The 57,088-nt window shown below is 67.5% G+C and carries 50 protein-coding genes and 1 pseudogene (1 of these 51 only partly in view); 24 read left to right on the forward strand and 27 right to left on the reverse strand.

Annotation, left to right across the window (positions count from 1 at the left end; all coding sequences use genetic code 11):
• From BLT71_RS00455 to BLT71_RS00465, 3 genes and pseudogenes are all read right to left on the reverse strand, one after another.
• Window positions 1-1,284: the beginning of an ATP-binding protein gene (locus BLT71_RS00455; RefSeq protein ID WP_091716636.1), read on the reverse strand. The gene continues 2,178 nt to the left of window position 1, outside the view; the window shows 1,284 of its 3,462 coding nt (coding positions 1-1,284); the start codon lies at window positions 1,282-1,284; the stop codon falls past the left edge of the window.
• A 176-nt stretch (window positions 1,285-1,460) separates the two neighbouring features.
• A pseudogene (locus BLT71_RS00460) lies at window positions 1,461-2,303 on the reverse strand (DUF4194 domain-containing protein); the annotation flags it as partial.
• Entirely contained in the window at window positions 2,296-3,753 is a 1,458-nt protein-coding gene (locus BLT71_RS00465) for a DUF3375 family protein (RefSeq protein ID WP_091716638.1), read from the reverse strand. The pseudogene BLT71_RS00460 and the gene BLT71_RS00465, both read right to left, overlap by 8 nt.
• A 264-nt stretch (window positions 3,754-4,017) precedes the next feature.
• Between BLT71_RS00465 and BLT71_RS00470 the strand changes: the two genes are divergently transcribed.
• From BLT71_RS00470 to BLT71_RS00480, 3 genes are all read left to right on the forward strand, one after another.
• Window positions 4,018-4,320: a hypothetical protein gene (locus tag BLT71_RS00470; RefSeq protein ID WP_091716640.1), complete on the forward strand. Its 303-nt coding sequence runs from the start codon at window positions 4,018-4,020 to the stop codon at window positions 4,318-4,320.
• A 61-nt stretch (window positions 4,321-4,381) separates the two neighbouring features.
• Window positions 4,382-6,382: an acyl-CoA dehydrogenase family protein gene (locus BLT71_RS00475; RefSeq protein WP_091716642.1), complete on the forward strand. Its 2,001-nt coding sequence runs from the start codon at window positions 4,382-4,384 to the stop codon at window positions 6,380-6,382.
• A 64-nt stretch (window positions 6,383-6,446) separates the two neighbouring features.
• Window positions 6,447-7,367 (forward strand): TIGR04086 family membrane protein, encoded by a 921-nt coding sequence (locus tag BLT71_RS00480; RefSeq protein WP_091716644.1) that lies wholly within the window; start codon window positions 6,447-6,449, stop codon window positions 7,365-7,367.
• Here the strand turns inward: BLT71_RS00480 and BLT71_RS00485 are convergent, their stop codons facing one another.
• Window positions 7,368-7,766, reverse strand: a complete 399-nt coding sequence (locus BLT71_RS00485; RefSeq protein ID WP_091716645.1) for a YchJ family protein — start codon at window positions 7,764-7,766, stop codon at window positions 7,368-7,370. It lies immediately after the preceding gene.
• A gap of 164 nt (window positions 7,767-7,930) precedes the next feature.
• Here BLT71_RS00485 and BLT71_RS00490 point away from each other — a divergent pair, with 164 nt between their 5' ends.
• The 6 genes from BLT71_RS00490 to BLT71_RS00515 all read left to right on the forward strand — a co-directional run bounded on the left by BLT71_RS00490 (window position 7,931) and on the right by BLT71_RS00515 (window position 13,808).
• Window positions 7,931-8,677, forward strand: a complete 747-nt coding sequence (locus tag BLT71_RS00490) for a hypothetical protein (protein ID WP_091716647.1) — start codon at window positions 7,931-7,933, stop codon at window positions 8,675-8,677.
• 27 nt (window positions 8,678-8,704) lie between these two features.
• Window positions 8,705-9,709, forward strand: coding sequence for an aldo/keto reductase family protein (locus BLT71_RS00495; protein ID WP_091716649.1), 1,005 nt, complete (start codon window positions 8,705-8,707; stop codon window positions 9,707-9,709).
• A gap of 4 nt (window positions 9,710-9,713) precedes the next feature.
• Window positions 9,714-10,568, forward strand: coding sequence for an SDR family oxidoreductase (locus BLT71_RS00500; RefSeq protein WP_091716651.1), 855 nt, complete (start codon window positions 9,714-9,716; stop codon window positions 10,566-10,568).
• 101 nt (window positions 10,569-10,669) lie between these two features.
• Entirely contained in the window at window positions 10,670-11,788 is a 1,119-nt protein-coding gene (locus tag BLT71_RS00505) for a sulfite oxidase (protein WP_172829883.1), read from the forward strand.
• Window positions 11,789-11,828: 40 nt separating this feature from the next.
• On the forward strand, window positions 11,829-12,212 hold the full coding sequence (locus tag BLT71_RS00510; RefSeq protein WP_056078390.1) for an RNA-binding S4 domain-containing protein: 384 nt from the start codon (window positions 11,829-11,831) through the stop codon (window positions 12,210-12,212).
• Window positions 12,213-12,284: 72 nt separating this feature from the next.
• Window positions 12,285-13,808: an amidohydrolase gene (locus BLT71_RS00515; RefSeq protein ID WP_091716653.1), complete on the forward strand. Its 1,524-nt coding sequence runs from the start codon at window positions 12,285-12,287 to the stop codon at window positions 13,806-13,808.
• 27 nt (window positions 13,809-13,835) lie between these two features.
• Here the strand turns inward: BLT71_RS00515 and BLT71_RS00520 are convergent, their stop codons facing one another.
• The gene (locus BLT71_RS00520) at window positions 13,836-14,348 is read right to left on the reverse strand and encodes a hypothetical protein (protein WP_091716655.1); all 513 of its coding nucleotides are present in this window, start codon (window positions 14,346-14,348) and stop codon (window positions 13,836-13,838) included.
• Window positions 14,349-14,493: 145 nt separating this feature from the next.
• Between BLT71_RS00520 and BLT71_RS00525 the strand changes: the two genes are divergently transcribed.
• Entirely contained in the window at window positions 14,494-15,111 is a 618-nt protein-coding gene (locus BLT71_RS00525) for a uracil-DNA glycosylase family protein (RefSeq protein ID WP_091716657.1), read from the forward strand.
• 43 nt (window positions 15,112-15,154) lie between these two features.
• Here BLT71_RS00525 and BLT71_RS00530 read toward each other — a convergent pair whose 3' ends face one another.
• The gene (locus BLT71_RS00530; RefSeq protein ID WP_091716659.1) at window positions 15,155-16,411 is read right to left on the reverse strand and encodes a type II toxin-antitoxin system HipA family toxin; all 1,257 of its coding nucleotides are present in this window, start codon (window positions 16,409-16,411) and stop codon (window positions 15,155-15,157) included.
• Window positions 16,408-16,671 (reverse strand): helix-turn-helix transcriptional regulator, encoded by a 264-nt coding sequence (locus BLT71_RS00535; protein WP_091716661.1) that lies wholly within the window; start codon window positions 16,669-16,671, stop codon window positions 16,408-16,410. Before BLT71_RS00535 ends, BLT71_RS00530 begins: the two co-directional genes overlap by 4 nt.
• A 166-nt stretch (window positions 16,672-16,837) precedes the next feature.
• Here BLT71_RS00535 and BLT71_RS00540 point away from each other — a divergent pair, with 166 nt between their 5' ends.
• The 4 genes from BLT71_RS00540 to BLT71_RS00555 are packed head-to-tail and all read left to right on the forward strand — an operon-like array spanning window position 16,838 to window position 21,619.
• On the forward strand, window positions 16,838-17,542 hold the full coding sequence (locus BLT71_RS00540) for a FadR/GntR family transcriptional regulator (protein ID WP_091716663.1): 705 nt from the start codon (window positions 16,838-16,840) through the stop codon (window positions 17,540-17,542).
• 24 nt (window positions 17,543-17,566) lie between these two features.
• Window positions 17,567-18,613, forward strand: coding sequence for an asparaginase (locus tag BLT71_RS00545; protein ID WP_091716666.1), 1,047 nt, complete (start codon window positions 17,567-17,569; stop codon window positions 18,611-18,613).
• Between the two features lie 39 nt (window positions 18,614-18,652).
• Window positions 18,653-20,068 (forward strand): aspartate ammonia-lyase, encoded by a 1,416-nt coding sequence (locus tag BLT71_RS00550; RefSeq protein WP_091716668.1) that lies wholly within the window; start codon window positions 18,653-18,655, stop codon window positions 20,066-20,068.
• Between the two features lie 36 nt (window positions 20,069-20,104).
• A complete protein-coding gene (locus BLT71_RS00555; RefSeq protein WP_091716670.1) occupies window positions 20,105-21,619 on the forward strand; it encodes an amino acid permease in 1,515 nt (504 codons plus the stop codon).
• 98 nt (window positions 21,620-21,717) lie between these two features.
• Here BLT71_RS00555 and ggt read toward each other — a convergent pair whose 3' ends face one another.
• Window positions 21,718-23,565: a gamma-glutamyltransferase gene (gene ggt, locus BLT71_RS00560; RefSeq protein WP_091716672.1), complete on the reverse strand. Its 1,848-nt coding sequence runs from the start codon at window positions 23,563-23,565 to the stop codon at window positions 21,718-21,720.
• 231 nt (window positions 23,566-23,796) lie between these two features.
• On the opposite strand from ggt, the gene BLT71_RS00565 reads away from it, so the two are divergent.
• Both BLT71_RS00565 and BLT71_RS00570 read left to right on the forward strand, forming a co-directional pair.
• Window positions 23,797-25,113, forward strand: coding sequence for an ATP-binding protein (locus tag BLT71_RS00565; RefSeq protein ID WP_091716674.1), 1,317 nt, complete (start codon window positions 23,797-23,799; stop codon window positions 25,111-25,113).
• Between the two features lie 28 nt (window positions 25,114-25,141).
• Window positions 25,142-26,398: a low temperature requirement protein A gene (locus tag BLT71_RS00570; protein WP_091716676.1), complete on the forward strand. Its 1,257-nt coding sequence runs from the start codon at window positions 25,142-25,144 to the stop codon at window positions 26,396-26,398.
• Window positions 26,399-26,401: 3 nt separating this feature from the next.
• Here the strand turns inward: BLT71_RS00570 and BLT71_RS00575 are convergent, their stop codons facing one another.
• The gene (locus tag BLT71_RS00575) at window positions 26,402-26,617 is read right to left on the reverse strand and encodes a transcriptional regulator (protein ID WP_091723703.1); all 216 of its coding nucleotides are present in this window, start codon (window positions 26,615-26,617) and stop codon (window positions 26,402-26,404) included.
• A 32-nt stretch (window positions 26,618-26,649) separates the two neighbouring features.
• Window positions 26,650-27,543: a tRNA glutamyl-Q(34) synthetase GluQRS gene (gene gluQRS / locus BLT71_RS00580; RefSeq protein ID WP_091716678.1), complete on the reverse strand. Its 894-nt coding sequence runs from the start codon at window positions 27,541-27,543 to the stop codon at window positions 26,650-26,652.
• A 325-nt stretch (window positions 27,544-27,868) separates the two neighbouring features.
• Between gluQRS and BLT71_RS00585 the strand changes: the two genes are divergently transcribed.
• From BLT71_RS00585 to BLT71_RS00595, 3 genes are all read left to right on the forward strand, one after another.
• Entirely contained in the window at window positions 27,869-28,327 is a 459-nt protein-coding gene (locus tag BLT71_RS00585) for an Lrp/AsnC family transcriptional regulator (RefSeq protein ID WP_015938912.1), read from the forward strand.
• Between the two features lie 69 nt (window positions 28,328-28,396).
• Window positions 28,397-29,878: a WXG100 family type VII secretion target gene (locus tag BLT71_RS00590; protein ID WP_091716680.1), complete on the forward strand. Its 1,482-nt coding sequence runs from the start codon at window positions 28,397-28,399 to the stop codon at window positions 29,876-29,878.
• Window positions 29,875-30,552 carry a hypothetical protein gene (locus tag BLT71_RS00595; protein WP_091716682.1) on the forward strand — a complete coding sequence of 226 codons (678 nt, stop codon included), beginning with the start codon at window positions 29,875-29,877 and terminating at the stop codon, window positions 30,550-30,552. Before BLT71_RS00590 ends, BLT71_RS00595 begins: the two co-directional genes overlap by 4 nt.
• Before the next feature lie 21 nt (window positions 30,553-30,573).
• On the opposite strand, the gene BLT71_RS00600 is transcribed toward BLT71_RS00595, so the two are convergent.
• The gene (locus BLT71_RS00600; protein WP_015938915.1) at window positions 30,574-31,029 is read right to left on the reverse strand and encodes an Lrp/AsnC family transcriptional regulator; all 456 of its coding nucleotides are present in this window, start codon (window positions 31,027-31,029) and stop codon (window positions 30,574-30,576) included.
• A gap of 106 nt (window positions 31,030-31,135) precedes the next feature.
• On the opposite strand from BLT71_RS00600, the gene BLT71_RS00605 reads away from it, so the two are divergent.
• Window positions 31,136-31,783 carry a LysE family translocator gene (locus BLT71_RS00605; protein WP_091716684.1) on the forward strand — a complete coding sequence of 216 codons (648 nt, stop codon included), beginning with the start codon at window positions 31,136-31,138 and terminating at the stop codon, window positions 31,781-31,783.
• Here BLT71_RS00605 and BLT71_RS00610 read toward each other — a convergent pair.
• The 5 genes from BLT71_RS00610 to BLT71_RS00630 all read right to left on the reverse strand — a co-directional run bounded on the left by BLT71_RS00610 (window position 31,780) and on the right by BLT71_RS00630 (window position 36,930).
• Window positions 31,780-32,754: a tetratricopeptide repeat protein gene (locus BLT71_RS00610; protein WP_091716686.1), complete on the reverse strand. Its 975-nt coding sequence runs from the start codon at window positions 32,752-32,754 to the stop codon at window positions 31,780-31,782. The genes BLT71_RS00605 and BLT71_RS00610 overlap by 4 nt on opposite strands.
• 49 nt (window positions 32,755-32,803) lie before the next feature.
• Window positions 32,804-33,307, reverse strand: coding sequence for a DUF456 domain-containing protein (locus tag BLT71_RS00615; RefSeq protein WP_091716688.1), 504 nt, complete (start codon window positions 33,305-33,307; stop codon window positions 32,804-32,806).
• A 111-nt stretch (window positions 33,308-33,418) separates the two neighbouring features.
• Window positions 33,419-34,618 (reverse strand): NAD(P)-dependent malic enzyme, encoded by a 1,200-nt coding sequence (locus BLT71_RS00620; RefSeq protein ID WP_091716690.1) that lies wholly within the window; start codon window positions 34,616-34,618, stop codon window positions 33,419-33,421.
• Window positions 34,619-34,905: 287 nt separating this feature from the next.
• Window positions 34,906-35,514, reverse strand: coding sequence for a TetR/AcrR family transcriptional regulator (locus BLT71_RS00625; protein ID WP_091723705.1), 609 nt, complete (start codon window positions 35,512-35,514; stop codon window positions 34,906-34,908).
• Between the two features lie 138 nt (window positions 35,515-35,652).
• Window positions 35,653-36,930 carry an MFS transporter gene (locus tag BLT71_RS00630; RefSeq protein ID WP_091716692.1) on the reverse strand — a complete coding sequence of 426 codons (1,278 nt, stop codon included), beginning with the start codon at window positions 36,928-36,930 and terminating at the stop codon, window positions 35,653-35,655.
• Between the two features lie 126 nt (window positions 36,931-37,056).
• Between BLT71_RS00630 and rraA the strand changes: the two genes are divergently transcribed.
• The 3 genes from rraA (at window position 37,057) to BLT71_RS00645 (ending at window position 41,076) form a co-directional block, all read left to right on the forward strand.
• The gene (rraA, locus tag BLT71_RS00635; protein ID WP_091716694.1) at window positions 37,057-37,542 is read left to right on the forward strand and encodes a ribonuclease E activity regulator RraA; all 486 of its coding nucleotides are present in this window, start codon (window positions 37,057-37,059) and stop codon (window positions 37,540-37,542) included.
• Between the two features lie 109 nt (window positions 37,543-37,651).
• Entirely contained in the window at window positions 37,652-39,319 is a 1,668-nt protein-coding gene (locus tag BLT71_RS00640; protein WP_091716696.1) for an MDR family MFS transporter, read from the forward strand.
• Between the two features lie 317 nt (window positions 39,320-39,636).
• Complete coding sequence (locus BLT71_RS00645; RefSeq protein WP_091716698.1) at window positions 39,637-41,076, forward strand: sugar porter family MFS transporter; 1,440 nt, start codon at window positions 39,637-39,639, stop codon at window positions 41,074-41,076.
• A gap of 88 nt (window positions 41,077-41,164) precedes the next feature.
• Here BLT71_RS00645 and BLT71_RS00650 read toward each other — a convergent pair whose 3' ends face one another.
• The 10 genes from BLT71_RS00650 to BLT71_RS00695 all read right to left on the reverse strand — a co-directional run bounded on the left by BLT71_RS00650 (window position 41,165) and on the right by BLT71_RS00695 (window position 51,518).
• Window positions 41,165-42,388, reverse strand: a complete 1,224-nt coding sequence (locus BLT71_RS00650) for an MFS transporter (RefSeq protein ID WP_091716700.1) — start codon at window positions 42,386-42,388, stop codon at window positions 41,165-41,167.
• A gap of 30 nt (window positions 42,389-42,418) precedes the next feature.
• A complete protein-coding gene (locus BLT71_RS00655) occupies window positions 42,419-42,856 on the reverse strand; it encodes a MarR family winged helix-turn-helix transcriptional regulator (protein WP_082497403.1) in 438 nt (145 codons plus the stop codon).
• A 45-nt stretch (window positions 42,857-42,901) separates the two neighbouring features.
• Window positions 42,902-43,423: a GNAT family N-acetyltransferase gene (locus tag BLT71_RS00660; RefSeq protein WP_091716704.1), complete on the reverse strand. Its 522-nt coding sequence runs from the start codon at window positions 43,421-43,423 to the stop codon at window positions 42,902-42,904.
• Window positions 43,424-43,484: 61 nt separating this feature from the next.
• Window positions 43,485-44,246, reverse strand: a complete 762-nt coding sequence (locus tag BLT71_RS00665) for an iron ABC transporter ATP-binding protein (RefSeq protein ID WP_091716706.1) — start codon at window positions 44,244-44,246, stop codon at window positions 43,485-43,487.
• Window positions 44,243-45,280, reverse strand: coding sequence for an iron chelate uptake ABC transporter family permease subunit (locus tag BLT71_RS00670; protein WP_091716708.1), 1,038 nt, complete (start codon window positions 45,278-45,280; stop codon window positions 44,243-44,245). The genes BLT71_RS00665 and BLT71_RS00670 overlap by 4 nt, the downstream gene beginning before the upstream one ends.
• Window positions 45,273-46,280, reverse strand: a complete 1,008-nt coding sequence (locus BLT71_RS00675; RefSeq protein WP_091716710.1) for an ABC transporter permease — start codon at window positions 46,278-46,280, stop codon at window positions 45,273-45,275. The genes BLT71_RS00670 and BLT71_RS00675 overlap by 8 nt, the downstream gene beginning before the upstream one ends.
• An 18-nt stretch (window positions 46,281-46,298) precedes the next feature.
• A complete protein-coding gene (locus BLT71_RS00680; RefSeq protein ID WP_091723706.1) occupies window positions 46,299-47,243 on the reverse strand; it encodes a siderophore ABC transporter substrate-binding protein in 945 nt (314 codons plus the stop codon).
• A gap of 221 nt (window positions 47,244-47,464) precedes the next feature.
• Window positions 47,465-48,628, reverse strand: a complete 1,164-nt coding sequence (locus tag BLT71_RS00685; RefSeq protein ID WP_091716712.1) for a mannitol-1-phosphate 5-dehydrogenase — start codon at window positions 48,626-48,628, stop codon at window positions 47,465-47,467.
• Window positions 48,628-50,691: a PTS mannitol transporter subunit IICBA gene (locus tag BLT71_RS00690; protein WP_091716714.1), complete on the reverse strand. Its 2,064-nt coding sequence runs from the start codon at window positions 50,689-50,691 to the stop codon at window positions 48,628-48,630. Before BLT71_RS00690 ends, BLT71_RS00685 begins: the two co-directional genes overlap by 1 nt.
• Window positions 50,692-50,789: 98 nt before the next feature.
• A complete protein-coding gene (locus BLT71_RS00695) occupies window positions 50,790-51,518 on the reverse strand; it encodes a TetR/AcrR family transcriptional regulator (RefSeq protein ID WP_091716716.1) in 729 nt (242 codons plus the stop codon).
• 170 nt (window positions 51,519-51,688) lie between these two features.
• Here BLT71_RS00695 and ptsP point away from each other — a divergent pair, with 170 nt between their 5' ends.
• Entirely contained in the window at window positions 51,689-53,374 is a 1,686-nt protein-coding gene (gene ptsP, locus BLT71_RS00700; protein WP_091716718.1) for a phosphoenolpyruvate--protein phosphotransferase, read from the forward strand.
• A gap of 28 nt (window positions 53,375-53,402) precedes the next feature.
• Here ptsP and BLT71_RS00705 read toward each other — a convergent pair whose 3' ends face one another.
• Window positions 53,403-57,065, reverse strand: a complete 3,663-nt coding sequence (locus BLT71_RS00705) for a GH32 C-terminal domain-containing protein (RefSeq protein ID WP_091716719.1) — start codon at window positions 57,063-57,065, stop codon at window positions 53,403-53,405.
• Between the last annotated feature and the right edge of the window lie 23 nt (window positions 57,066-57,088).

The raw sequence follows: 57,088 nt of genomic DNA on the forward strand, positions 1-57,088 counted from the left end.
CGCCTCGAACCTCAGCTCCTGCAGAGCCTGCGAATCGTCCTTCAGCTCCGCGGAACGGGCGGCGGCCTGCTCGTGTGCCTGCTCCCAGCCGGAGGCCGTCCACTCAAGCTGCAGCCCGGCGTCGGACAGTGCCTGCTGTGCGGCGTGCTCCACCTGGCGGCGGAGGCGCAGCCCCACCCTGGCGTTCTCCAGCGACTGCTCAATGGCGGAAATCGCGTTGCCGCCCTGGCTGTTGTAGTCCGTTTCCAGCTGCCGCAGGTCCTTGGCCAGCCCATCGCGGACCGAGCGCTCGGCGCCGAGTTCCTTGGCTTTGGCCTGCGCCAGTTCCTTGAACCGGGCCAGGATCTTCTGCTGGACGGTGACAGCGAGCCGCTGCCTGTACGACTCGAATTCGCCGCCGGCCAGCTCCCGGAGCCGGTTGGCGTCCAGGAGCGACTGGGCGTACTCGCGGTTCAGCCCCGGAACCGGCGCCAGCTGGTCGCGCTGCTGCCGGACGTCTTCGAGGCGCTGGCGGATGGACATGAGGTTGCTGAACTCTTCCACCACGTCGTCAGCCGCCGTCAGTGTTGCGGGGGCGTCCAGCACCTGGTCGCGGAAGAACGTGTTGACGCTGCCGCCCAGGCCTTTGCCCGCCTGGATGACCCGCAGCAGCGGAAGCGCCTGGTCCGAGCTGATGCCCAGCAGGCGCCGGAACCGCTCGGCGAAGGCCTTGTGGACGTCGAACACCTGGGCGTGCGGGAAGATCGTTTCCAGCGCGCCCTTGGTGAACCGCTTGTCCGCGACGCCCTCGATCGCATCGAGGTCCAGGGGGACATTGTCGATCAGGTAGAACCGGCCCACGCTCGATTCCGTGCCGTTCTTTGGCAGGTCGAACAGGGCCGAGACGGTCACCCGGGTGCCCGCAGCGTTGTCGAACGTCAGCCCGACGGCGGACCAGGTGGCACCGGGGCGCTGGAAGGCACTCGCCGAGCCCTCCCCCACGGCCTTGTCGCCCACCTTGCCGCGCATGTAGGTGAACGTGGTGCGCTTGTCCTCCACAGCACCGCCGGACCGCTGGGCGGCGGCCTCGTTGGACCGCGGCCTGGCATCGAAAACGCGCAGCATGGCGTCGAAGAGGGTGGACTTTCCCACGCCGGAGTTACCGGTCAGCAGGGTTCCGTTCCGGTCCACGCGCATGGTGTGCGCGCCGTGGAACGTGCCCCAGTTGACCACCTGGACCAGCGCCAGCCGCATCTGGCCGGGGTTCGTCTCTTCCCCCAGCGGGAGCATGCTCGGAATGGTCACTTGGCGGCCTCCTTCTTGGTGCCGGCAGGGTACGACGACGGCGCTGCCGCCCCCGCCCCTTCGCCGGACGGCATTCGTCCTTCGGACGATGCGTCCGGCTCCGACAGCGGGTCCGGATTTCCCACTGCTCGCAAGCTCGCAGCGGGTCCCTCACCCGTTCCCTTAGATGCCACTCCCTGGGCGGCAGCGCCGTCGTCGTCGTTGTCATCGTCACCTGTGTCGTCCAAGTCCAGGAGCGGTTCCGTTCCGGACTGGTCCGTTGACGCGGCCACCAGGGCTTCGATGTGGGCCGGGATGTCGCCGATGTTTTCGAACGGGAGGGCCAGCGGGAGGGCGTTGGAGATGGTGTAAACGTCGTCAAGTCCCGTGGGCAGCAGGAGCTGGCGGGCCAGGAGCTTGGTGATGGCACGGGTAACCACGTCCGAGTCGCGGAGGGCGTCCTGCTGGCCGGACGGCTGGTAGTGCGCCACGAGGTCCGTGATTTCCTCGCGGGTGATGGTGGGGTCAGTCTGCGCGGTGACGTGCCGGTCCAGCAGGAGCCGGAGCCGGAGCAGCACGATGGTTTCCACCCGGCTGAGGGCCCGCTGCTGCCGCAGGATGCTGGACCGGGCGCTGCCACCGATCACGTCCGGGTCCACCGGGCGCAGGACGGCAATTTTCCGTTCATGGTCCAGCTGCATGCTAAGGAACAGTTCCGAAAGCCGGCTGCGCAGGATCACCTGGTTGTCCAGGAGGACCGTCCACAGCTTTTCGTCCCGGCCGCCGTCAATGTACGGGCCCTTGAGGAGCTTCACCAGCGCCTGCCGGACCTTCATGTTCAGCACGCCGGTGTCGCCGGGGAACAGCGCGGCTCCGTCCACGAACGTGTCGCGCGGCGTGACTGCGCCGGTGATGTGGCTGGCCGGCATCGGGGCGTCTGCGGTTTCGGCAGGCTCAACCACCGGATCACGGGTTTCAGCCGGCTCAACCGCTGGGGCGGGAAGGTGCTCGGCGGGCGGTTCCGTCATCTCTTCAGTCATGTGAATCCTTTGCGAGCGTGACCACCGGGAGGTAGGCCCTGCGAATGGAGCCGTCTATCTGTTCGAAGTCCAGGCCCTCGAAATCGCTGCGGTTGAAGTCGGCCCCGGCGTGCAGGGCCTCCGACAGCAGGGCGCGGATGGAGTTGATGTGCTGCTCTTCCGGCGGCAGCTGCTCCCAGGCGTCACCCAGGGTCCTGGCGCCTGCCATGGCGGCGCGGACCACCGCCGGTTTGGCCTTGCCGGTCCTCGGCGAGCGCACGCGGTCCGAGTCGCTGAATGCGATGGGATCGGCCAGTTTGGGCGGTGCGGCGAATTCGTCGGGGTCGAACAGCTTCACCATGGAAAGCGCCTCGAAACCCGCGTTGTAAAGGACCGGTCCGGGTACCAGGCCTGGCCGGTCGCGCTCGTACGGCAGGGACCGGATGGCGTGCTCGGCTTCGCGCAGGACCTGCCGCAGCCGGACCGACTGGCGGAAGTCGTCGCTCTGGACGTACGTGTTGAGGCTTTCGCTGAGCTTGCCGTAGATGCGCTGGATCTGGCTGTGCTGCTGGCGGAGTTCGGCCACCAGGTTCTTCAGTGTCTCGCGGTCCTCCGGCGAGAGGTCGTCCGCGAACTGCCGGCCGAGGACCTCGCCGATGGCCGAGCGGAAGCGAAGCTGCTGCTGTGGATCCTCCAGGAACGCAGTGAAGGACCGGAACGTCCTGCCCTCCGGGCTCTGGCGGAGCCGCTTGTCCGCTTCCAGCACCTGCGCCATGGTGGCGCCCTTGGTCAGTGACTCCTCGATGATCTGGTTGCGGAGGCCGCCCACCAGTTCCTCGATCCGGTCGCGCATCTTCTTGTAATCGGCCGGCAGGCTGGCGGCCAGGTCCAGGATGTTGCCCGCGGCCTCCACGGCTTGATCGTCATCGAGCAGGCCGTCGAACTCGCCGCTACTGATGTCCTCGATCAGCTGCTGCCGCTCGCCGATTTCCTCTTCGAGGGCCTCAAGCCGGGCGCTCTGGTCCGGGTTGGTCTCATTGGCGAGCTTTTCGACATCGCCGAGCAGCGTGCCCAGGCGGGACCCGTTGAGGGTGGACCGTTCGCTGGAAAGGCTGTCAAGGAATGCGAGCACGCGGGCGGCGGGCTCGGTGACTTCGTAGACGATCTGGCCGGACTGGTTCCGGCGGGTCAGGAACTGCCGGCGCGTCCACTCGTCGCCGAACGACTTGCCGTTGGCGCCGCCACCCAGCCCGGGGTCCTGCCGGCGGAGCTCCTCAAGGAAGGAGTCGACGTCGGCATGGAATTCCTCGAGCGGAAGCTGCGGCCGGGTGCGGGTGAAGGACGCCTGCAGCACCGCGATGACCCACGGCGCCGAGCGGGTGAGGGCCCAGGCGGGTCCCTTGGTGAGGAGTTCGAGGTCCCGGAGCCGGGCGCTGATGGCGTCAGCGGATGACCTGGCGGAGCGGGGCACACATTCTCCTTGGACTGTTGGCGGGGCGGGCGGCGGGGGCGGACCGGAAAACGGCCAACTACAAGGTTAACGCAGCGCGTTCGGGAGGACCGCCGCAACCGCTCCGTGACCTACCTGGCGGTAGGGTATCGATCCCGTATCAACAGCTGTTTCCTGCTGCCGCGCTCTGGCTCGCTGCGCGGGGCCCACCCTACGCTTTCTGCTACCGGCCTTCGCCGCTTGGCCACAGCAGATTCTCACCACAGCAACGCCGCAGGGGGACACATGCAGTTTGATTTGAGCGCTCTGGACACATCCACGTTGGTCTTCATCGGGACCCTGGCTTTTGGCGGCCTGTTGGCCGCCTTCGTTCTGGCATCGGGGCTGGTTGCGCTCCTGGTGCTGGGTACGGGAAAGCTCGCCTGGGTGCTGGTGTCCAGCACGCTCCTGGCGGTGGTCCACGGCATCAATGCCGGCTGGGACCGGCTGGTGCGCCATGCAAAGAGCGTGGACGTGGCTGCGGACTTTCCGGCCCAGCCTTCCCCTAGCACCGGAACCTACCCGCGGGTAATATTGAGGGACAGCTGAAGGGTTCTCCAACCCGGCGGATCCATGGCTTCACCGGCCATTCCGGCCAAGGAGATAACCCATGACCTCCGCCACGCACAGCCCGTCAACTGACGCACCGGCTGAAGAAACGCCCGTCCCCGCCGGCAAGATCGGTTCCGGCGTCACCGCGGATGAAGCCCGTGCCGTGGCCGAGGCCGCCCGGGAGACCGGATGGGACCGGCCCAGCTTCGCCAAGGGCCTCTACCTGGGCAACTTCGACCTCAGCCTGGTCCACCCGTGGCCCACGCCCGATCCTGCGGACGTGGTGCGGGGTGAAGCGTTCATGGCCAGGCTCACCGCGTATGCCCGGACCATGGACGGCCGGGTGATTGAGCGTGCTTCGCAGATTCCGGACGAGTACATCCGCGGCTTGGCGGACCTGGGCGTCTTCGGCATGAAGATCCCCGAGGAGTACGGCGGGCTGGGCCTCTCACTGGTGTACTACGGCCGTGCCCTTGCGCTGCTGGGCAGCGTCCACCCGAGCCTCGGCGCGCTCCTTTCGGCGCACCAGTCCATTGGCGTGCCCGAGCCGGTCAAGGTGTTCGGCTCCCCGGAACAGAAAAAGGAGTACCTGCCGCGCTGCGCGGCCGGCGCCATCACCGCGTTCCTCCTCACCGAACCGGATGTGGGCAGCGACCCCGCCAGGCTGGGCAGCACCGCCACACCCACGGAGGACGGCGAGGCCTACCTTTTGGACGGCGTAAAGCTATGGACCACCAACGGGGTGATCGCGGAACTGGTGGTGGTGATGGCTGTGGTCCCGGTGCACACGGACGCCGACGGCACCCCGCATAAGGGCGGGATCAGCGCGTTCGTGGTGGAGATGGACTCCCCCGGGATCACGGTGGAGAACCGGAACGCCTTCATGGGCCTGCGCGGGATCGAAAACGGCGTCACCCGCTTTCACCAGGTCCGGGTGCCCGCGGCCAACCGGCTGGGCCGCGAGGGGCAGGGCCTGAAGATTGCCCTGACCACCCTTAACACCGGGCGGCTGGCCCTGCCTGCGCTGTGCGTCGCGTCCGGGCGCTGGAGCCTGAAGATCGCCCGCGAATGGTCCAACGCCCGCACCCAGTGGGGCCGGCCCGTGGGCGAGCACGAAGCGGTGGGAAAGAAGATCGCCTTCATCGCGGCCTCCGCCTTCGCACTGGATGCCGTGTTCGAGCTCGCCGCCGAGCTTGCGGACGCGGGCCAGAAGGACGTGCGGATCGAGGCCGCCCTGGCCAAGCTGTGGGCCACGGAAATCAGCTGCCGGATCGCTGACGAGCTGGTCCAGATCCGTGGCGGGCGCGGGTTCGAGACCGCGGAGTCCCTGGCCGCACGCGGGGAGCGTGCAGTGCCCGCCGAGCAGCAGCTGCGGGACCTGCGGATCAACAGGATCTTCGAAGGGTCCTCGGAGATCATGCGCCTGCTGATCGCGCGTGAAGCCGTTGACGCGCACCTGGCTGCCGCGGGGGACCTGGCCTCAATGGATGCGAGCCTGTCCGACAAAGCCCGGGCCGCCGTCGGCGCCTCCGGCTTCTACGCCAAATGGCTGCCCAAGCTGGTGGCCGGCGCGGGGATGGACCCGCGCTCCTACAGCGAGTTCGGCCGGCTGGCCCGGCAGCTGCGGTTCGTGGAACGCTCCTCCCGGCGCCTGGCCCGCCAGACCTTCTATGCCATGGGCAGGTGGCAGGCGAAGCTCGAGCGCAAACAGGCCTTCCTGGGCCGCGTGGTGGACATCGGTGCCGAACTGTTCGCCATGACCGCGTGCTGCTCGCGTGCGGAGATGCTGCTGCGCACAGATCCCGGGCGGGCGGCGAGCGCCTACGAACTCGCCGAAGCCTACTGCGAGCAGGCGCGGGTGCGCGTGGACGAATACTTCGACCAGCTCTGGCGGAATACGGACGACGGCGACCACCGCCTCACGCGCAAGGTCCTCGCCGGGGATTACGCCTGGCTGGAGGAAGGGGTCCTGGACCAGTCCGAGGGCACCGGGCCGTGGATTGCCGACGCCTCCCACGGGCCCTCGGCGAAGGAGGATCTGCACCGCAGATACCGGTAGAACCGCAGGTCACGGAATCGTAAGCATCCTTGCTATCGGGGTGGGGCGGTGGTTGAGTGGATCCATGAGCAGCTCAACGGACCCAGAGAACCTCCCTCCCCGGCGAGCGCGGCAGGACGGGCGCAGTGAAAACGGCCGTGCCGGTGACGCGGACAGCCAGGCAACCCGCTCCATCGACCGGACCCCGGCTGACAATGCAACGCGTCCCATCGACCGGACGTCCGCCGGCGATGCCACGCGTTCGTACTCCGAGGCGCCGGCCGCATCCGCCGAACGTGACTACCCCCAGGAGGTCTACGCCGAACGGGCCGACGCCCAGCGGGATTATGCGGACCGCAGCGGATCCGCGGGGGCGACGCGGACCGCAGCTGTCCCGGCCGCGGCCGTGAACCCTAACCTGACCGACCGCGAAACCGCGATCGCCCGGGAGAAGGAGCAGTTCGGCGGCATCAAGGTGGGTTCCGCCTTCTTTGGCTGGTTGACCGCAACCGGCATGGCCGTCCTGCTCACCGCCCTGGTGGCCGCAGCCGGCACCGCCGTGGGGCTGGCCAACAACACGGATGTCAACGAGGCTGTGAACCAGGCCGCCCAGAACAGCGGAACCGTGGGCCTGGTGGGCATCATTGTGCTGCTGGTGATCCTGTTCGTTTCCTATTACTCCGGCGGCTACGTGGCCGGCCGGATGGCACGCTTCAACGGCGCCAAGCAGGGCCTCATGGTGTGGGTCTGGGCGTTGATCGCCGCCATCGTCATCGCCGTGCTGGGCCTGGTGGCCGGACAGCAGTTCAACGTGCTGGCCAACCTCAACAGCTTCCCGCGGATCCCCATCAACGAGGGTGAGCTCACCACCACCAGCATCATCGCCGCCGTGGTGGTGGCCGTGGTTGCGCTGGTGGGCGCCGTACTGGGCGGGCTGGCCGGGATGCACTTCCACCGGAAGGTTGACCGGGCAGGATTCACACCGGACAACGACTACGACGAGTAGTCAGTCCAGGATGTCCCCATCCACGTAAAACCACCGGCCGTCCGAACGGACGAACCTGCTTGCCTCGTGCAGCACGCCCCGCTCTCCGGTGTGCCGGTAGTGGGCCTTGAACTCCACCGTCCCCGCGGTGTCGAAAGGCCCACCACCGCTGGTGGCGGCGATGTCCAGCCGCCGCCACTGCATTTCCGGGTCCAGCTGCAGGTTCCCCGGGGCCGTGTCCGGGTGCCACGTCCTGAGCAGGTAGTCCCGGTCCAGGAGCACGAAAGCCGTGTACCGGGAGCGCATCAGCTGCTCCGCGGTGGCTGCTTCGGCCCCGCCCGAATGGAACCGGCCGCAGCAGGAGGCGTACTGATCCCCGGACAGGCACGGGCAACGGTCCTGTGCTCCGATTTTTGTCATACCGGGATGCTGTCATATCCGGTAACGGCTTTGCTACAACCCCGCGGACGGCCGCCGCGCCGGGGGCAATGCGGCGCAAAAATCCGTAAGGTGGATACGAAGCTGCTGCCGTGCGTGGGGGCGCCGCCGCGGGCCCAGCTGAAGGCAGAGAGGAGAGATGACACGTGGAAAATCCGGACACGCTCGTCCTCAACCTAACCTTTTTGGGCACGGTGGGCGTCGCCTTCCTGATCTTCTTCATCCTCTTCCTCCTGGGCGTCATCACCCTGCTCCTCGCGGGTGTGGGCCGGCTGGCCGCCGTCGTCATGATGCGGCTGTTCGGCAAGGGCAAACGGAAGGATGGGATGCCCCTGGTCCAGCTGTACGGCACCCGCCTTGGCGAGCCCGGGTCCGGGTCCGGCAAGGGCGCTCCGGCAGGATCCGCGCCAGCGCCGCGCGGCTTGCCTGCGGCACTCAAGCCGGCGCGCATAAAGTCCGCTTTCGCGAAGTCCGGCTTGGCGAAATCGGCCCTGGGCACCGCCGTCGCCCGTAAATCCGGAACCCGCCGCGAGCAACCCGTCCTGGCCGAGGACTGGGCCTCCGCGGTGGCCGAAGCCGACGCCCGCGCTTCGGCCCGGGAGCGCGCCGCGAACCCCGAAATCAAGCTCTCCGTGCGGGACCTCCCGGATCCAGCCGTTCCCGCGGAGAAGGTGGAGTCCGTGGCACCGCTCGTGGAATCAGCACTGCACAACCACCGGCCCGTCCGCGAAGTCCCGCATTCCTTCACGAAGCCACAGGCTCCGCAGGTGCTGCCGCCGCTGGACACCGGATCGCTGGTGTCCCTTTCCGCCCAGCAGGTACTCAAGCACGGCCAGGAGCAGAAGCGGACGGAATCCGACGCTGCACGGAACGGCGGACGGCCCTTACCCTGAGCAACCATCTCCGCTAGCGTGAAGCCCATGGAATTCAGATACCTCGGAAACAGCGGTTTCAAAGTCTCGGAAATCACATTCGGCAACTGGTTGACGCACGGCTCCCAGGTGGAGAATGACGTCGCCTCGCAGTGCGTGCGCGCCGCCCTCGACGCCGGCATCAGCACCTTCGACACTGCCGACGTCTATGCCAACACCGCGGCGGAGACGGTCCTGGGCGAGGCCCTGAAGGGCGAGCGCCGCGAATCGCTGGAGATCTTCACGAAGGTCTTCGGCCCCACCGGCCCCAAGGGCAAGAACGATCTTGGCCTGTCCCGCAAACACATCATGGATTCCGTCAACGGCTCGCTGCGCCGGCTGCAGACGGACTACATAGACCTCTACCAGGCCCACCGGTACGACTTCGAAACGCCGCTCGAGGAGACCATGCAGGCGTTCGCGGACATCGTCCGCCAGGGCAAGGCTCTCTACATTGGCGTCAGCGAGTGGACCGCGGACCAGCTCCGGGAGGGGCACAAGCTGTCCCGGGAACTGGGCTTCCAGCTGATCTCCAACCAGCCGCAGTACTCCATGCTCTGGCGCGTCATCGAAGCCGAGGTGGTACCGGCGTCGGAGGAACTGGGCGTGTCCCAGATCGTCTGGTCACCCATGGCGCAGGGTGTCCTGAGCGGCAAGTACCTGCCCGGCCAGCCCGCACCCGAAGGCAGCCGCGCCACCGACGAAAAGGGCGGCGCCAAGATGATCTCGCGGTGGATGCGCGACGACGTCCTGCAGGGTGTGCAGGACCTCAAGCCAATCGCGGAGGAGGCAGGCCTGTCCATGCCGCAGCTGGCTGTGGCCTGGGTGCTGCAGAACCCCAACGTGGCTTCCGCCATCGTAGGCGCCTCACGCCCGGAGCAGATCGCCGACAGTGTGGCTGCCGCAGGAGTGAAGCTGGAGCCGGACGTACTGAAGAAGATCGACGACGCAATCGGTGCCCTCGCCGAACGCGATCCCGCGCAGACCAAGTCGCCCGCCACGCGGGAAGCCTAGGCGAATGGCGGCGGACCTGCCGGACCTTGCGGTCACCGGCTCTACCGGCGGGCTGGGCGGCATGGTGGCCAGGGAACTGGCAGGCGCCGGCTTCGCCCAGCGCCTGCTGGTGCGGGACCCGTCCCGCGCGCCTGAGCTGGAGCAGGCCGCCACCGCCGTGTGCAGCTACGGGGACGCGGAGGCCGCCCGGACTGCCCTTGAGGGGGTCCGGGTGCTGTTCATGGTGTCCGCCGCCGAGGCGGAGGACCGGCTGCAGCAGCACTTTGCGTTCGTGGATGCCGCGGCCGGCGCCGGGGTGCAGCACGTGGTGTACACGTCCTTTTACGGGGCGGCCCCGGATGCCACGTTCACGCTGGCCCGGGACCATTACGCCACCGAAGAACGGATCCGGGCCTCCGGGATGGATTACACGTTCCTGCGGGACAACTTCTACCTGGACTTCCTGCCCCTGATGACCGATGACCAGGGGGTCATCAAGGGACCGGCCGGTGACGGCGTGTTTTCCGGGGTGGCCCGGGAGGACATTGCGCGCAGTGCAGTTGCGGTGCTGAGGGACCCCGCCATCCACAAGGGCAAGACCTATCAGCTCACCGGCCCCGAAGAGCTCTCCATGGCCCGGGCTGCGGAAATCATCAGCGAAGGTACCGGCAGGGACGTCACCTACCAGGCGGAGACGCTGGAGGAAGCCTACGCGTCGCGGGCACCCTATAACGCACCAAAGTGGCAGGTGGATGCCTGGGTCAGCACCTACACCGCCATGGCGGCAGGCGAGATGGCGGGCATTTCACTCGACGTGCATGGGCTGACGGGCCAGGACCCCATCAGCCTCGCGGAGTTCCTGACCCGGCCCGTGCTGTAGCTTTTCTTGCGTCTTTAGGGCGTTGACGGGCGCGCGGGGCGGGCGTAAACCAGAGGCAAGGAACCACCGCCCCGCCATCCGCCCCACAGAATCGCAGCGCCATGACGCAGACCCAACACAACCTGCAGTCCGTCCAGGCGGAAACCCCGGAAGGCACGGCGCCCGCGGGTCCCACCACCGGTCCGCTGACCGCGGAGGAACTGCAGCTCTCGGCCCGCAACCACTCCATGCCGCTGGAAGCGATGCGCCGTGACGTCACTCCACCGGGCCTGCACTATGTCCTCACCCACTTCGACATTCCGGACATCGATGCAACATCCTGGCACCTGCTGATCGGCGGGGCGGTGGAACGGTCCCTGGAACTGAGCATGGCGGCCCTGCACAAGGACCCTGCCATCACCGTCCCCGTGACGCTGGAGTGCGCCGGCAACGGCCGTTCCCTGCTCAGTCCCCGGCCCATCAGCCAGCCCTGGGTCCTTGAAGCCGTGGGGACGGCGTACTGGACGGGTGTCCCGCTCGCCTACCTGCTGGGCAAGGCGGGCGTCCTGCCCAGCGCCCGGGAAGTCGTCTTCACCGGTGCCGACGCCGGGATCCAGGGCGGCGTCCGGCAGCGGTACGCGCGCAGCCTGCCGATCCGCGAGGCCATGCGGGCCGACGTCGTGCTTGCCTACTCGATGAACGGCCACGAGCTCCCGCCCCAGCACGGCTACCCCCTGCGCCTGGTGGTCCCCGGCTGGTACGGCATGACGAGCGTGAAGTGGCTGGAATCCATCGAAGTGGTCACCGCCCCCTTTACGGGGTTCCAGCAGCACGTCGCCTACCGCTACCAGGATTCCGCGGACGACGCCGGCACGCCGGTTTCGCGGATCAGGGTACGTTCGCTGATGGTTCCGCCGGGCATTCCGGACTTCCTCACCCGGAACCGGACCCTGGCCGCCGGCCCTGTCCTGCTGCAGGGCAGGGCGTGGTCCGGTGAAGGTGCTGTGACCGGCGTGGAAATCGGCATTGACGGGGCCTGGCTGCCGGCGCAGCTCGAGAAGCCGCTTGGCGGATTCGCGTGGCGGAAGTGGACCCTGCCATGGGTGGCCGAGCCCGGCGAACACGTGCTGTCCTGCCGCGCCACCGATGCCACCGGCGCCACCCAGCCCCTGGAGCAGAACTGGAACTACCAGGGCATGGCCAACAACATGGTGCAGCAGGTCCGGGTAACGGTCGCCTAGGGCTGGGGCCCGGGCGCCGGGGCTATACTCGGTGCCAACCATGACGAGCCTTCCCTCCTCCCCCGCCAGCGCCCGCATTGACGCGTGGCTGTGGGCCATCCGCGCCTACAAGACGCGTTCGGCCGCCACCGCAGCCTGCCGCGCCGGCCACGTCCGGCTCAACGGCACGCCGGCCAAGGCATCCGCCACCCTCGTCACTGGCGATACGGTGACGGTCCGGATGCCCGGCTACGAACGGATCCTCGAGGTCCGCCGCCTGATCGTCAAACGCGTCGGCGCGGAAGTGGCGTCGCACTGTTTCACCGACCACACCCCGCCACGGCCCGTGGCCCCTGCCCTGGGCATTCCGCAGCGGGACCGGGGCACCGGCCGGCCCACGAAGAAGGACCGCCGGGAGATGGACCGCCTCCGCGGTTCCGCATGACGTGCCGCGGGCAGCGAGCGGATCACCGTGGCTTCAGCCCAGTGACAGCAACCCAGTGACGGCAGCACCGTGATGCCGCCTGCCGTGGAACTCGTCCTGGCCTCCGTACGCCGCCCCGGTTCGAAGGCACCCCTCGATGTGCACCTCCGCGGCGGCGTGGTGGCTGGGATCAGCCCGGCGGGGACGCTGGCGCACAAGGCCCGGCCCCTCAGGACCGTCGACTGCGCCGGACGGTTCATCATCCCGGGGCTGTGGGACGAACACGTCCATTTCACCCAGTGGGCCCTGCACGCGAACCGCCTTGACCTCGCCGCGGCGACGTCCGCGCGGGAGGCGGCAGCCGCCGTCGGAACCTTCATGGCCGCGGATCCCGCTGGCGCGGACGGAACCGGGCCCGGCCACCCGGTCACCGCTGTGGGTGTGGGCTTCCGTGATGCCCTGTGGCCGGATACGCCCACGTTGGCCATGCTCGATGCCGCCGCCGGGGAACGGCCGGCCGCGCTCATCAGCCACGACCTGCACTGCGTGTGGGTGAACACGGCTGCCGCCCGCCGCTACGGGCTCCGGGTGGACGGCTCGGGGCTGCTCCGCGAGGAACCTGCCTTCCTCCTGACCCGCGAGCTGGGCCGGCTGCCGGATGCGGTGGTGGACGGCTGGGTCAGCCAGGCCGCAAGGGAGGCCGCCGCCAGGGGCGTGGTGGGCGTGGTGGATTTTGAGATGACGTGGAACCGCGATCCGTGGCTGCGGCGGATGGCCGCCGGTTTCGACAGCCTGCGTGTGGAGGCCGGCGTGTACCCGGCGGACCTTGAACGGGCTGCGGCCGAGGGCCTGCGGACGGGCAGGGAGGTACCCGTCGGCAACGGCCTGCTGCGCACAGGCCCACTGAAAGTCCTGATTGACGGTTCCCTGAACACCCGGACCGCGTACTGCGTGGATCCGTACCCTTTTGGCGGGCACGGCCTGCTGACCGTTCCCGTTGACGAGCTGCGTGCCCTGCTGCTGCGGGCGCGGGACACCGGGTTCGTGCCGGCAGTCCACGCCATCGGTGATGCCGCCAACCGGGTGGCCCTGGACGCGTTCGGGCATACCGGCATCGGCGGCCGGATCGAGCATGCCCAGTTTGTCCGGCGGGAGGACTTTGCCCGTTTCGCCGCCCTGGGCGTGGTGGCCAGCGTGCAGCCGGTGCATGCGCTCGATGACCGGGACGCCGCCGACGCCAACTGGAGCGGGCGGACAGACCGGGCCTTTCCACTGCGGTCGCTGCTGGACGCAGGTGCTGCCCTGGCGCTGGGATCGGATGCCCCGGTGGCCCCTCTCGATCCCTGGGCAGCGGTGTCGGCCGCCACTACCCGGTCGTCCTTCGACGGCCGCGATCCGTGGCAACCGCAGGAAGCCATCACCCGCGAACAGGCCCTGGCAGCCTCCACCCGGGGCCGCGGCACGGTCCGGGTGGGCAGCCCGGCCGACCTCGTGCTTCTTGACGCCGATCCCTTGGCGGTTCCGGACTCCGGGCTGGCTGCCATGCCCGTCGCGGCAACGCTTGTGGGCGGGCAGTTCACGTACGACGCCGGATGGGCGGCTTTGCAGGCCGGCTGAACCGTGCCTGCCAGGCAGCCTTTTCGGTCAGGCGGGGGCGCTGCCGCGCGCCTGGACAAGATTCGCGAACGGCAGCTTCCCGAACTCCGCCACAAAGCCTGCGTGGTAATCGGCCTCCGCCTGGTTCAGGTGCTCAGCCGGCAGCTCTTTCCAGGCCACAACCAAGTCGGTCGCATCAACCAACTGCCAGATGAGCCTCCCGTCCCAGTGGCCCGGCGGCTTCCCTCGACCGAAATCAACAAACTCCTGGATCTGGCGCCTCAGTCCCCGGTTGCCCTTGCTGCCGGGGCCGGCCTTGCCGAGGTAGAGGACTGATGCCGACTCCACCCACGCGGCCCGGAGCGCCGGATCGGGGAGGGACGGCTGTCTTTTCTTGAAGACGCCGGCGGTGCTCCTTTTCAGGAAGCGGGGCAGAAACCCGGCCGGCGCAACAACGACGAACAGCCCGGTTCCCTGTGGGATACGCGTGATGTCGAGATCGTCGATGGGTCTAAAGCCTGCGAAACCCTCGGCTTTCAGGCCTTTCCTGGTGAACTGCACGCTCCTTATTGAACAGCATCGCCGGCGGCGGCCAGCCCGGCGGCCGGAACCGGTCCGTGTTTTTCCCCTGCCCACCCCTCTGCGGAGAAGCGTAGAGTGGCATCAGACGCCTGTTTCTGGACGCCGTGCTGCTGAGGGAGAGATCGTGACGATTGATTGGGACGAAAAGAAAGCCCTGCTACAGGAACCGAACATCGCGAAGGTAACCCAGCTTTGCGACGAACTCATGGAGAAGAAGCCCGGCTCCACCGTCCCGTACATCGACCCGGTGCACGATGAGGATGAATGCCGGATCGTCAGCCTCCAGGTGAGCCCGGGGAAGGGCACCGAATCCGGATTCGTGTCCCACAACAACGACGATGAGGCGGCACGCCGCGCAACCCAGATCTACGAACTGGCCGAGCTGGATCCCCGCTACGTCATGCCCTGGAACGCATACCCCTGGGTGCGGGAAAGCGGCAGCCCCTCGGCGCTGAGTATCCAGGAGAAGACGGATGGCCTCCGCCCGTTCCGCCAGTTCCTCAAGATCAACTCCCGTGTCTCGGCCATCATCGCCCACGGAACGGACGCGTCCGCCTTCCTGACGCTCTACGAGAAGACCTACCACTCGGCGCTGAAGAACAGTGGCATCAAGATCTACAAGGCCACCGCGCTTGGCGGGCGTGCCTTCGCCGTTTCGGATACAAAGCAGGAAGAGATCCTCACCAAGAACGTGGAGATCTACAAGGACGCCATGCAGCGGGCGGGCATCCAGCACCTGTGAACCGGCCCGGGCGGGCAGCACACCGGCCCGGAGGCGTTGCGCCCTAGCTTTCGAACAGGCGGCGGCGGTGCTTCAGCTCCTTGACCCACGCCCTGGTGACCATGTCCGGGAACGGCGACCTGCCGCCGTCGTTCTTCCCGGCCGGTGCGGTGCCGGCGAATGCTGTCCCTGCCTCAAGGTCGGCAAGCAGCGGCCCCGCCGCCCGTAACGCCAGGTCGATGACCTTGGATGCGGCGCGCTCCGGAAGCCCGAGGCCCGCGGTCCAGCCCAGGAAGTGGCGGCGGGAAATACCCGTCCGCTTGCCGTCGATGGCCAGCGCGAGGGTCTTGTCGCCGTAGACAACCGTGGAGGGGATGTCGTAGACGGGCGCGACCACCCAGCCGGCCCGGGGATCCTGCACCATGGACACGTTCTTCGCGTGCAGGTCGCCATTACCGGTCAGCCAGGCGAAAGCTCCTTGGAGGGCAAGGTTGCGGAGTGCCGGCAGCGGCGCGGCGCAGTGCTCAGCCAGTGCCCGGCACACCTGCCCGTAGCCCACGTTGTACTTGTCCGCCGGGTACAGCCCGAGCACCTGGGCTCCGTCCTCGACGGCGAGCCGCAGGACCTCGTCGGAGCCGGCGCCGGCCGCTGCCTCCAACGGCGGCACGCGGTCAAAGCGCTCCACCAGCAGGCCCGGCCGCCCCGCCACGTCACGGATCAGCCCCACCCGGCTCAGCGGAATCCGCAGCTTGGCCGCGTAACGGAACATGGCAAACTCGTTCTCCACCACATGCGGGAATTCGGGGGCGTTGAGCTTGAGGATGAACCGCTTCCCTTTGGCGGCCACGGGCAGCGAGATCATCCCGGCGGATAACTTGTCCTGCACGCCGGCAAGCGCCACGGGATCAATCAGGTCCGGGTCACCGAGAAGATGCTCGAAGTCGACCGGCTGGCGCGGGTCCAGTTCCACCGCATGCTCGTCCGGATCCAGCGGTTCGCCGTGGCCGATGATCTGCACGTCGCCCACAGGGTTCCCGCCGGCCGCGATCAACAGGGAAAGGTCGTCGTCCGCACTGGTTTTGATGGACCGGCGCAGCGCATTCAGGCGCCGGCCCTCCGGCAGCAGGCCGGTGAAGTAGGGTGGTGCGGCACCTGCGGCGGACACGACCGGTTCGCCGGTGAGGGGAAGGGAGGATGCGACGGCGGGTCCTCCGCCGGCCAGGTAGGCAGGGAGATAGCTGAACTTCGTTCCGCCGTCGTACCGCTCCAGCCGCGCGGCCAAAACCCCTGCCTTGTAGACGTCCGCGACGCGGTGCCTCACGGCGCTTCACTCCCGGAATGGCGATGGCCGCTCAGGGAACGCTCCGCCTGGCTGGCCCTGTCGGCGATCCGCAGTTCGAGGCCCAGCGTGTCCAGGACCGCAAGCAGCGAATCCAGCTGCATGCTTGGCTTTCCCCGCTCCACGAACCTGACGAACCGCTCCGATACGCCCGCCATGTCGGCGAGGTCCCGCTGGGTTAGCCGCAGTGTGGTGCGCCGGGCGCGGACTTCCGTGGCAACCAAGTCCATTGCTGACGTCATGCACACCCTCCTAAGGCACGATCGTGCCGGTTAAGGCCAATGTAGCAGCGCTGGAGTGGTTGCGATAAGGGGTTGCAGAGCATGAACGGCACGTTCGTGCCGGTGTTCCAAGGCGGCTGCAAAGTGGGGCTTGACACCCCCGTGTGACCGGTGCCATATTTTAAACGTGAACCTGTCAGACAGCCGGACAGCAGGACAGCCTGCGTTCCCCCTCGCGCGGCTCAGCGCCGCCGAAGCGGTATTCAACGCGATCCGCGTGGACATCGAATCCGGCCTGGTTCCCGTGGGCAGCAAACTCAGCTCCGAAGCCACCCTCGCCCAGCAGTACGGCGTGAGCCGCTCCGTCATCCGGGAAGCGCTCCGCTCCTGCACTGCACTGGGCCTGACGGTCACTAAGACCGGCAAGGGCACGTTTGTGGTGGCCAACAAGGTAGCCAACGACCTGACGCTGGGGCAGTACTCCGCCCGCGACCTGACCGAGGCCCGCCCGCACATCGAAATCCCCGCCGCCGGCCTTGCCGCCGAGCGGCGCACCGAGGACGAACTGGACACCCTCCGCCAGATCATGGCCGCCATGGCCACCGAAACCGACCCCGAATCCTGGGTGGCCCTGGACTCCACCTTCCACGCCGCCATCGCCCGCGCCAGCGGCAACAAGGTCTTCGAAAGCGTCGTGGCCGATATCCGCGACGCCCTGGCCCACCAGTCGGAGACCCTGAACATGGTGGCTGACCGCCAGCACGCCTCGGACATCGAACACCAGCTCATCCTCGCCGCCATCGAGACCGGATCCGCCCAGGACGCGCGGACCGCCATGGCCAGCCATCTGGAAGCCGTGGGCCACGCCCTCGACTCCATCCTCAGCAAATAACCCGCCAGCAACCCCAAGGACACCATGCCCTCCCCCGCGTTTTCCGCTGCCCGCACCCCTGCCCCGGACCACCTGGCCCTGCCGCAGCACGCTCCCCTCGTGGCGGCCGTCCGCAGCGGCCTCGTGGAAAGCGTCCACTACGGATCGGCCCTCGCCCTGCGCAGGGACGGTTCCACCGCCGCAACCGCCGGCGATCCGGAAGCCCCCTTCTACCCGCGCTCCTCGCTTAAGCCGCTCCAGGCCGTGGCCATGGTTCGGGCCGGGCTGGACCTCCCCGCAGACCTCCTGGCGCTGGCCGCCGCCAGCCACTCCGGCGACAGCCGCCACCGCGGCGGCGCCCTCCGCATCCTGGAACTGCACGGCCTCAGCGCCGCCGACCTCGAAAACAGCACGGACCTCCCCTACGGCACGGCCGAACGTGAGGAATGGCTGCGGAACGGCGGCGAACCCACCCAGCTCACCCAGAACTGCTCGGGCAAGCACGCCGCCATGGCCGCCACCTGCGCCATCAACGGCTGGCCGGTCCGGGGCTACCTCGAGCCGTCCCACCCGCTCCAGCAGCTCGTTGCCGCCACCGTCGCCGAACTGACCGGCGAAGAACCCGCCGCCATCAGCACCGACGGCTGCGGCACCCCGCTGTTCGCCCTCACCCTCCGCGGCATGGCCCGCGCCTTCGGCATCATTGCCCGCGCGGCCGGCCAGGCAGAGGGCACCCCCGACGACGGCGGGCCGGCATCCCGAAGCGCGGAAGCCGCCGTCGGGCTCGCCATGCAGCAGCACCCCCACATGGTGGCGGGCGAGGGACGCGACGTCACCGAGCTGATGCGGCTGGTGCCGGGCGCTGTGGCCAAGGACGGCTTCGAAGGCGTCCAGCTGGTGGGCCTGGCCGACGGCAGTGCAGCGGCCGTCAAGATTTCCGACGGCGGCGATCGCGCCAGAATGCCCGCCACCGTCCGGCTCCTCGACGCGCTGGGACTTGATACCGGGCCCCTGGCACCCATCGCCACCGCACCCGTACTGGGCGGCGGCGACGAAGTGGGCCGGCTGCAGGCCACCGACTTCCTCAACTAACTTCCGTCCGAACCAGACAACGACGCCCGTAAGGACCCCATGACCATCACACCAACCGCCGAAAATTTCCGGTCGGAACACGACCTGCTGGGTGACCGCGACGTCCCCGCGGAGGCATACTGGGGCGTGCATACCCTGCGCGCTGTGGAGAACTTCCCCATCACCGGGCAGCCGCTCTCCACCAACATGCACCTGGTCCGCGGCCTGGCAGCGGTCAAGCTCGCCGCCGCCCGCACCAACCGGGACCTTGGCCTGCTGGATGCCGAACGCACCGCAGCCATCGAGCAGGCCTGCCAGGACATCCTGGACGGCAAGCTTGCCGACCAGTTCGTGGTGGACGTCATCCAGGGCGGCGCCGGAACGTCGTCGAACATGAACGCCAACGAGGTCATCGCCAACCGCGCCCTGGAAATCCTTGGCCACCCCAAGGGCGACTACGCACGGCTGCACCCCAACGACCACGTCAACCTCAGCCAGTCCACCAATGACGTCTACCCCACCGCGGTGAAGCTCGGCACCATCTTCGCCGCCCGGGAACTCCTGGACGCCCTGGCCGAACTGGAAGAGGCCTGTGCCGCCAAGGCCCAGGAGTTCCGCACCGTGGTGAAGATGGGCCGCACCCAGCTCCAGGACGCCGTCCCCATGACCCTGGGCCAGGAATTCGGCACCTACGCCGTCACCATCGGCGAGGACCGGCTGCGGCTGGCCGAAGCCGAACTCCTGATCCACGAAATCAACCTCGGTGCCACCGCCATCGGCACCGGCCTGAACGCCCCGGCCGGTTACGCCGACGCCGCCTGCCGGCACCTGGCCGAGGTCACCGGCCTGCCGCTGGTCACCGCCGCCGACCTCATCGAAGCCACCCAGGACGTGGGCGCGTTCGTGCACCTCTCCGGCGTGCTCAAGCGGGTGGCCGTCAAGCTCTCCAAGATCTGCAACGACCTCCGCCTGCTCTCCTCCGGCCCGCGCGCCGGCCTGGGCGAAATCAACCTCCCGGCCGTCCAGTCCGGCTCCTCCATCATGCCCGGCAAGATCAACCCGGTGATCCCGGAAGTGGTCTCCCAGGTGGCCTACGAAGTGATCGGCAACGACGTCACCATCACCATGGCCGCCGAAGCCGGGCAGCTTCAGCTCAACGCGTTCGAACCCGTCATTGTCCACAGCCTCCACAAGAGCATCTCCCACCTCGAAGCAGCCTGCCGCACCCTCACGGCCCGCTGCATCCGGGGAATCACCGCCAACACCGAACACCTGCGGCTCACGGTGGAGCAATCCATCGGCCTGGTCACCGCCCTGAACCCCCACCTGGGCTACGCCACCGCCACCGCCATCGCGCAGGAAGCCCTCGCCACCGGCAAGGGCGTGGCCGAACTGGTCCTGGAACACGGACTCCTCACCGCCACCCAACTCCAGGAACTCCTGAGCCCCGAACGGCTCGCCAACCTCAGCAAATAGCCCCCACCCAACATCCCCCCGTCTGTAAGGACACCCATGAGTCAGTCCCAACTCCCAGACCACGTCATTGATGGTGGTCATGCTCACGCTACTGAGTCCTCGCTGCATGCCGAGGATAAGGGGTATCACAAGAGCCTGAAGCCGCGGCAGATCCAGATGATCGCCATCGGTGGCGCTATCGGTACCGGTTTGTTCCTTGGTGCCGGCGGGCGTTTGAACGCGGCCGGCCCGTCGCTGGTCATCGCGTACGCGGTGTGTGGTTTCTTCGCGTTCCTCATCCTCCGTGCCCTCGGTGAGCTGGTGCTCCACCGGCCCTCGTCCGGGTCCTTCGTGTCCTACGCCCGTGAGTTCTTCGGGGAGAAGGCCGCGTTCGTTTCCGGCTGGTTCTACTGGATCAACTGGGCCACCACCACCATCGTGGACATCACCGCCGCGGCGCTCTACATGCACTTCTTCGGCAACTACGTCCCCTGGATGGCCGACGTCCCGCAGTGGGCCTGGGCCCTGATCGCCCTGGTCGTGGTCCTGAGCCTGAACCTGGTCTCCGTGAAGGTCTTCGGCGAAATGGAATTCTGGTTCGCCCTCATCAAGGTCGCCGCCCTGGTCGCGTTCCTGCTGGTCGGCACGTACTTCGTCATCTTCGGCACCCCCGTGGACGGCCAGCAGGTAGGCCTGAACCTCCTCTCGGACAACGGCGGCGTGTTCCCCAACGGCCTGCTGCCCATGATCATCCTCATGCAGGGCGTCCTGTTCGCCTACGCCTCGATCGAACTGGTGGGCACCGCCGCCGGCGAAACCGAAAACCCCGAGAAGATCATGCCCAAGGCCATCAACTCCGTGGTCTTCCGCATCGCCGTCTTCTACGTCGGCTCCGTGATCCTGCTGGCCCTGCTGCTGCCCTACACGTCCTACCAGAAGGGCGTCAGCCCGTTCGTGACGTTCTTCGGCTCCATCGGCGTCCAGGGCGTGGACGTCATCATGAACCTCGTGGTCCTCACCGCGGCACTGTCCTCGCTGAACGCCGGCCTGTACTCCACCGGCCGGATCCTCCGCTCCATGTCCGTCAACGGCTCCGCCCCGAAGTTCGCCTCCCGCATGAACAAAGCCGGCGTCCCCTACGGCGGCATCGCCATCACCGCCGCCGTCTCCCTCCTCGGCGTGCCGCTGAACTACCTGGTCCCGGCCGAAGCGTTCGAGATCGTCCTGAACATCGCCTCCGTGGGCATCATCATGACCTGGGCCACCATCGTCCTGTGCCAGATCCAGCTCAAACGCTGGGCCGACAAAGGATGGGTGGAACGGCCCTCCTTCCGCATGTTCGGCGCCCCGTTCACCGGATACCTCTCCCTGGTCTTCCTGATAGGCGTCCTGGTCATGGTCTTCATCGACTCACCCCTGACCATGATGGTCACAGCCATCGCCTCAGTCCTGATGGTCTTCGGCTGGTACGCCTGCCGCAAACGCATCCACGAAATCGCCGAAACCCGCGAAGGCCACACCGGCGTCGCGCCGGTGGTTGCCAATCCTCCGGCAGGCACTTTCAAGAAGTAGCGCTTCTTAACGTCCGACGGCGGCACCTGGGTTCTGGAACTACAGAACCCGGGTGCCGCCGTCGGGGTTTAGGGGCAGCTGCCTGGCGGCAGCCGCGATCACCTGGCGGGTTTGACCACCATGGCCGATCCGCCACCGCGCCTTTCCGGTTCGGCGACCGCTGTCACGCGGCCGTCCCCATGGAACTCGATGGCCGTTGCGGCGCCGATTTCAGCCGCCGACGTGCCGGGAGTTCCGGCGGCGGTGAACTTATGCCCGTACTTGGCCGCCAGGACCTTGCCCGACGGCGAGTCGATGAAGCCCTGCTCCGCTGTCACGTTGGCGGTGTTCCGCTGTGATGCGCGGGGAGCTGCCACGGCGTCTTCAATGCTCATGCCGAAATCGATTCTGTTGATCAGCGTCTGCAGCACCGTGGTGATGATGGTCGATCCACCCGGGGAGCCGAGGGCCAGGAACGGGTCACCATCCTTCAGTACGATGGTGGGCGACATCGAGGAACGTGGCCGCTTGCCGGGCTGGATGCGGTTGGGGTCGGCTTCGTCGTACACCGTGGAGAAGTCAGTGAGTTCGTTGTTCAGGATGAAGCCACGGCCGGGAACCACGATGCCCGAGCCACCGGTCTGCTCGATAGTTAGCGTGTACTCCACCACGTTGCCCCACTTGTCCGAGACGGTGAGGTTGGTGGTGTTGATGTTCTCGGTGTCCGGCCCTTCGCTGGCCGCTGCCGGTGCCACATCGCAGGTGCCGTCGTAGTTTTCCACGTCACCGGCTTTAACAGGCTTTGACGCTGCCTTCAGGGGATCGATTTTGCAGGCGCGTTCCTTGCCGAAGACGTCATCAAGGAGGGCTTCGGTGGGAACGTCCACAAATTTCGGATCGCCCACATACTTGGCACGGTCAGCGAACGCCAGGGCGGTGGCTTCAAGATAGTGGTGCAAGGCCGCGGGCCGGTCAGTGGCGGCCAAATCGGGCAGTTCGAACGGGGCCAGGATGTTCAGGGCCTCGCCCACCGTGGTGCCGCCACTGCTGGACGGTGCCATGCCGTAGACGTCGTAACCCCGGTAGCTGACGTGGGTGGGATCCTGGTTCAGGACTTTGTACTTGGCCAGGTCCTTAGTCGTCATGAAACCCTTGGGCACCGGAAGCGCAGTGTCAGCCGTCTTCGGTGGTTGCTGGACGGTGGCGGCAATCTCCTCGGCGAGGGGCCCCTTGTAGAAGGCGTCAGTGCCCTCGTCGCCGAGCAACCGGTAGGTGTCGGCGAGGTCGGGGTTCTTCAGGACCGACCCCACGGCGGGGGCTGCCCCTCCCGGAAGATAGAGCTCGCTGGTGGACGGGAAAGCTGAGAAGCGCACCCTGTTTTCTTCGGTCTGGAGGTTGAAGGTGCTGTCCACGGTGAACCCGTTGTCCGCCACCTCAATGGCAGGCTTCAGGGCATCGCCCAGGCTCAGGCTGCCCCAGCGCTTCAGTGCCCGCTCCCACGTGGCCGCCGTGCCGGGGACGCCGACGGAAACGCCGCTGGTGACGAGTTCCGGGGAGAAGTTGTACGGCTTCCCTGTGGCGGGATCGATGAACGCGTCGTTCGGCATCGCCGCGGGTGCGGTCTCGCGGCCGTCGAGCGTGTGCACCTCGCCGCTCTTCGCGTCGTAATACACGAAGTATCCGCCTCCGCCGATGCCGGCAGAGTAGGGCTCCGTTACCCCCAGGGTTGCCGCTGCTGCGACGGCGGCGTCAACGGCGTTGCCGCCCTTGCGGAGCACCGTGATGGCGGCAGCGGAAGCATCGGCGTCCACCGTGCTGACCGCTCCCCCGTATCCGGTGGCGGTGGCTTTCTTCTCGGGTTCGTCGTCCCACTTGTGGGCCGAGGCCGGACTCATGATGGCTCCGGACGTCACGCTCATCGCCAGCGCAGCCGTTATGGCTCCTACCCGGCGTCCCAGATGTGGCATGGTTGCTCCTAGGGGTTTGGGTGATGTCCATCACACGCTACTCTTCGGGCCACACAGGCTCAACGCCCCCGGCTACCCTGCGGAGCACCCTGGAGCTGCTTGGCGCCAAGCAACCGCTGCCGGCAGCACGTCATGCAACGGGACCGCAACGGGCAACATCCATCCCATCGCTTATGCTCGCTGCAGTAGAGACCATGGGCAGTTCAACGGGGAACCAACGGGAGTGACGGCATGACCAACTGGCGGATCAGGGATTTCCATTCGGCGGACCTGGACGGGATCCTGCACCTGTGGGAGACGCTGAAGGCAACCAACGTGGAACCGGTGTACGCGCTGTCCGAGGTCCTTGCCTCCTGCGAAAAGGACCACGCCGTGGTGGCGGTGCTGGGTGACCAGGTGGTGGGCGCCGCCGTGGGGCGTGCCGCGCACGACCAGGGCTGGATCGTCTTCCTGGCCACCCTGCCGGAGTACCGCGGCCGGGGCATCGGCACCTCACTGCTGGCCGCCGTCGAAACCCGGATGGCACCGCACGGGCTGAACAAGCTCTCGGCCCTGATGCCTGAATCCGAAACCCGGGTGGAAGCGTTCCTGGGCCGCGGCTTCGCGCTGAAGAAGAACCTGCGCTACTTCGAACGCACCATCCCCGTGCAGCGGCAGGAACTCGGTGCGCTCGGCCAGCTCGGCGGCCGCGTCCTCGCCCGCGACCTCTGGGAAAACGTCGCCGGCATGCGGAAGGAAAAGGAACTCCTGGAACGGCGCCTGGTGCTGCCGCTGGCCGAGGCGGACCTCGCGGATGAATTCGGCGTGGTGCCGCCGCGCGCCGTCGTACTTTTTGGCCCTCCCGGCACCGGCAAGACCACCTTCGCCAAGGCCATCGCCTCCCGCCTGGAATGGCCGTTCGTGGAGGTGTTCCCGTCCCGCCTCGCCGCGGATCCCCAGGGCCTGGCAGGGGCACTGCGGGAAACGTTCCTGGAGATCGCCGAACTCGAGCACGCGGTGGTCTTCATCGACGAGGTGGAGGAGATCGCCTCCCAGCGCGCCGGCGACCCGCCCTCACCCCTGCAGGGCGTCACCAACGAACTGCTCAAGATCATTCCGGCGTTCCGGGAACAGCCCGGCCGGCTCCTGGTCTGCGCCACCAACTTCATCCGCGCCCTGGACACCGCGTTCCTGCGGCACGGCCGGTTCGACTACGTCATCCCCATCGGCCTCCCGGACCGGCAGGCCCGCGAGGCTATGTGGCAGCGCTTCATCCCCGCCCCCGTGGTGGATGACGTGGACGTGGAACTCCTCGTGGAGCGGACCGAGGGCTTCTCCCCGGCGGATATCGAATACGCGGCTCGGAGCGCCTCCCAGCGTGCGCTGGAAAAAGCGGTGTACGACGACGGCGGGCTGGCCTCCGATGCGCGGCCGTCCGTCCGGGAGGCGGTCCGGAAGGGGCCCTCCACAGAGGACTACCTCGCCGCGATCGCCGAAACCCGCACCACCGTCAGCGCTGAAGTGCACCAGGACTTCCTCGAAGACATCGACGCCTTGGGAAGGGTCTGAGCGGGTCCCATCCGGTTATCTTTGAGGCATGTCCTCAAACCCCCTCCGGCATGCGTTCGCGCGCATGGGCGGCCGCGATCCGCATGAGAAACACCGGGCAGCCACCCCGCTGGAGCTCTTCTTCGACCTGACCTTCGTGATTGCCTTCGGCGTCGCGGGAAGCCAGTTCGCCCATGAAATCGCGGAGGCCCACGTGCTGCCCGGGCTGATCGGGTTCGCCTTCGCGATGTTCGCCGTGATCTGGGCCTGGATCAATTTCACCTGGTTCGCCAGCGCCTACGACACGGACGATTGGGTGTTCCGCGTGGTCACCATGGTCCAGATCGTGGGCGTCCTGATCCTCACCATGGGAATCGAACCGATGTTCCACTCGATCGTCGAGGGGCAGCATGTGGACAACCGGGTCATTGTGGGCGGCTACATCCTGATGCGCCTGGCCCTGGTGGCGCAGTGGATGCGGGCTGCGCGCCAGGATCCTGCCCGCCGCGAGACCTGCCTGCGTTACGCCCGGTACCTGGCCATCGTCCAGCTGGGCTGGGTGGCGGTGCTGATCCTCGACACCGGCGTCGCAGCCACGCTCCTGATGGTGGTTCCGCTCGTGGCGCTGGAAATGGCCACGCCTTATTTTGCCGAGCGCAGGGCAACAACGCCGTGGCATGCCCACCACATCGCCGAACGGTACGGGCTGCTCGCCATCATTGCCCTGGGCGAGTGCCTGATCGGTGCCATCGAGACGTTGCGCGCGTTTGTAGCCAACAGCGGCTGGACCATGGACGCGGCCCTGGTGGGATTCGGTGGAACGGCACTGGCCTTCGGAATGTGGTGGGTGTACTTCATGCTGCCTGCCGGGCGGGCCCTGCACCTGCGGCGGCACCGGTCCTACCTGTTCGGCTACGGCCACATCCCCATCTTCGCGGCCATCGCCGCCACCGGTGCCGGCCTCCATGTGGCCGCCTACTACATCGACCACGAGGCCCACATCAGCGCCGCGGCGGCCGTGGCGAGCATCGCCATTCCGGTGGCAGTCTTCAAGGCAACCCTCACCTGGCTGTACAGCGTGATGATGGGAACCGACCGCATGGTCGTCGCGGTCGCAGCGGGCGTCATCGCTGTCCAGGGCGGCGCGGTAGCCCTCGCGGCAGCAGGCGCCTCCGTCCCCGTGTGCCTGCTGGTCATTGTGGCCGCCCTGGCCGCCTCGATCGTCATCGACGAGAAGCGCGGCAGCGACCGGGTGCACGCGGCCCTGTCGAAGCTGGAGACAGCGGAGCCTGAACTGCCTGCCTAAGGCTTACTGTTTGCCGTACTTCCGGTGCACGGCCTGCTTGGTGACGCCCAGGCACAGCGCAATGGCTTCCCAGGACAAGCCGGCCTGCCTGGCGCCGCGCACCAGGGCCGCCTCCGCCCGGCCGACTTCCTTCTGCAGCTCGGCAACGGCATACAGGGCCTCGGCAGGGCCCTTGCCGTCCATTGATCCAACGAGGGTCTTCATCCGTTCCACCTCCATGGCGTCAACATTAGTTGACACCATGAAGGCCGTCAATGATTGTTGACGATGCCTTTCCAGGCCCAGGGCGCGGTGGGCAGTCCGGCGGGATGGAAGGCCGCCAGCGCCTCGCTTAGCGTCCCGGGCGGCAGTCCGAGCGATGCCAGCAGCAGGTTCCGAACCTCACCCGCCGGAATACCCGCAGCGTCAAGGTCACCGAGCGTCACGGCGCCGTCCCGCTTGGCCAGCCGGACGCCGTCGGAATTCACCACCAGCGGGACGTGGGCATATTCCGGAACCGGAATATTCAAGAGGGAGGCAAGATATGCCTGCCGGGGTGTCGAGGAAAGCAGGTCGTCGCCGCGGACCACCTGGTCAACCCCCTGCTCGGCATCGTCCACCACCACTGCCAGGTTGTATGCGGTGACACCGTCGTTGCGGCGGAGCACAAAGTCATCCACGATGCCGGTGTAGGCGCCGTGCAGGACATCCCGGACCGTGAACTTTGCAACGTCGGCGCGCAGCCGGATGGCCGCCGGCCGGGTGGATCGCTTGTACTCCAGTTCCGCCAGTCCAAGGTTCCGGCAGGTGCCCGGATAGGCGCCCTGTGGAGCATGCGGGGCGGAGGGGGCTTCCTGGATTTCACGCCGGGTGCAGAAGCACTCGTAGGTCAGGCCTGCGGACTGCAGGCGCCCGATGGCCTCCTCATACAAGGCTCCGCGGGCGGTCTGCCGGACCACCGCACCGTCCCAGTCCACCCCTATCGCGGCGAGGTCACGCAACTGGACGGCCTCGGCTCCGGCGCGGGCCCTGTCCAGGTCCTCAACGCGCAGGAGGAAGCTGCGGCCGGTGGAGCGGGCGAAGAGCCAGGCGAGGATGGCGGTACGGAGGTTGCCCACGTGCAGTTCGCCGGAGGGGCTGGGGGCGAAGCGTCCGGCCGAAGTCATGCCTCCAGCCTATGCGGAACAGCACAAGAGCCCCTCAGCCACCGATATGACCGGATATCCGGCGGATCGGTAGCCCAGGGGCTCTCGTCAGTGGGTGCGGAAAGACGATGCGTGAACAAGAGTCAATCAGCGGCGGCCTCCTTGCGGGAAGCTGTGCGCGGCGCCCGGGTGGTGTGCCGGAGGCCGGTGGCCTGAGGGCAGTGGCGGTAGCCGCTGCCGTGTTGCCAACATTTCAGCACCAGCCATACAGTTGGTGCAACCGGCTCCCCATCCTTTAGTCAATCTGACTAATCCATGTGCGCCGTGTCAGCAGAAAGGAGGCAAATTGCAGGAACTCGACGCCACGGACCGGCGGATACTCCGCGCGCTGGACGAGGACCCCCGGGTGCCCATCATGGTGCTGGCGCAGCGGCTGGGGCTGGCGCGCGGCACGGTGCAGTCGCGCCTGGAGCGGATGACGGCGGCCGGCGCGCTCCGGCCCAACAGCAGCAGGGTCCTTCCCGCGGCATTGGGCCGCGGTGTGGCAGCGTCGGTGAGCGCAGAACTGGACCAAAGCCACCTCAATGAAGCCATCGCCGCCCTGCGGAACATTCCGGAGGTCCTCGAATGCCACGCACCCGCCGGCGACACGGACCTCCTGATCCGGGTGGTGGCCACCAGTCCGGATGACCTCTACCGGGTATCGGAGGAAATCCGGCTGTGCCCGGGAATCGTCCGAACCTCCACCAGCATGTTCCTGCGCGAAGTCATTCCCTACCGCACCACGGGGCTGCTGGACGGATAGCCCTCCCCATCGCCCGGCCTTACCTTCCCGGCTAGGCTGGCACGGTACATCCACACAGGGGGAATCATCATGGCGGGTACCTTTTACGGCGGCGACGTGGCCCAGCTCCGGCGGCTCGCCAAGGACCTCGCCGGCGGCGCCAACCGGCTCAACGCCCTGGGCCAGCAGCTCAACAGCACCATCAGCTCCGGCCTGTGGAAGGGGCATGACGGCGACAGGTTCCGCAGCGAATGGACCTCCTCCCACATCAAGCTGCTGAGGTCCGCCACGGCCGGGCTCGAAACGGCGTCCAAGGCGTTGCTGGCCAACGCGGACGAACAGGAACGGGCCAGCAACGGCGGCGGCGGTGGCGGCGGGGGCGCAGGCCAATCAGGCGGAGGCGGCGGAACGGCCCAGGACCTGACCGACACCCTGAACTCGATGACGCCGGACGAGCGCCGGGACTACCTGCAGAGCGAAGACTTCCGGCAGTGGGCCCTGGCCAACCCGGAAGCCGCCAAGGCCGCCATGGACGCTGCCGCAGACTCCGGCCTGATCGACAAGAACTCCCCGGAGTACGCCGATTTCCTCAGCGATTACTGGAACAACCAGGCCATGCTGGACATGGGCATCGATCCGGCTACCTGGGACACCGCCAACGGCACCGAAGCCAACTGGGACACCATCCGCAGCGTCTATGACTTCTACGGCCAGGCCTACCTCGCCAACCCGGACCTGCAATGGGCCGGCATGGCCAACATGATCGGACCGTCCTTCGCGGGCGGCTTCCGCGACATGGCCATGATGCGGGACCTCGCGCAGCAGATCGCCAACAATCCGGCATCCAACATCCCGCTGCCCATCCTGGACCAGATCGAACAGCTGGCCGGAATGACCGATGACGAGATCCGCTTCTACGAAACCAGCATGCTGGACATGAACAAGGAGATCTTCCTGGACCAGGCGCGCCAGCACCAGGCGTACCTCAACGGCGGCCTGGACGAGATCAACCGGCTCCATGATTCCGGTGCCATCGATGCCGGAACGGCGGAGGCCTGGGCCAATATTGATTCCGGCGACCCGGACCGCGTCCAGGAAGGCAACACAGCCCTCCTGTACCGCGAGCAGAACGAAATCATCGCCGACGATTACGACAACATGCGCAGCCACCCCGGCGGCGAAGCCGTGACCTACATGGTGACCCTGGCCGGCGAGCCCTCCATTCCCGGGGCCAGGAGCTACGCCGAGGTGTTTCCCTACACCTTCAGCGTGGAAAGCCCCGGGCCGCAGAACGTGCCGTTCACCAACTGGGACAACCCCACGCAGTTCCGCACCGACTTCACCACAGGTTTCCCGGACGGCAACATTGCCAACGCGGACCAGCGCTGGGAACTCATCCGGCAGGACACCCTGCCCGCCTACCAGGACCTGCTGGCCTCAGACCCGGACCGGGCGGCCCAGATCATCGGCTCCGACTTTGACACTCGGGTGGACCAGTACCGGCCCACCAACAACATCCCCCAGATCATGGACCGCTTCCTGGACGGCTTCGACGCGGAGGTCCACCAGTGACGACCACCCGCACGGCCGCAGCCGGGAAGCGAAGGCGCGCATCCGGCGTCGTACTCCTCCTGCCGGTCCTGGCCGCCAGCCTGGCCCTGGGCGGCTGCCAGCTGTCCGCACCCGATCCCGCCACTCCGTCCTCCGCCACATCACCTTCTGCAGGGAGCACCGTGAAAACCTCTGAATTTTCCACCCTTGATGCCGCCGGCGTAGAGACCATCCGCAGCACCGGTGCCGCACGGCTGGACATGAGCTCCGGCACGCTGGACAAGGCAGCCGTCCAGGTGACGCCGGACAGCTACGGACCCGAGATCAACACCCGCGGCGCCGGAAAGATCAACCTGACCATCGTGGCGCCCAGCGGCGAAATCACGGGCGAAACGGACCGCATCCGCTTCAACACCACTGACAAGCGCACGGACTTCAGCGAGGTCACCTACTTCCTCACCGCACAATCCGCCGAGGAGTACTTCGCCCTGATCCGTGAGGGCGTGCAGCGTTACGGCATCGACGGGGACTCCGCCGAGCGGTGGATCAGTAGCACCGAAAGCGACCCGGAGGGAAAGAGCGATTTCTCCATCACCTCCGGAACGGCCACCGGCCTGGACGTGAACTACGACCTGAGGTACGACGGCGGCAAGGACACCCAGGTGATCATCGTCCACGTCCGCCCGGCCGCCTAAGGCAACGGGCAACCGGCAGCGCTACACCGGCGGCCCGGCGTTCGATTTGAGGTTCTTCATCACCAGGGTGGAGGTCAGCCGTTCCACGCCGGGCAGGGATGTCAGCTCTGCGTCGTAAAAGCGCTGGTACGCGGGCAGGTCCTCCGCGATGACCTTCAGCAGGTAGTCCGGTGAACCGAAGAGCCGCTGCGCCTCCACGATGTTCGGGTTGTCCGCCACGCGGTTCTCGAAGATCTCCATGGTGGGCCGGTCCACCTGGCGCAGCGTGACGAAGACGATCGCTTCAAACCCCAGGCCCACGGCGCCTGGATCGATGTCCGCTTTGTAGCCCCGGATCACCCCTGACTGCTCCAGGTCGCGCAGCCGGCGGTGGCACGGAGCCACCGTCAGCCCCACCTTGGCGGCAAGCGCCGTGGCGGTCATCCGCCCGTCCTCCTTGAGGTGGCGCAAGATATTTCTGTCAATGGCATCTATCACGCAAAAATCCTACTGCTTGGCTCGCGTGCCGCGCGAAAACCGGACAGCACTTCCGGGCTGAAAGTTCCTACAGTTACTCCTGAAAGATCCCCTGACAGGAGGAACCATGAATCCGGAGCTGTTCCTGGCCTTTGTGCTGGTGGCCGCGGCCCTCGCCTGCACCCCCGGCGTGGACTGGGCGTACTCCATCACGGCAGGGCTTGGACAGCGCAGTTTCGTGCCAGCCGTGGCCGGGCTGTGCGGCGGCTACGTCCTGCACACCGCGTTGCTGGTGGCTGGCCTCGCCGCGGTGCTGACCGGCATGCCCGGTGTCCTGGGCTGGCTGACGCTTGTGGGCGCCGGCTACCTGATGTGGCTGGGCATCAGCACGCTCCGCTCCTGGCGCGGGGCGTCCTTCAGTGCGGCAGGCGCCGTCGGACGTCCCGGCGCAACGCGGCTGCGCACCTTCCTGCAAGGCATGGGCACCAGCGGCATCAACCCGAAGGGCCTGCTGTTCTACGTTGCCCTGATCCCGCAGTTCGTCAGCGCGGACGCCTCACTGCCGGTACCGGTGCAGTCCGGGCTGCTGGGCATGACGTTCGTGGCGCTGGCCGGGCTGGTCTACACGGCCGTGGCACTGCTGTCCCGCACGCTGCTGCAGAGCAGGCCCGGGGCAGCGCGGGCTGTAACCCTGGCCAGCGGGATCATCATGGTCCTGCTGGGCACAGTGCTGCTCGGCGAACAGCTGGTTCCCCTGGTGGCGGGCCGCGCCTAGTCCTCGCTGAGGTTTTTCCAGTCCCGTTCCCAGATGCGGCGCATTTCCTCGTCCTTGCGGATGGGAACCGGAGCGGCGATTTCCCTCTGCGGCACCGGATCTTCGTGCCGCCTGCCCCAGTCGCGCGGATTGAGCGAGCGCCGGCTGGAGTCCAGCAGGAGCAGCGCCTTATCCGTCAGGGCATCGTTCCGGAGCACGAGGTGCGTCTTGCGGCGCCGCAGCACTTCGGTGATGGCCTGCTGCGCGGCGTCGAGCCGGCCTTCCCGGCGAAGGGCGCGGGCACGGACCAGGAGCAACGCGGCAGACAGGTCATCGGCGTTCAGGAGCCCCTCGGTCCAGTCGATCACGGTGCGGCTCCGGCCCAGGCTGAGTGCCAGCGAGCACCGGGCAAGGGCCATGGGGAGCGACGGCGGCAGCCCGGTGAGGGCGTCCAGCGCCGCCTCGGTCCGGCCGGTCTCGCGCAGCGCGTGGGCCAGTGCCAGGAACACCGATTCCTCGCTGAACAGGACTGGAACCTCCACCCGTTCGGCCAGTTCGATCCGGGTGACGATGCGCCGCAGGTACGTGGCGGAGTAGCGGTTCGCGTCCTCATCGTTCCGGGTGGTGAGCCCGCGCTGCAGCAGCTCCGAGGCGCGGAGGTACCCGCCGTGCTGGTACACCAGCAGCCCGGACATCAGGTAGCACAGGCCTGCCCAGCCCGGGTAGGTGCGGGCCAGTGCGATCAGCCGTTCGGGTTCACGGCTGGAGAAGACGGCGTCGTGCACCTCTTTGGCCGGCCGGGGCATCCGCCGGAGCCGCGGCACCTCGCCGTTGATCGCGAGCAGCGACGGGTTGCGGGCGCCCAGCACTCCGGTCAGCAGGCCGCCCACTCCCCCGGCAAGGTCGTGGACAGGCGTGCGCAGGTGCGCCTGGCCGAACGGCGTCAGGTCACGGCTGTCCCAGTAGATCGGTGCGCTGTCCCCGGCAGTCATCTTTCCATGCTAACGAACGCATGGCCGCGGCCGGACGCCGCAAGGGAACCTACCCGTTCACCGCGGCAATCCACACCCCGATGACCCAGGCGCTGGCGGCCAGGCATGCCAGCCCGAATTCGGCGAGCATCCCGATGCCGGTGGCTTTGAGGGCGGCCCAGCTGGACCGGGCCGCGGTGGGCAGGTTGCGGGTGCGCAGGACTTCGCTGAGCAGCAGGCCTGCGGCGAACCCAACGAACAGGCCCACCACCGGGATGATGAACATGCCGGCCACACCGGCCACCAGGCCCACCACGATGCTGCGGCTGGGAATGGCATGCTCCTTGAGCTTCCGCCCGGTGAGCACGGCGCCGGCGGCCATCCCAGCGGCCACGAAGATGATGCCGATGGCAAACACCACCCATCCGGCGGCACCTGCGCCGCCCCAGATGGCCCACGCCAGCAGGCTGGCCCCGATCAGGATGCTGCCCGGCAGGACGGGGATGATGGTCCCCGCCACACCCACCAGGATCGCAAGGCCGCACAGGATGGTCACCACGGTCTCGGAAGTCATGGCACCCAGTCTAGGGTGGCGCACCTGCCAGCCCGGACCGTGTTAACGCCCGACGGCGGTGCCTCCTTTCGGGGAAGGAGGCACCGCCGTCGGGCGTAATCAGGGGGTGGACTACTCCGCTTCCACCGCTGCGGCGACGGCCGCGGTCACCGCGGGGGCAACCCGGGGATCGAGCGGGCTGGGCACGATGTAGTCGGCGGCCAGGTCCTCGGCGGCGAGCTCGGCGATGGCGTTGGCCGCCGCCAGCTTCATGGCCGGGGTGATCCGGCGTGCGCCGGCGTCCAGGGCGCCCCGGAAGATGCCGGGGAACGCCAGGACGTTGTTGATCTGGTTGGGGAAGTCGCTGCGGCCGGTGGCCACCACGGCGGCGTACTTGGCGGCGACCTCAGGAAGGACCTCGGGGTCCGGGTTGGAGAGGGCGAACACGATGGCGTCCTGGTTCATCAGGGCAAGGTGTGCCTCGTCCAGCTTGGAGGAGGAAACTCCGATGAAGACGTCGGCTCCGGCGAGGGCCTCGGCCGGGCCGCCTTCCACACCGCGGGGGTTGCTGCGGCCCGCGATGTCGGCCTTCTTGCTGGACGTGTCAGCGGCGAGGTCGGCGCGGGTGCTGTTGATGACACCGCGGGAATCCAGCAGGACGACATCCGGGATGCCGGCGGCCAGGAGGATTTCGGCGACGGCAATGCCCGCGGCACCGGCGCCGGAAACCACAACCTTCAGGCTGTCCAGGCTGCGGCCGGTCACCTTGGCGGCGTTGGTCAGGGCGGCCAGTGCCACCACGGCTGTGCCGTGCTGGTCATCATGCATGACCGGGCAGTCCAGGGCCTCGATCAGCTTTTCCTCGAGCTCGAAGCAGCGCGGAGCGGCGATGTCCTCGAGGTTGACGGCGCCGAAACTGGGACGGAGGCGGACGAGGGTCTCCACGATTTCGTCGACGTCGCTGGTGTTCAGGACCAGGGGGATGGAATCAAGGTCGCCGAAGCTCTTGAAGAGTGCGGACTTGCCCTCCATTACGGGCAGGGAGGCGCTGGCGCCGATGTTGCCCAGGCCCAGGACTGCGGTGCCGTCGCTGACCACGACCACCAGGCGCTCGGCCCAGGTCAGGGTGCGGGCGAGCTCCGGCTGCTTGTGGATGGCGCGGCTGACCTCGGCCACACCGGGGGTGTAGGCGATGGACAGGTCGCGCTTGTTGGACAGCGGGACGGTGCTGGCGATGGAGAGCTTTCCGCCCTGGTGGGCGTCGAAGATCTCGGCTTCGGTCAGAGCGGTGGCTGCGGAATTGTCAGTGGCTGTAGCTGCGTCAATGGACACGTCGTTGTCTCCTGGTGCTCGCCGTACACGCACGGCACATGGGGCCGGACCCGTGCGGGCTCCGGCAGGGAAAATGGTGCGACAGGAAACCCAGGGGTGGCGGGTCCGTAGGAGCCCCCGGGGATGTTCACTCCCTGCTGCTCCGCTGGAACCAATGGTAGGCAAGCTCCGGAGCCCGCAACGGCGGTCTTGACAGCGAAAATGGCCGCCAAATCGTTTATTCAGCGCTCTTTGTGACTCACGCCACGCCATAAAGGCGTATTTAATGCCGAATTGGTCTAGACCGGTTACGCCGACTGGTGGAGTGTGAACCGGGCATCCGCGGCTGGAGAGAGCCGGGCGCAGGCCTTTTTGAGGTCTTCTTCGGCCTCGAAGAGGGACAGGCGGCGGTTCCGGACGGACTGGACCAGACCAGTGACAGACAGCAGCAGGACCCTGGCCGCCACGGCATCACCGGCGGCGGCCTCCACGGCCTTCTCGCCCAAGGCGTCAATGTCGCGCAGCAGGGACGTAGTGTCCCGGTCCGGAAGATAGACGCCGCGACTCAGGCACTGTTCCACGGCAGGCTGCATGACCCGCATGTGGAAGATTTCCATCACGACACCGGGGAGGGCGCGGCCGCGGAACCGGTCAGACTCGCGCCGCGCAGCAGCCTCCAGCTCTTCCAGCTGGTGGCGGTACAGGGCCAGGACCAGGTGCGTCGGCGACGGAAAATAGCGGTACACCGTGCCCAGCGGAACGTCTGCCTTCTCGGCGATCTCGGACAGGTCCACGGAGTCCAGGCCCTTCCGGGCAAAGGAAGCAGCGGCTTCGAGCATGCGTGCGTAGCGAAGGCGCTGGCGTGGTGCAGTGGGCCGGGGGGCCATGGGCGGATGGTCTGAAACAGTCTCGGTCATCAGCATTTTCCGGGGTTGTGTTCTGGGGTTACTGCTGCCGGAGCTCCCCCATCCATACAGCCCCGCAGCCGGCTCAACTATACGGCACCAGCCGGCGCTGCAACTCGTCAGTGGCCTTACCAACGGCCGCCGGAAGGGTCAGTCCACGCCCTTGATCTTGACGACGAAAACGGCGCCCAGCAGCCCGATAACGGCCGCCGTGGTGAAGAGGGTGCCGTACCCGCCGAACTGCGTCACTGCGAGGTAAGCGAGGCCCGTCGCGAATACTTGCGGCAGCGAGGCGGCCACGTTAATGACCCCCATATCCTTGCCGCGGTCCGCGGCCTGCGGGAGCACCTGCGTCAGCAGGGCGAAGTCAACGGCCTGGTAGGCGCCGAAGCCGATGCCCAGGATGGCGGCTCCAATCAGGGCGCCGGCCCACACGGGGAAGAAGGCCATGGTGAGCCCTGCCAAAGCGATCATGGCGGAGGAGGCGATCACAAACGGCTTGCGCTTGCCTACCCTGTCGCTCCACGGCCCTGCGATCACTGCAGTAATCATCACCAGCACGGCATAGATGCCGGTAAGGGTCAGGACCCCCAGCGCCGGGTTCTCATGCTTGATGACGTCCGTGAGGAAAAAGATCAGATAGACGATGGTGAGCTGGTTGCAGACGTTGACCAGGAAGCGGGTGAGCCACGCCCACGCGAAGTCCGGGTGGCGGGCCGGGCTGATCCAGAAGCCGCGGAGGAAATTGCCCCACGAGAACGGCGGGCGGAGCTCCCTGGGCAGCGTCGGGTCATTCCGGTGGAACAGATACGGCAGCACGGAGATCAGCAGGGCGGCCGCGCACAGCCAGTAACCCACCATGAAGTTGCCGGAAACCACCGCCCCGAAGACTGCGCCGAGGAGGATCCCCGCCGTTTGGCCCAGGGCGGCCAGTCCCCCCACGCCGCCGCGCTGCAGCACCGGCACGCGGTCGGGGATGGCGGCGGTGATGGCCGCGTAGGCCGCGTTGGCGCCCAGCTGGACCAGGCACCAGAACAGGACCAGCAGGGCGACAGCCGTGGCCCCGGACATTGCCAGCAACGCTGCTGCGGCCAGGATGGCACCCGCCAGCACCCAGGGGGAACGCCGGCCGAAACCCGAGACCGTCCGGTCGGACAGAGCGCCGAAGAGCGGATTGGCCACCAGGGATACGGCGGCCCCGCACCCAAGTACGAGGGAGGCGATGGCCTCCTTGTTGGCTTCGTCGATGCCCGTGGCCTGCTGGGCGATAAAGACGTTGATGGGTCCGAAAAACGCGGCGTTGATGCCCACGTTGACCAGCACCAGCCCGGTGACCCAGCGCGCGGTGACCTTCTGCGTCGGCTCGGCGAGCGCCGCGGCCGTGGTCCGCGGAACGTCCGGCGGGACCGGTGTGTTGGACATGCTCATTGCTGGTTCCCCCCGGGGCAGGTGCTGATGCTGGAAATCAGACTATCGTGGGCCTTGCCCGGCGTCTGTGCCGCACGCCGGGGCAGTTGCGAGCGCGCGGCACCCCGAGGCTCGAAGGAGAACCACATGAACGCTGCTACCACCCCTGCCATCAACACGGCGGACCTCTATGACGAGCGCGGCGATGAGCTGGCGTCCGTGGCGCTGCAGTTCCAGTCCCTGGGCGGCCGCACGCACTTCTCCGGGCAGGCCCGGACCATCCGCTGCTTCCAGGACAACGCCCTGGTGAAGTCCACGCTGGCAACCCCCGGTAACGGCAGCGTGCTGGTGGTGGACGGCGGCGGCTCGCTGGGGACCGCCCTGATGGGGGACATGATCGCCGAAAGCGCCGTGGCGAACGGCTGGGCCGGCGTCGTGATCAATGGCGCAATCCGTGACCGCGAAGCCATCGCCAAGCTCGACCTCGGCGTGAAGGCGCTGGGCAGCAACCCCCGGAAGAGTGCCAAGGCGGGGGCGGGCGAAGTGGACGTTGACGTGGTGATCGACGGCGTCACCATCCGCACGGGCGCCCAGATCTGGTGCGACCCGGACGGCATCCTCGTGGAGCCGTAACCCGGCGGCCTAAAAAGTTTCCCGCGACGGGGAATGGAACTGCAGGTAAGATAGTTACTGAAAGCAACTATCAAATGCTTACTTCCCTTTTCTTCCCCTTGGAGCACCTATGTCCAAAGCCACTGCCGCACCCGGCGCCGGAGATACCCTGACGCAGCGCCAGATCGTCACCGTGATGGTGGGCCTGATGCTGGGCATGTTCCTGGCCTCGCTGGACCAGACCATCGTGTCCACGTCCATCTACACCATCGCCAATGACCTGGACGGCCTCTCGCTCCAGGCGTGGGCCACCACGGCGTACCTGATCACCTCCACTGTCAGCACCCCGCTGTACGGCAAGCTGAGCGATATTTTCGGCCGCCGGCCCCTCTACCTGAGCGCCATCGTGATCTTCCTGGCGGGCTCGGTCTATGCCGGTTCCGTCCACTCCATGACAGAGCTGGCCCTGGCCCGCGGCGTCCAGGGTCTCGGCGCCGGCGGCCTGCTGGCCCTGGCGCTGACCATCATCGGCGACATTGTCTCGCTCAAGGACCGGGCCAAGTACCAGGGCTATTTCATGTCCGTGTTCGGCATCTCCTCGGTGCTGGGCCCCGTGGTGGGCGGCGCATTCGCCGGAACGTCCAACATCCTGGGCTTTGACGGCTGGCGCTGGGTGTTCTTCATCAACGTGCCCATCGGCCTCGCCGCCCTGGTGGTGGTGTTCCTGTTCCTGCACCTGCCGGCCAAGCACCTGAAGCAGAAGATCGACTACTGGGGCGCGGCAGCCATCACCGTTGCCATCGTCCCGCTGCTCCTGGTGGCCGAGCAGGGCCGCTCCTGGGGCTGGGCGTCCACCAACTCCTTCCTCTGCTACGGCCTGGGCGTGGTGGGCATCGCGTGGTTCCTGCTGGCCGAGAAGCGGGCCGGGGACTACGCGCTGATCCCGCTGCGGCTCTTCAGCAACATCACCTTCGGGCTTTCCTCGCTGCTGAACTTCATCATCGGCATCGGCATGTTCGGCGCCATTGCCATGCTTCCCATGTACCTCCAGCTCGTGAAGGGCCTGACTCCCACCGAGGCCGGCCTGATGATGATCACCTTCACCGTGGGCATCCTGTTCGGGTCCATCACTGCCGGGCGGACCATCTCCGCGTCCGGCACCTTCCGGATCTTCCCCATCATGGGCACGGGAATCCTGACGGCCGCAGCACTGGTCATGGGGTTGTCTCTTCGTGTGGACACGGCCCTGTGGGTTCCCGGACTGATCGCCGTGTTCTTCGGCGTGGGCCTGGGCTTCTGCATGCAGCCGCTCACCCTGGCCATGCAGACCTCCGTCCCCCCGCGTGACATGGGCGTGGGAACGTCCTCCGCCGCCTTCTTCCGCTCCATGGGCGGCGCCGTGGGAACCGCTGTCTTCATCTCCATGCTGTTCAGCCTGGCGGCAGACAAGATCGCCGACGGCATGAAGGCAGCCACCACCGACGCCGCGTACCTTGCCGTCCTGAAGGACCCGGCGGTGGCGGCGGACCCGGCCAACGCCAAGCTGTACGACTTCTTCAAGAACGGCGCGTCCAACGATTCGCTCAACGACACCAGCTGGCTGCACACCGCCAACAGCACCCTGACCCGGCCCATCACCGAGGGCTTCGCCGGTTCGATCGACGCCGTGATGCTGACCGCCGCGGTGCTGACCGGAATCGCGTTCCTCATCAGCCTCGCGCTGCCGAAGAAGAAGCTGACGGACCCCAACGCCACTCCCCCGCAGGACAACGACACCCTGCAGGTCCCCGCCCACTGAACGCCCGCTCACTCGTGGCGGCCTAAACACCAACGCGCGCTCACTCGTGGCGGCAATATCCGGAACCCTTTCGCACACCGTGCGGGAGGGTTCCGGCGTTTCTCCCTAAGTGCTTCGCGCCCGGGGCGAGGTGTACGACGGCGGCGCGCACCGTCGTCGTCCGCGTTCGCTGCGGGAGGGGAGCCGGTGCCGGCCGGCCTCAACTGGAACGGTTCGCCGTGGCATGGAACACTACGGTAAGTACGCTGGCCATTTAGCCGGTACGCAGCCGACGACGTCCGCGCGAACTCCACCACACCCCAAACCCAGGGAGAACCATGCCCACTGCACAGGAGCAGACCAAGACCCGCATACCGCAGCGGGTGATCTGGCTGGCCCTTGCGGGAGCGGTGGGCGGATTCCTCTTCGGTTTCGATTCGTCCGTGGTGAACGGTGCCGTGGACGCCATGAAGGGCGAGTTCGCGCTCTCCGAAGCGGTGACCGGGTTTGCCGTCGCTGTTGCGCTGCTGGGCTGCGCTGCCGGCGCCTACCTGGCCGGGAAGGTGGCCGACAAATACGGCCGCATCCCCGCCATGAAGCTCGGGGCGCTGCTCTTCCTGGTCAGCGCCATAGGCACCGGCTTCGCGTTCAGCGTGTGGGACCTCATCTTCTGGCGGCTGGTGGGTGGGCTCGGCATTGGCCTCGCCTCCGTGATTGCGCCCGCCTATATCTCCGAGATCTCGCCGCGGCAGGTCCGCGGGCGGCTCGCCTCCCTGCAGCAGCTGGCCATCACCACCGGTATTTTCGCGGCCCTGCTGTCGGACGCCCTCCTGGCAACCAGCGCCCGCGGCGCGGACCAGTCCTTCTGGCTGGGCATCGAGGCGTGGCGCTGGATGTTCCTGGCCGCCGCTGTTCCGGCCCTGGTTTACGGCTGGATTGCCTTCACGCTCCCGGAGTCCCCGCGGTTCCTGGTGTTCCAGGGCAAGGAAGAAGAAGCACGCAAGATCTTCGACAGCATCGCCCCGGCCGATGACACCGAGCGCCACATCCGGGAAATCCGGGATGCCATCGAGGAAGACAAGATCGCCGGTCAGAAGGGCTCGCTGCGCGGCAAGACCTTTGGCCTGCAGGCGGTGGTCTGGGTGGGCATCATCCTCTCCATGCTGCAGCAGTTCGTGGGCATCAACGTGATCTTCTATTACTCCACCACCCTGTGGAAGGCCGTAGGTTTCCGGGAAGAGGATTCCCTGACCATCTCGGTGGCCACGTCCGTCACCAACATCCTGGTCACCCTGGTGGCCATCGCCCTGGTGGACCGGATTGGCCGCCGCCCCATCCTGCTGGTTGGTTCCGTGGGCATGGCCGTATCCCTGGGCGCCATGGCCCTGGCGTTCTCCTCCGCAACCGGATCCGGCGAAGACATCACCCTCCCGGGCGCCTGGGGGCCGGTGGCCCTGGTGGCGGCCAACGTGTTCGTGGTCAGCTTCGGCGCCTCCTGGGGCCCGCTGGTGTGGGTGCTGCTCGGCGAGATTTTCCCGTCCCGCATCCGTGCCCGCGCCCTGGGACTCGCAGCGGCGGCACAATGGGTGGCCAACTTCGCCATCACCCTCAGCTTCCCGGTGATGTCCGCCGTGTCCCTGCCGCTGACCTACGCCATGTACGCGCTGTTCGCCGCGGCATCCTTCTTCTTCGTGATGTTCAAGGTGCCGGAGACCAACGGCATGTCCCTCGAGCAGGCAGAGACCCTGTTCGTGGCGAAGGGCTCGGCGAAGGGCTGACCGCCGGTCCGGCTGAACCCGGCCACACAAAAAGGAACCTCCCGCACATGCTGTGCGGGAGGTTCCTTCCGTTCTGCAGTAGCCGCTCCTAGACCAGGTGCGGTTCGTGCGCTGTGAGGTACTTGCGGCCGCTGAACGCCACCAGGATGGCAATTCCCATGGCCACGGCACCTGCGAAGAACGGCACCTGGGGACCGAAGTGCTCACCCAGTTGCGCGGCCATGAACGGAGCCAGCGCGCCGCCCATCCAGCGGACGAAGTTGTAGCCGGAGGAAGCCACCGGCCGCGGGGAATCGGAGACGCCCATGGCAAGTTCGGTGTAGACGGTGTTGTTGATGCCCAGCAGGGCGCCCGCCACGATGACGAGTACGACGACGGCAGCCACCGAGTGCCCGGCCGCCAGTCCCAGCCCGGCCAGGTCCAGCAGCAGGACGAACAGGGTGCCGGTCAGCACCTTGACGGCACCGAAGCGGCGCTGCAGGACCGGCGCGACGAACACGGAGAACACGGCCACGGCCACGCCCCAGCCGAAGAAGACGGCGCCGATTCCGTAGGCGTCCATGCCCAGGATGAAGGGGGTGAAAGCCAGGATGGTGAAGAAGCCGTAGTTGTAGAACAAGCCGCTTGCCGCCGTCGTACGCAATCCCTTGTGGCCAAGTGCCAGCAGCGGGTCGCGGAGGCGGACCTTGCGCTCCGGCAGCGGCGTCTTGGGCAGCAGCGTCAGCAAGGCGATGAATGCGGCGGCCATCAGGACGGCCGTGCCGAAGAACGGGGCACGCCACTGCCAGCCGCCCAGCAGGGCGCCCAGGAGCGGGCCGAGCGAGATGCCAAGGCCCAGTGCGGCCTCGTAGAGGATGATGGCGATGCCGGCGCCGCCGCTGGCCACACCCACGATGACCGCGAGGGCGGTGGCGACGAAGAGGGCGTTACCCAGGCCCCAGCCGGCGCGGAAGCCCACCAGCTCATCCACGCTGCCGGACAGTCCGGAGAGCGAAGAGAACACCACGATGATGGCCAGGCCGATCAGCAGGGTTTTCTTGCCGCCGATCCGGGATGAGACGAAGCCGGTGATCAGCATCGCCAGGGCGGTGACCAGGAAGTAGCTGGTGAACAGCAGCGAAACCTCGCTGGGGCTGGCGTCCAGGTTGGTGGCGATCGCGGGGAGGATGGGGTCCACTAGGCCGATGCCCATGAACGCGAAGACCGCGGCCAGGGCGGTGGCCCACACAGCTTTTGGCTGTTTGAGGAAGGAGGCCTTTTCGGCCTGCAGGGTGTTCCCGGGTGCCTGCAGGGTGTCTGCTTGGCGGTTCATGGAGGGTGCTCCTAAAGGGGGTGCGGTGCGTCAGTTCTGGAGGGACGCGTTGATTTTGTCGATGACGGGCAGCGCCGCCGCCAGCGCTTCACGGTCCTGCTCGGTGAGTTCGCCGAGGAGTTCGGCCATGACGGCGTTGCGCCGCTGGTTTGCGGACTCGACGGCGGCGCGGCCTTCGGCGGTCAGGATGACGCGGACGGCGCGGGAGTCGGCGGGGTCGGGTTCGCGGCGGGCCAGCCCGGCGCGTTCGAGCTTGATGATCTGCTCGGTGGCGCTGGGTACCCTGACGCCGAGGTTGCGGGCGATCTCACCTACGCGGACGCCGTCGTCCAGCAGCATCTTGAGGGTGCTGAGCTGGGCGGCGCTGAGGTCTCCGTCCGCGTCGAGGCGGCGGACCAGGTAGACGCTGTGGCGCAGGGCTTCGCGGAAGCCTGCGGCGAGTTCCTGGAGCTTGTTCTCGTTCATCATTAGGCAGCCTAACATTTAGGCTACCTAACAGTCAAAGATCCTTGATTAGAGCGTGAGCTTCATGCCCTCGTGTGAGCCTTCAAACCCGAGGCGCTGGTAGAACCGCTGGGCAGCCGTCCGCGTCTTGTGCGTGGTCAGCTGCACCAGCGAACAGCCCTGGCGCCTGGACTCGCCGATGGCCCACTGGATCATCAGGTTGCCGATGCCCTGGCCCCGGAGAGTGCCGGCCACCCGCACGCCCTCGATCTGCGAGCGCCACGACCCTTGCCGCGAGATGCCGGGGAGGAAGCTCAGCTGGAACGTGGCAACCACCGGCCCAGAGGCTTCGCCGAGTGGCACCAGCTCGCCTACAACGAGCATGTGGCGGGGGTCGCCGTCGATCGCGTCAAAGGCCCGTTCGTAGGGCGCCATGTCCTGGCCCGCCTCGCGGCCCGCGCCCAGGGCGTCGTCGGCGAGGAGCTGCACGACGGCGGGCAGGTCCGCCCGCGTGGCGTGGCGGAGGCGGAAAGTCCCGCGCTCGACGTCGGCGGTCAGTAAAGGTTCCGGGGCACCAGCGGTTTCACTCACCTGCCCAGCCTTGCACGGGTGAGCGCGCGTTGCAGGAATACCCACCACAAGTGAGCGCGCGTCAGGTGAAGTAGACGCCGATCCGGTGCGCGCCGATCTCCTCGATGCGGATGTCGATGTCGTAGACGTCGCGGAGCATGGCCTGCTGCATGATCTGCCGCGGGCTGCCCTGGTGGATCAGCCTGCCGTCCTTCATGGCCAGGATGGTGTCCGAGTAGCAGGAGGCGAAGTTGATGTCGTGGACCACGATCACGATGGTCTTGCCGAAGTCGTCGGCGAGGCGCCGCAGGAGCCGCATCATCTCCACCGAGTGCTTCATGTCCAGGTTGTTCAGGGGCTCGTCCAGGAGCAGGTACTGCGTGTCCTGGGCCAGCACCATGGCAATGAAGGCCCGCTGCCGCTGGCCGCCGGAGAGCTCGTCCACGAACTTGTCCGCCATGGGCGTCAGGTCCAGGTGCGCGATGGCCTCTTCCACCTTGGCGAGGTCCTCCACCGTAGGCCGCCCGCCGGAGTGGGGGAACCGGCCGAAGGCCACCAGGTCGCGGACGGTGAGCCGCATGGTGAGGTGGTTCTCCTGGCGGAGGATGGCCATGGTCCGGGCCAGCTGGCGGCTGTCCGTGGACGCGATGTCCAGGCCGCCCACGGAAACCTCACCTGAGCCCAGCGGCTGCAGCCGGCTGATCAGTGAGAGCAGGGTGGATTTGCCCGCGCCGTTGGGTCCGATGATCGAGGTGATGCCGCCCTGCGGAATCTCGCAGCTGACGTCGTCGAGGACCGTCTGGCCGCCGTAGCTTTTGGAGACGTTGCGGACCGCGATGGTCATTTGAGCGAGCCTTTCAGCAGGAGGTAGAGGAAGAGGATGCCGCCCGTGAACTCGATGACCACGCTGAGCGCCGTGCCAAAGCCGAAGACTTTCTCCAGGACCAGCTGGCCGCCCACCAGCGCGATGGCGCCGATCAGCACCACAATGGGGAGCAGCCAGGCGTGGCTGAACCCGCGGCACAGCTGGTAGCCCAGGCTCACCACCAGGAGTCCGAAGAAGGTCACCGGGCCTACCAGGGCGGTGGAGACGGCCACCAGCAGCGAGCAGGCCAGCAGCACGCGCATCACCACCTTGCGGTGGTCCACGCCCACGTTGATGGCCACGTCCCGGCCCAGCGCCAGGACGTCAAGGGTGTGCCGGGCCCGCCAGACGGCAGCGCAGACGGCGGCGACGATCACCGCGGCGACGCCCAGCAGGGCGGGGTCCACATTGTTGAAGGACGCGAAGAACAGGTCCTGCAGGATGATGAATTCGCTGGGTTCCATCAGCCGCTGCAGGAGTGAGGAGAAGCCGCGGAACAGGCTGCCGAGGATCACTCCCACCAGCAGGAGCAGGTGCAGCGACCGCGTGGCGCCGGTGAACATCCAGCGGTACAGCAGTGCGCTGAAGGCCACCATCAGCACCACCTCGACACCGAACTGCAGCGTGGGCGGGGCCGTCACCACGGCGGCGGCACCGAGGGCGAAGGCCATGACGGTCTGCACCAGGATGTACAGCGAGTCGAAGCCCATGATGGACGGCGTCAGGATGCGGTTGGCCGTCACGGTCTGGAACAGCAGCGTGGATACGCCCACGGCAACGGCCACCAGCAGCATCGCGGAGACCTTGATGGCGCGGCGCGGCAGGATGTAGCCAACGTTGCCCTTGAGTTCGAAGAACAGGAAGAAGAGGACGACGGCGGCCGTCGCCGCGAGCAGGACGCCCAGCACGAGTTGGGGCGGGGCATTGCGGAGCCGGCGCCGGGCCGGGCCGCGGGACGGGGCCACGGCGGAGTCCACGGGAGCCGGGGAGGTCAGGGCGGGCGCCTTAGGCATTGCGTTTCCTCAGGATCAGGGCGAGGAAGAGGATGGCGCCCAGCACGGACATCACCATCCCCACGGGAACCTCGTAGGGGTACCGGATGGTCCGGCCGATGATGTCGCAGACCAGCACGAATGCGGCCCCGAACAGGGCGGTCCACGGGACGGCGCGGCGGAGGTTGTCACCGAAGATGAGGGAGACGATGTTGGGCACCACCAGACCCAGGAAGGGTACGGCGCCCACGGTGGTGACCACCACGGCGGAGATCAGCGAGACGATCAGCAGTCCCAGCCGCATGGTGCGGGCATAGTTCAGGCCCAGGTTGGTGGTGAAGTCCTGTCCCATCCCGGCGACGGTGAACCGATCGGCGGCGAGCAGGCCCACCAGCATGAGCGCCGCGACGATCCAGAGCAGCTCGTACCGGCCGCGGAGGACGCCCGAGAAATCGCCGATCATCCAGTTGCTGAGCGTCTGCAGCAGGTCGTACCGGTAGGCGAAGAAGGTGGTGACGGCGGCGATGATGCCGCCCAGCATGATGCCCACCAGCGGAATGAGCAGGGTGTTCCTGGCGGGCAGCCGCCGCAGGATGGCCAGGAACAGGGCGGTGCCCAGCATCGCGAAAACGCTGGCTACCAGCATCTTGGCCAGCATCGGCGCGCCCGGGGCGAGGACGGTGACCACCAGGATGCCCAGCGTGGCGGACTCGACGGTGCCCACGGTGGAGGGTTCCACGAAGCGGTTCCGGGCCATGAGCTGCATGATCAGCCCGGCCACGGCCACCGCCATGCCTGCCAGCAGCACGGCCAACGTTCGGGGCACCCGGGAGATCCAGAAAATGTCGACTGTGTCCGCGTCCCCCGCGAGCAGTGCCGGGAGTGAGACGTCGCTGACGCCCACGAACATGCTTCCTGCGGCGAGGACCAGGACGGCACCTGCGGCCGCAGCCAGGCCCGCGTACTGGCGGGCCTGGCTGCGGGTTGCCGGCGCCTGGGGGCGCGCGGCGGTGATGGTCATGCTGTAGCCCGTTGGGGGTTAGGCGACGGAGCCGGCCACGGCGTCCACCATGGCCTTGACGTTGTTCAGGCCGTATCCCACGATGTACCAGCCTGCGGGGTCCAGGTTGATGACCTTGCCGTTCTTGGCGGCATTGGTGGACTGGACGAGCTCGTTGTCCAGGATGGCGTTGGCGGCGCCTTCGGTTCCGATGGCGGTGTCGCGGTTGATCACGTAGAGGAGGTCCGGGTTGGCCTGCTTGATGTACTCGAAGGAGATGGCCTCGCCGTGGGATCCCTCGGACTTCACGTCCGCCGCAGTGGGGACGCCCAGGACGTCGTGGATGATGCCGAAGCGGGACCCTGCGCCGTAGGCGGTCACTTCGCCTCCGGAGGTGAGAACGATCAGGCCCTTGCCGGCGGTTGCGGCCTTTGCTTTGGTGTCCGCCACGGTGGTGTCCACGGCGGCGAGCTTCTCCTCAACCTCGGCTGACTTGTTGAAGATGGTCCCCAGCTTTCCGGCCTGCTCCTTGAAGCTGTCCATGGGCTTGGCGGCATCGATGGAGAGGTCGATGGTGGGGGCGATCTTGCTCAGCTCTTCGTAGGCGCCGGCGGTGCGGCCGGAGATGATGATGAGGTCCGGGCTTCCCGCGCTGACGGCTTCGAAGTCGGGCTCCTTCAGGGAGCCGATCTTGGCGTACTTGGCATCGGAGTACTTCTTCAGCGCGTCCGGGTAGGCAGCTTCCGGCACACCGGCAGGTTCAACGCCCAGGGCGTCCATGGTGTCCAGGACGCCGAGGTCGAACGTGAAGACCTTTTCCGGGTTGACCGGGACGTTGGCGGTGCTTCCCTGGGCGTGCTCGACGGTGATGGTGGAGGTTTCCGCTGCGGGGGTTGCCGTGGCGCTGCCGCCGCACGCAGTCAACGTCAGGAGGGCCGCCCCTGCCGCCATTGCCCCCAAATAGCCCTGCAGCCTCTTCTTCACGATGTTCTCCACTCGGTAATAACGTCACAACTTCGTTGCCTAATAGAGCAGAGCCTATAAGTAAGGGCAGGCTAACCAAAGCGCTTTTAGGCTGTTTGTGGGCGACATCACAGAAGAACGACGCCGGCACTGGGGTCAGTGCCGGCGTCGTCCTTGTGCATTACGTCGATGCAGTCATACGTCGGATGGTGCGGCAGGCAGCGTGCCGCCGGCTGCGGAGATCAGGCGGAGGTGGTGGCCACCTCTGCCTGCCGTTCCTCCACGAGGGTGGACACGGCGTTGAAGAGCGGGTGGTCCGGTTCCAGGCCGGTGATCCTGGCGGTGGCGTCCGCCGCACTGCCCGACGCGAGGATGCCGGCCAGTTCGGTGGCCTCGGCGTCGGCGGGATCAGTGAACCGCAGCGCCGCTGAGATGGCTCCGAGCAGGGCCTCGGGCACCACGCCGCGTTCGGCCAGCTCGGCCGCGGGGCCGATGAACCGCTCGTTCCGGCTGAGCTTGCGCAGCGGGGCGCGGCCCACCCGGTTCACGGTGTCCGGCAGGTGCGGGTTGGTGAACCGGACCAGGATCTTCTGGACGTAGGCTTCCTGCTCGTCGTTGCTGAACCCGTGCTTGGCCACCAGGAGCTGCTTGGTTTCCTCCAGCACTGCCCGCACGTCTTCCGCCACGTCCTGGTCCGCCATGGCGTCGGAAATCTTTTCGATTCCGGCTTCGAAACCCAGGTAAGCGGCCGAGGCGTGGCCGGTGTTCACCGTGAACAGCTTGCGCTCAATGTAGGGCGCGAGTTCGTCCACGAAGGTGGCACCGGGGATCTCCGGCTCCGATCCGGCGAAGGCCGTCCGGTCGATGACCCACTCGTAAAAGGATTCCACGGTGACGTCCAGGCCCTGCCCGGCCTCCTGGTTGGGCACGATCCGGTCCACGGCGGTGTTGGCGAACACTGCTTGGCCGTCCAGCGCCCCGCCGGCGGCCTCCGGGCGGGAGGCCACCTCCCGGGCCAGGATGTCCGTGGCGTTGATGGCGTTCTCGCAGGCCATGACCTGCAGCGGCGCCATCCCGGCCCCGCGGGCGGCAATGCCCCGTGCGATCACCGGTGCCACGAACTTCAGGATGTGCGGCCCCACCGCTGTGGTGACGATGTCCGCCGTCGCGATTTCCGTGATGAGTTCCGCTTCCTGGGTGTTCGAATTCAGGGCGCGGAAGTTGTCAACGGTCTGCACGGCGGGGTTCTCCCCCACTTCATGGACGGCGTAGCTGTCCGCCGCCGCCAGCTGGGCAATGAGCGCGTCGGCGACGTCGGCGAACACCACCTCGTAGCCGGCGTTGTGCAGGAGAAGCCCCACGAAGCCGCGGCCGATGTTGCCGGCACCAAAATGTACAGCCTTCACTATGCGTTGACCTTCCCGAAGAGCTCCAGGACTTCATCCACGGAGCTGGCCGCCTCAAGGCGGGCCACCTGCTCCTTGTTGGTAAAGACCTTGGCAATGGAGGACAGGATGTGCAGGTGTTCGTTGTTGACGCCGGCGACGCCCACCACAAATTTGACCTCCTTGCCGTTCCAGTCGATGCCCTGCGGGTAGCGGATCACCGAGACTGCCGACTTCCGGATGTGGTCCTTGGCGGCGTTGGTGCCGTGCGGGATGGCCAGGAAGCTGCCCATGTAGGTGGACACGGATTCCTCACGCTCGTGCATGGCGTCGATGTAGCCCTGGTCCACCGCGCCGCGGGCCAGCAGGAGCCGGCCGGCTTCGTCGATGGCGGCGTCGCGCGTGGTGGCTGTTCCGGTCAGGATGACGCTTTCACGGGCCAGGATCTCTGCCCCTCCCGCGGCCGGGGCGTCGGCGGCGTGCGCACCCTGGCCTGCGGCTGCACCAGCCGCGGCGCCAACTCCTGCACCGCCCGCTGCGGCGGCACCGCCGGAAGTTCCGGCACCCGCCTCGGCCGTGGCGCCGGCGTCGGCCGATCCGCCTTCGGTGTTGCTCTCCCGGACCAGGTCAACGATCTCGTCGTAGCGCGGGCTGTTCATGAAGTTGTCCACCGAGAAGTGCGCGGCGCTGGACGTAGCGGGCTTGGCCCGCTCGGTGAGGTCCTGGTGCGTGACCACAACGTCGTACGTGTCGCTGAGGTTGGCGATTGCCGAGTTGGTGACCTTGACATCCGGGAAACCGGCGGCCTTGATCTTGTTGCGGAGCACGGAGGCGCCCATCGCGCTGGAGCCCATGCCGGCGTCGCATGCGAACACGATGTTCTTGATGGGACCGGCCATCACGGCGGTTCCCACACCACCCGCACCGGTCAGGTGGGAGGACACAGAGCTCTTCTTGCCCTTCATCTCCTCCATGCGAGAGGTTGCGGCGTTGAGGTCGCCTTCGTCGCTGTGCTTGGTGGTCTTCATGATCACCGAGGCCACCAGGAAGGACGCGGCCGTGGCGAGCAGGACCGCGAGGATCACCCCGAGGTAGCTGTCACGGGACGTCTGGGCGAGTACGGCGAAGATGGAACCCGGCGCTGCCGGTGCAACAAGGCCGGCACCGGTGACCGCCAGGGTGGCGATGCCGGTCATGCCGCCGGCGATGGCAGCCAGGACGAGCAGCGGGCGCATCAGGACGTACGGGAAGTAGATCTCGTGGATGCCGCCGAGGAAGTGGATGATTGCGGCACCCGGGGCAGAGGCCTTGGCCGCGCCCTTGCCGAAGAACATGTACGCCAGCAGGATGCCCAGGCCCGGGCCGGGGTTGGCTTCGAGCAGGAAGAGGATGGACTTGCCCTGCTCCAGCGACTGCTGGACGCCCAGCGGGGTGAGCACGCCGTGGTTGATGGCGTTGTTCAGGAAGAGGATCTTGGCGGGCTCAATGAAGATGCTGGTGAGCGGCAGCAGGCCGTTGTTGACCAGGAACTGCACCACATTTCCGGCACCGGCGCTGAACGCTGAAACCACCGGAGCCACCGCATAGAAGCCCAGCATGGCGAGCAGGCCGCCCCAGATACCGGCGGAGAAGTTGTTGACCAGCATCTCGAAGCCGGGCCGGATCTTGCCGTCCCAGAGCGAATCGATCTTCTTCATGGTCCAGCCGCCCAGCGGGCCCATGATCATGGCGCCGATGAACATCGGGATGCCGGCGCCCACAATTACGCCCATGGTGCCGATGGCGCCCACCACGCCGCCGCGGACGTCGTAGACCATCTTGCCGCCGGTGTAACCGATCAGCAGCGGCAGCAGGTAGGTGATCATCGGCCCCACGAGGCCGAGGTTCGGCTTCCCGTCGGTTTCGCCGAAGCCGCCAAGCTGGGGAACCGGCAGCCAGCCCTTTTCGATGAAGAGGGCCGTGATGATGCCCCAGGCGATGAAGGCGCCGATGTTGGGCATGATCATTCCGGACAGGAACGTCCCGAATTTCTGGACGTGTACCCGAGCGCTGGTACGTGGCTTTGCAACTGTTTCTGTTGCCATGTGATTTCCTAACCGTTCGTCCTGCTGCTCCGCAGGATGGTCCGATACTGACGACGACGTACTGCTGGTGGAACCGGGTGGGGCAGGTTGGTGCCGGCCTAGCCGGCGGGAGTGGTGGAGATCCGGTGCAGCCACTCGAGGAAGAGCTTGAGCTCGGAGCTCGAGAGCTGGTCTGAGTGCGAGGCCTGAAGTGCGGCGTTCAGGGCAATCGCTGCCACCACCACCGAAGACTTTCCGGCGTTGCCCGGGGCCGCACCACTGGCGGGCTCGGCGGATACCGCAAAGATCATGGCATCCCGGGTCATGGTGGACAGTTCAAGGTTCCGGTCCGGGGCGGGCTCCGCAATCAGCATCAGCGTCACACCCACGTTGGCCGCCAGGATGGACCTGGCCGCTTCCCTGGGCTGGACGTTGAGCTGGCCCGCCACCGCGGCCTTATTCAGCATCTCCTCCATCAGCGCCTCAGCATCGGCAACGATGGCGGGGCGGCTTTCCGGACGGATGTTGCCGAACATCACCAGGTACAGCTCAGGCTGGTTAAGCCCGAACTGCACGTGGTTGTCCCACATTCTCCGGATGTCCTCGAGAGGCTGCCCGGAGGGGGCGAAATCCCTTTCGCCTGCGACATATTCTTCGAATCCTGCAGCCACCACGGCGTCGAAAAGGCCTTCCTTGTCGCCGAAGTGGTGGTACAGGGTGGGTGCAGATACCCCTGCCAGCTGCGTGATCTGGCGGGTGGAGACCGGCGCTCCCGCGGATATTGCCAGCAGCTCCGCCGCTGCACGGAGCAGCCGCATTTTGGGGGGAAGCTGGCCATCCAAACTCATAACCGCTACCCTAGCACCTATAGCGTTGCTATATGAACTGAATCACATACAATTTTTTCAGGCTCGTTTCCATCTCCTGACGTGACGCGTTGCGGCGGTGCGGAGGTGTTCCGGCATGGCGCCGGAACTGCTTGGCGGGCCTGGCTACCGGCAGAGAATGAGGACCTTCAGTGCAGAACTTCCCAGGAGTAGGCGTCAGTCCAGGCCGCGTCATCGGCACCGTGCGGCAGATGCCCAAACCGATCAGCGAACCCCCCGCCGGTGACCAGCTGGCGCCGGGTACCACCGCCGAGGAAGCCACCGCAGCACTGAAGGCGGCCTCGCAGGCCGTGCATGACGAACTGAAGGCGCGCGCGGCGCACGCCAGCGGTGACGGCAAGGCCGTCCTGGAGGCCACGGCGCTGATGGCCAAGGACACCATGCTGATTAAGGGCGCCGCCAAGCTGGTGGCCCGGGGCACGTCCGCCGAGCGGGCCATCTGGGAATCGGGATCCTCCGTTTCGGAGATGCTGCATAACCTGGGCGGCTACATGGCTGAGCGCGCCACCGACGTCCTGGACGTGCGGGCCCGCATCGTGGCCGAGCTCCGCGGCGTGGCAGCGCCCGGCATTCCCGCGTCCGAGAATCCCTTCGTCCTGGTGGCAGACGACCTCGCCCCGGCCGATACCGCCACCCTGGACCCAAACAAGGTCCTCGCCCTGGTGACGTCCGGCGGCGGCCCGCAGTCGCACACCGCCATCATCGCCCGCTCGCTCGGCCTTCCCGCCGTCGTGGCCGCCGTCGGGGTGGACCACATCGCTGACGGAACCGAGGTCTACGTGGACGGCGCCGCCGGCTCCGTCACGTCCGAGCCGGACGGGTCCCTGCGCGAGGCCGCGGAAAACTGGGCCGCAACGGCGTCGCTGCTGGCGGAGTTCACCGGCACGGGCGCGACGGCGGACGGCCACCAGGTCCCGCTGCTCGCCAACGTGGGCGGCGGCAAGGACGCGGTGGCTGCCGCGAAGCTGGGCGCCCAGGGCGTTGGCCTGTTCCGCACCGAGTTCTGCTTCCTGGAGCGCGACACCGAGCCCTCCGTGGAAGAACAGGCCGCAGCGTACAAGAGCGTCTTCGATGCTTTCCCCGGCAAGAAGGTGGTGCTGCGCACGCTGGATGCCGGCGCCGACAAGCCGCTGCCGTTCCTGACTGACTCCACCGAGCCCAACCCCGCCCTCGGCGTCCGCGGCTACCGCACCGATTTCACCACCCCGGGGGTGCTGGACCGGCAACTGGAGGCCATCGCCCTGGCCGCCAACGCGTCCGAGGCGGACGTGTGGGTGATGGCACCGATGATTTCCACGGCCGAAGAGGCAGCCCGCTTTGCCTCGATGTGCGCGGATGCCGGCCTGCAGACCCCCGGCGTGATGGTGGAGGTCCCCTCGGCCGCCCTGACCGCCGAGGCCATCCTCCGCGAGGTGGGCTTTGCCAGCCTGGGCACCAACGACCTCACCCAGTACGCCATGGCAGCGGACCGCCAGCTCGGTCCCCTGGCCAACCTGAACACCCCGTGGCAGCCGGCCGTCCTGCGCCTGGTGGGCCTGACGGTGGAAGGCTCCCGGGCCGAAGGCAACAGCAAGCCCGTAGGCGTCTGCGGCGAGGCGGCGGCGGACCCCGCCCTGGCCGTCGTCCTGACCGGCCTGGGCGTGAACACACTGTCCATGACCGCCCGCTCCCTCGCCGCCGTCGCCGCCGTCCTCAAGACCGTGACCCTCCAGGAAGCCCAGGAACTGGCCAAGCTGGCGCTCTCCGCCCCGAGCGCCTCGGAGGCCCGCGACCGGGTGCGGGAGAAGCTGCCCGTGCTGGCGGAACTGGGCCTGTAACCAGCCCCGCCAGCCCGGCAAACCTGCCCTACGGCAGGGCCGTCACCAGCACATCCTGGTACGCGGCCCTGCCGTCGAACACGTTGACGCCCACCCGTCCGGCGGCCAGGGGCGCCGTTTCTGCCACGTCGATCAGCTGCGTCCCGTCCACTGCCACCGTGATCCGGTTGCCACTGACGGCGGCGTCCAGGGCGTAGCTGACCCCGTGGCCCAGGTTCGAGGGCACACTGGCCAAAACGGTGAACACGCCGCCGGACAGCTTGAACACCCGCACCACGCGCAAGTTCGGGTCCAGGTTCACGTAGTAGGCGGTGGACCCGTCGGCCGAGGACCGAAGCAGCACCGAGCCGGCACCGCCGTACCCCTTTTCGGGGGCCAGGTCCCGGTTCAGGAGCTCACCCGCGAAGGGCTCGCCGCCGAACCTGACGGTGGCCTGCACCCGGACGTTGCCGTAGGTGGCAGGGCCCATGGCGGTGGAGTCCTTGTCGAACGTGCCGGCCAGGCCTGCGCCCGTGCCCTCCCAGCGTCCGCCCGGAACCACCGCGTAGGCGCCCAGGTTGTGCCGGGCGTTGCCGGCGGCCGGCGGAAGGATGGCCGACGGCGGAGCACCGGTCAGGCGCGCGGTGTCGCCGAGCTGGTGTACTTTGACGGACACCAGCCGGGCAGTGCCTCCGGCAGCCGTGAAGGACAGCCCTGTGGAGGACGGGTCCGGGAAGACCAGCGAGGTGATGGCAGCCGTGCCGTCACCGCCGAACACCTCCACAGAGGACGCGTCCACCAGGATCCGGACCTTCACGCGACGCTCAGTGCCCACCACGGTGGAACTCCACGGGGCCGTGGCATTGTCCGCGGCCGAACCTGCGAAGTAGCGGGTGAAGTCCCTGCGCCCGGCGGCACCGCGGTCCACCGTGAGGGCGGCAGCACCGGCGTCGTACGTCACCAGTGTCTGCTGCGCGCCGGTGGAGCCGTTCCCTTTCCGGACCCCGAACGCGAAGGACGCGGCCCCGCCCGACAACGGGATCCCCACCTCGGCTTCCAGTTCGAACGAACGCCCGGAGGCGGCGGCCAGCGGGTTGCCGGAGGTTGGCGAGACCGCTACGTCCGAGGCCTGCCACGTGGAGGTCCGCAGCGACTCTTCCTCCACCACCGGGGACTGCGTCAGCCTCAGCCCGGCACCCGGCACGTCCACCAGCCTGACCTCGCGGGGCACTGACAGCTGCCCGTTCCACCGGCCCGTGGGCGGGCTGAAGGCGTAATCCCAGTTGCTCATCCAGCCGATCATGATCCGCCGGCCGTCCGGGGTGCCGTAGAAGCTCATGGCCGCGTAGTAATCGCGGCCATGGTCCGCCTGCAGCACCGTGGCGGCGGGGGTGTCGGGGGTGAAGGCTGTGCCGTTCCACGTTCCCGTCACGTACTGTGCCGCCGAGCCGTTGGTTGCCCGGACGGCGCCCGTGCTCCACCACAGTACCCAGCGCTTCACCCCGGGCTGCCCCTCCACGGGCAGTTCGAAGAAGTCCGGGCATTCCCACACCCCGCCGCGGACCCAGCTGCCGTAGCCGAAGGTGCTGGCGAAGGTCCAGTGGAGCAGGTCTGTGGAGGAATAGAAGCGGAGGTGGTCCCCGCCTGCCACCACCATGATCCATTTACCGGACGCTTCATCGCGGGTGACTTTGGGGTCGCGGAAGTCCCAGCCGCCGTCCGCGCCGCCCGGGTTCTCCACCACCGGCGCGGCCTGGACGGTCTGCCAGCTGCGGCCCTTGTCCTTGCTGTACGCGGCGCGGACGGACTGGTTTCCGTTCGGGGCGTCGTGGTTGAAGCTCGTGTAGTAGGCGATCAGCCCGGAGCCGCCGCCGAAGAGCCCGCTGGCGTCGGTGGCATCCACCACCGCCGAGCCGGACCAGGACTCCCCTGCGGCCATGTGCGGCAGGGCGATGGGCAGTTGCTTCCAGTGCAGCAGGTCGGTGCTGACCGCGTGCGCCCAGCGGCCGCGGTCCTGGTGGAAGAGGTGGTACTCGCCATCGAAGAACACCAGGCCGTTGGGGTCGGAGCTGTTTCCGGAGTTCTGCGTGTAGTGGAAGCCCGGCTGGTAGAGGCCGTTCAGGTACTGGTCCACTGCATCTCCACGGACATTCTGGAACCAGGCGGTGCCGGTGGCAAGGAGCGCGAACCCGGAACCGGAGGCGCTCGGAACCGTGCCGTTCAGGACGGAGGTCCCGTTGATGAGGACGGACGCTTCCGTTCCCCGGGCCGTGAACTGGACGCGGTTGAGCTGCCCGGCCTTGAAGCTGGTGGCGGGCAGGCTGCCGCTGTGCAGGAGTGTGGACCCTGCCCGGTTGTACAGCTTCGCCGTGCCGGCGCCGGGGTCGATCCGCAGTTCGAGGCCGCCGGAGCCGTCGGCACCGCTGCGGACCACCACCGAGGCCGTTGCCGGGGAGGTGACGGTCAGGTCCAGGGAGGCGACGACGTCGGACGCCACAGCCGGGATGAACCTCGCCGCGGTGCCGCCCGCCGGTGCGGCGCGGAGGCCGGCGGCATCGGGTTCCCACAAGCCGGACACCGTGCGCCAGCCCTGGAGGGAGCTCTCCAGGCCGCGGAGGGTCATGCTTTGGAACGCGGCGGTTCCGTTGTAGGAGCCGAGCCCGATGTGGCCCGCGCCGGCCGTGGAGTCGGTGGCCGTCATGGCAGGCGTGGCGCCGTTGGGGTCCAGGAAGTCCGTTTGCCAGTAGACGGCCAGCTCGCTGCCAACGGCGGTGACCCGCAGGCGGTAGACCTGGTTGACCGTGATGGCCGCGGGAAAGGTGCCCAGCGTGGCGTTGTCGGAAACCCGGTAGAGGCGCAGCCTGCCCGCGTTGGGGTCCACTTCGGCGGCGTACCCGGTGGTCCCGGCGGCATTGGTCCGGAAGAGGACAGTTCCCACGCCGTAGGGGGACGCCACCTGGATGTCGGTGGAGAAATCGACGTCGGTGGGTGACTGACCGGTGGCGATGGCGCGGATGTTGGCGTTTGCCGGAGCGGCGCCACGGAATCCGGTGGCCGTGGCGGACCAGCCCTCACCGGCACTCCAGCCGGAGACATTCGCATCGATGGTCCGGACCCCGGGGGTTCCGAAGGCAACGGTTCCGTTGAACGCATGGAGCCCCACACGGCCGGATTCGTAGCGGTAGTCCGTGGCGTCGATCCTGGAGGTCCCGTCCACGGCCACGTAGATCCGCGGCCCGTCAACGTGGACGTCCACGTTGTAGGGCTGTCCCGTGTTCAGCGCGAGGGACACCGGGGCCACCACGTCCTGGCCGGTGGCGAGGTCGAACAGCCGCACCCGGTCCAGGTTGGGATCGATGGTGGCTGCGTAGCCGGCGCCGGCGTCCGGGGTTGCCCGGAATACCAGGGCACCCACACCGTAGGGGCTTCCGGAATCGACCGTCACGCTGGCCGTGTAGCGGGCAGTGCCCGCGATGACCTGTTCGCTGGTGGCGGCCGCGTTCTGCCCGGAGGGCGCGACGGCGGTGTACCCGCCCTGGGCCGTCCGGGTCCACGTGCCGCTGGTGCCGGCGACGTCCGGGATGGGGCTGGTGGTGCTGTTGAGGGTGACGGGCGCGGCGCCGAGGGCCGCCGCCGGAGCAGCGGCCCCCGTTCCCGCGAGGCCGGCACCAAGGACCGCTGCCGTGAGGCCCGCGGCTAGTCTCTTGTGCATGCAGATCGCCTTTGATCTCGGAG

Source organism: Pseudarthrobacter equi (assembly GCF_900105535.1).
In the GTDB taxonomy this organism is placed as follows: Bacteria; Actinomycetota; Actinomycetes; order Actinomycetales; family Micrococcaceae; genus Arthrobacter; species Arthrobacter equi.

Excerpts from the sequence above, each read along its gene's own strand:
- BLT71_RS00470 (WP_091716640.1), top strand. The coding sequence starts at position 4,018 with ATGCAGTTTGATTTGAGCGCTCTGGACACATCCACGTTGGTCTTCATC.
- BLT71_RS00475 (WP_091716642.1), top strand. The coding sequence starts at position 4,382 with ATGACCTCCGCCACGCACAGCCCGTCAACTGACGCACCGGCTGAAGAA.
- BLT71_RS00480 (WP_091716644.1), top strand. The coding sequence starts at position 6,447 with ATGAGCAGCTCAACGGACCCAGAGAACCTCCCTCCCCGGCGAGCGCGG.
- BLT71_RS00485 (WP_091716645.1), bottom strand. The coding sequence starts at position 7,766 with ATGACAAAAATCGGAGCACAGGACCGTTGCCCGTGCCTGTCCGGGGAT.
- BLT71_RS00495 (WP_091716649.1), top strand. The coding sequence starts at position 8,705 with ATGGAATTCAGATACCTCGGAAACAGCGGTTTCAAAGTCTCGGAAATC.
- BLT71_RS00500 (WP_091716651.1), top strand. The coding sequence starts at position 9,714 with ATGGCGGCGGACCTGCCGGACCTTGCGGTCACCGGCTCTACCGGCGGG.
- BLT71_RS00505 (WP_172829883.1), top strand. The coding sequence starts at position 10,670 with ATGACGCAGACCCAACACAACCTGCAGTCCGTCCAGGCGGAAACCCCG.
- BLT71_RS00510 (WP_056078390.1), top strand. The coding sequence starts at position 11,829 with ATGACGAGCCTTCCCTCCTCCCCCGCCAGCGCCCGCATTGACGCGTGG.
- BLT71_RS00515 (WP_091716653.1), top strand. The coding sequence starts at position 12,285 with ATGCCGCCTGCCGTGGAACTCGTCCTGGCCTCCGTACGCCGCCCCGGT.
- BLT71_RS00535 (WP_091716661.1), bottom strand. The coding sequence starts at position 16,671 with ATGACGTCAGCAATGGACTTGGTTGCCACGGAAGTCCGCGCCCGGCGC.
- BLT71_RS00545 (WP_091716666.1), top strand. The coding sequence starts at position 17,567 with ATGCCCTCCCCCGCGTTTTCCGCTGCCCGCACCCCTGCCCCGGACCAC.
- BLT71_RS00550 (WP_091716668.1), top strand. The coding sequence starts at position 18,653 with ATGACCATCACACCAACCGCCGAAAATTTCCGGTCGGAACACGACCTG.
- BLT71_RS00555 (WP_091716670.1), top strand. The coding sequence starts at position 20,105 with ATGAGTCAGTCCCAACTCCCAGACCACGTCATTGATGGTGGTCATGCT.
- ggt (WP_091716672.1), bottom strand. The coding sequence starts at position 23,565 with ATGCCACATCTGGGACGCCGGGTAGGAGCCATAACGGCTGCGCTGGCG.
- BLT71_RS00565 (WP_091716674.1), top strand. The coding sequence starts at position 23,797 with ATGACCAACTGGCGGATCAGGGATTTCCATTCGGCGGACCTGGACGGG.
- BLT71_RS00570 (WP_091716676.1), top strand. The coding sequence starts at position 25,142 with ATGTCCTCAAACCCCCTCCGGCATGCGTTCGCGCGCATGGGCGGCCGC.
- BLT71_RS00575 (WP_091723703.1), bottom strand. The coding sequence starts at position 26,617 with ATGGAGGTGGAACGGATGAAGACCCTCGTTGGATCAATGGACGGCAAG.
- gluQRS (WP_091716678.1), bottom strand. The coding sequence starts at position 27,543 with ATGACTTCGGCCGGACGCTTCGCCCCCAGCCCCTCCGGCGAACTGCAC.
- BLT71_RS00590 (WP_091716680.1), top strand. The coding sequence starts at position 28,397 with ATGGCGGGTACCTTTTACGGCGGCGACGTGGCCCAGCTCCGGCGGCTC.
- BLT71_RS00605 (WP_091716684.1), top strand. The coding sequence starts at position 31,136 with ATGAATCCGGAGCTGTTCCTGGCCTTTGTGCTGGTGGCCGCGGCCCTC.
- BLT71_RS00610 (WP_091716686.1), bottom strand. The coding sequence starts at position 32,754 with ATGACTGCCGGGGACAGCGCACCGATCTACTGGGACAGCCGTGACCTG.
- BLT71_RS00615 (WP_091716688.1), bottom strand. The coding sequence starts at position 33,307 with ATGACTTCCGAGACCGTGGTGACCATCCTGTGCGGCCTTGCGATCCTG.
- BLT71_RS00625 (WP_091723705.1), bottom strand. The coding sequence starts at position 35,514 with ATGACCGAGACTGTTTCAGACCATCCGCCCATGGCCCCCCGGCCCACT.
- BLT71_RS00630 (WP_091716692.1), bottom strand. The coding sequence starts at position 36,930 with ATGAGCATGTCCAACACACCGGTCCCGCCGGACGTTCCGCGGACCACG.
- rraA (WP_091716694.1), top strand. The coding sequence starts at position 37,057 with ATGAACGCTGCTACCACCCCTGCCATCAACACGGCGGACCTCTATGAC.
- BLT71_RS00640 (WP_091716696.1), top strand. The coding sequence starts at position 37,652 with ATGTCCAAAGCCACTGCCGCACCCGGCGCCGGAGATACCCTGACGCAG.
- BLT71_RS00645 (WP_091716698.1), top strand. The coding sequence starts at position 39,637 with ATGCCCACTGCACAGGAGCAGACCAAGACCCGCATACCGCAGCGGGTG.
- BLT71_RS00650 (WP_091716700.1), bottom strand. The coding sequence starts at position 42,388 with ATGAACCGCCAAGCAGACACCCTGCAGGCACCCGGGAACACCCTGCAG.
- BLT71_RS00655 (WP_082497403.1), bottom strand. The coding sequence starts at position 42,856 with ATGATGAACGAGAACAAGCTCCAGGAACTCGCCGCAGGCTTCCGCGAA.
- BLT71_RS00665 (WP_091716706.1), bottom strand. The coding sequence starts at position 44,246 with ATGACCATCGCGGTCCGCAACGTCTCCAAAAGCTACGGCGGCCAGACG.
- BLT71_RS00670 (WP_091716708.1), bottom strand. The coding sequence starts at position 45,280 with ATGCCTAAGGCGCCCGCCCTGACCTCCCCGGCTCCCGTGGACTCCGCC.
- BLT71_RS00675 (WP_091716710.1), bottom strand. The coding sequence starts at position 46,280 with ATGACCATCACCGCCGCGCGCCCCCAGGCGCCGGCAACCCGCAGCCAG.
- BLT71_RS00690 (WP_091716714.1), bottom strand. The coding sequence starts at position 50,691 with ATGGCAACAGAAACAGTTGCAAAGCCACGTACCAGCGCTCGGGTACAC.
- BLT71_RS00695 (WP_091716716.1), bottom strand. The coding sequence starts at position 51,518 with ATGAGTTTGGATGGCCAGCTTCCCCCCAAAATGCGGCTGCTCCGTGCA.
- BLT71_RS00705 (WP_091716719.1), bottom strand. The coding sequence starts at position 57,065 with ATGCACAAGAGACTAGCCGCGGGCCTCACGGCAGCGGTCCTTGGTGCC.